The sequence below is a fragment of the Streptomyces sp. CB00316 genome, assembly GCF_001905595.1.
Taxonomy (GTDB): domain Bacteria; phylum Actinomycetota; class Actinomycetes; order Streptomycetales; family Streptomycetaceae; genus Streptomyces.
On the sequence record NZ_LIXI01000002.1, the window covers coordinates 112,086 to 169,756 of the forward strand.

Consider the following 57,671-nt stretch of genomic DNA (forward strand, 5'->3'; position numbering starts at 1 on the left):
AGGTAGTCGCTGCGGCGCAGGACGAGGTCAGGCGCATGCACAAAGCGATGGACGAAGCCATCACCGACGCCGGCCGCGACGCCCGCATCACCAAGCGCAAGCAAGCCGCTCCTGCTCGCCTCGCAGACGCGAACCGCAGCATCGAGCAGTGCGTCACGGACCTGGTCCTGTCCCGCTCGCAGCGAAGCCTCGATGAAGAAGCCTTCGACGATGCCATCGTCGAACTGCGGAAGAGACTGGAGAAGCTGGCGATCGAAGCTCGGCGGACTGTTGGCGAGCCCGGCGACGGCTTGGCCTGGCTTCTCGAAGCTACAGAAAAGGCGCGCTGAGTGGGCAGCCAGCCCAGCCTGGTGATCGGCTTCGACACCACACGCACCCAAGCGGCGCTCAGGACCGTGCCCGAGTGGCGCGGCGAGTTGGGGCAGATGATCGCCAGCTTCCCCAGCGGCCGGATGACCGACCGGCTGTCCGCCGCTGTCCCCCTGGACAGCTTCCTGGCCAGTATCGGCTCCCTAGCCGAATGGCCGCAGCCCGACAGCGTGGTCTGGGAGAACGACTTCCGCCGCATTGTCAGCGAGATGCTCGACACCGCCGAGACGGCGGATCGCCTGCTCAACGGCGCGCCGGACGAGGAGAGCGCCTCCCCGGAAGAGGTGCCAGCCCTGCTGGGCGACTCCTGGACGGGAGCGCTCACCCCCTTCCAGCTCCGGGACATCGCCCGGTTGCTCTCGGTCGGCCACGGGGCCAACTTCAGCGTGCCCGGCGCCGGCAAGACCCGTGTCTCTCTGGCTGTGTTCTCGGCCCTGCGGGAGCAGGGAACGGTCAACCGGATGTTGGTGGTCAGCCCGAAGTCGGCTTACGAGGCGTGGCAACTGGAGGCGCGGGAGTGCTTCTCCTCGCCTCTGGACGTGCAGGTGCTCGGCAAGTCGGTGCCTCCACCAGCAGACGTCCTCCTGGTCAACTACGAGCGGCTGGACCGGACGCTGGCCAGCCTGTCGCAGTGGCTGAAAGCGTCCCCGACCATGCTCATCCTCGACGAGGCGCACCGTATGAAGCTCGGCGGAGCGGGTGTCTACGGGGCTGCCTGCATGGCGCTGGGGCCGCTCAGCCGCGTGCGCATGATCCTCAGCGGTACTCCGGCGCCGAACGGGGCGAAGGACCTGGAGAACCTGCTGTCCTTCGTCTGGCCTGGCCACGGGCGACGCGTGGTCACCCAGGCGGTAGACGGTGGCGACCTGGCCCACGCAAGCCAGGTGCTGCGCCCCCTCTACACCCGGACGACGAAGGCAGAGCTGGGGCTTCCGCCTGTCGACTTGCGCGTCCGCCCACTCAGGATGCCTCCGTTGCACCGTGAGATCTACGACGCCTTGATCGGCAAGTTCTCTCCGCGTGCAGCTGCCGACAGAGGCGATTTCGAGGCATTCGGCAAGGCAGTCCTGCGTCTGCTCATGGCCGCGACAAGTCCAGCGCTCCTCGTCGGCGGCTCGACCCGCTACGAGCCGCTGAGCTTCCGTGTCCCGCCCTTGGATGTCCCGGAGGGGGACTCGCTTGCGGCCCTCCTCCGGAAGCTCCCGGACTACGAACTGCCGCCCAAGTACACGGAGACGTTGTCCATCGTCTCCGCCAATGCCGCGGCCGGCAGGAAGACCCTGGTGTGGACTGGCTTCGTCCGGAGCATCACGTCATTGCAAACGCTGCTCGCACCGTTCCAGCCCGCCGCAGTACACGGCGGCACTCCAGACCGGGAGGAGGAACTGCGCCGCTTCCGCGAGGATCCGGATTGCAGCGTCCTCATCTCCAACCCGGCGACCCTGGGCGAGGGCATCAGCCTCCATCAGGTCTGCCATGACGCCGTGTACGTCGACCGCGACTTCCAGGCAGGCCGGTTCCTCCAGAGCCTGGATCGCATCCATCGACTTGGCCTCTCACCAGACACGGAGACGCGGGTCACCGTTCTCACTGCGGCGGAAAGTGTCGATGATGTCGTCTCCATGCGGCTCGCAGAGAAGCTGGAGTTCATGGGCAGCATCCTCGACGACCCCGAGGTGCAACAGCTCGCTGACCCGGAGGACGAGGCCCCGATGGCCGCAGGGATGAACTCAGCCGATGTCCAGGCGCTGCTGGACTATCTCAGGGGGCGCCCGGCTTAGGGCGCGCCGCCAACCCTCCGGTTAGCCGTCAGAGCGTGCCCTCGCTGAGGAGCCGCTCGATGGCGTCCGCTTCCCGCTGCAGCACGATTCGTCCATCGCCGTCGCTGAAAGCGAGGAGGCGGCTGCCCGCATCGAACCCTGCCTCCGCTAGGAGGCCGAGAGGGAGTACGACCTGCCCCTCATCACCGACCAAGAGTTCTGCTGGTTCGCGTATCACACCAGCAGTCTGCCAGCACAGCCGAGCAACCGACTGCCCCGGCACATCCCCTGCCGATAGAGTCCCGCTGTGGACGGCGAAACGATCAGCGTGCAGACGCCCCTGTGGCCAGTCGATGAGGGCGATGACCCGGCCTTGGAGGCGGTGGCCGAGGAGATTCTACGCGCGGACCCGGACGGCAGCCGGTTCGCTGGCGCGGTCCGCCGCAGCATCGACATGTTGCTGGACGGCCAGCACACCGGGCGCTTCCGCTGGGACCAGCTCTTCAAGACCGAGAAGGCCCACCTGGGAACCCTGATCGAGATCAATGTGCAGCGCGAGTTCGGCTTCGCGGACGGCGCCAGCATGGACTACTCGATCGCCGGGTCAGACGTCGACTGCAAGTACTCCCAGACCCTCGGCCAGTGGATGATCCCGCCCGAAGCCCACGGGCACCTGCTGCTCGTTGTCTGGGCCAGCGACGAGCAGTCCAAATGGTCAGTGGGACTCGTTCGGGCGTTGCCCGAACGGCTCAACAACGGCGGCAACCGCGACGCCAAGAAGACACTGAACGCGGCCGGGCGGGGCGCAGTGCGATGGCTGTTCCGCGACGCGCCCCTCCAGGAGAACATGCTGCTGCGCCTCTCCGAGGAGGACATCACCGCTGTCTTCTCCCACAAGAGTGGCCAGCGCCGCGTGGACGAGCTGTTCATGCGGGCGCAAGGGCGCCGGGTCAGCCGCAACGTCGTTGCTACGGTGGCTATGCAGGAGGACTACATGAAGCGCGTCCGCTACAACGGCGGATCGCGCTCCAGGCTCCAGCGCCACGGAATAGTGATCTTGGGTCACTACACCCGCCACGGGCGCATCGCCGAAGCCTTGGGGCTGCCGGTTCCGGGCCCCGGTGAATCTGTCGGTGCCCGCCTGACCCCTGCACGGGCCCACCACGTAGGGGTCCCGACAGTAGAGCTGGACGGACAGGAGTGGGTCCTGGCCATGGCCGACGACCCAGAAGAGACAGTACCGAGACTGCCGGAAATATGAACGGACGCAGCGAACCCGGCGCAGTGCCGGAGTCGGGGACTCGGGCGGGACCGTGGGTCCCACCCGAGGGGTCGTGGGCTTCGTCAGCCGCAAACCGACGCAGCATGCTGGGCAACCGGAGCCGCGACACGGCTCCGGAACTACTGCTGCGGTCACTCGTCCACGCAGCGGGGCTGCGCTACCGGGTAGCGGCCAAGCCCTTGCCGAAGATGCGGCGCACAGCCGACATGGTCTTCCGCCCCGTAAAGGTAGCTGTCTTCATCGACGGATGTTTTTGGCACGGCTGCCCTGACCACTTCGTCATGCCGAAGACCAACCGTCCGTACTGGGAAGACAAGATCGGGCGGAATGTCCAGCGCGACCGGGACACCGACCAGCGCCTAGCGGACGAGGGCTGGCTCGTGATGCGCTTTTGGGAACACCTCGATCCCGAAGCATGCGCCGAGACCGTTATTGACGCGGTGAAGTCTCGGCGGCAGGCGGCAGCTGGGTCGCGGCGGCCCCATTAGGCCCGGCGGACACCGCGCCCGCCTTCGAACACGCCCCGGGGGTCAGCTGATCTTCGCCTGGTTCAGCGAGAACAGCTCGTGTCGCTGGTGCCCCTCCTGGCCGACGAACGCCTTGAACTCGCCGAGGCTGTACGCGTACGTGCCGCCGGAACGCTGCTCCCTCCGGATCTCGAAGTCCCTTTCGAGATGCGCAATGTGCCGCTCGACCTCAGGTTCAGACAGTCGCTTGCCCGCCTTCTCCAAGCGGCCGATGATCTGGGTGATACCGATGAACCTCTGCTTCTCGGCCTCCGCGCGGAGCAGTTTGTACACAGGATCGTGCACCGTCTCGGTGTCCTCGACCAACGCCGCCGGGGCACCCTTCTTGTTCAGCGCGCGGGCGATAGACCGGCCGATGGCCTCAGCCACAGGCGGAGGGAAAGCGTTCCCGACCTGACGGTACTGGCTGGTCTTCCTCCCTGCGAAGACCCACTTGTCCTCGGGCTTCCATCCCTGGATGCGGGAGACCATCTCTACCGTGAGCTTCGGCCCGGGCTTCCCCTCGGCAGGCTCCCAGTCCTCGCCGGGCGCTTCGTCCGCCACACCATGAGCATCGACCCCGAGCTTCGCCCAGGCCGCCTTGGCACGGGTAGGCCCCAGGTCCGCCCCGCCGTGCTTTTTGGAGCCACCGACGATGGTCGGCGCAATGTCGTTAGCACCCTCAGCCCACTTCTCAGCGCCCTTCCATCCACGGGCAGCCATGAGGTCGTAGAGCGTCTCGCCGACCTTCGGACGCTCGCCTTCTAGAGGCTTCGGCCAGGCAAAATAAGGTGCGTACTCGCGCTGGAGCGCCACAAGGACGAACCGCGGGCGCAGCTGCGGTACGCCGAAGTCCGCAGCGTGGAAGAGCTCCCACTGCGCTACGTAGCCAGCGTCTTGCAGCGTGTCCAGGACGTTCTGTCGGTAGGCGGCGAAACGGTTCGCGCTGAGCCCTCGCACGTTCTCCAGGAGGAGGGCTTTGGGCCTCACCCTCTCAGCGAGACCGACAGCCCAAGCGAACAGGTCTCGCTCGTCAGCGGCGCCAAGCTGCTTGCCTGCAATAGTGAAGGGCGGGCAGGGGACGCCACCGGCAATCAGGTCGGGGGTGCCGTGCTGGGCACAGAACTCCTCGGGGTCCCAAACCGACCGGTCGGCCACGTCCCCAGTGCGTACATCGCAGCCCGGCATGTTGCTTTTCAGGGTTTCCGCAGCCCTTGGATCGAGCTCCACGGCAACAGCGTGCTCGAATCCGGCGCGCTCCAACCCCAGAGCCTGCCCGCCAGCACCTGCGCAGATCTCGGCAACCTGAAGCTTGGCCATTCGTCCTCCATACGTGCGCACCGCCCGCCGCGCGCTCGGCTGCACTCGCGACGGACCGGACTCGAACACGTTAGCGAGTCCGTCTCCGCTCACGAACATCCCAGCAAGATCGCAACAAGTCCACTGGGTCGGGGCAGGAACAGCTGAGCTGACCGCGAACGCGGTCAGCGAGGTGGCCTATATTAGTTCGCCGGCATCAGCCCGTGCGGTTATCCACAGGGCCCGCTCCACGAAAAGGGACGAACGTCTCATCGATAGGCAAATCCCTGGCTGATGCGGAGCCGATGCGGCGGCCTGGGCAATTCGGACACCGAGCGTAGCCACTGATGCTGCTTACAGGCCCCACGACCGCAAGACCTAGCCGGGCTCCCCCTGTCACGCGTTCATGGTTCCGACCAGCTACAGGCCGGAAACTCCCCAGCGGTGCTAGCCGCGGCCCACCATGCGCTACACATTCGGCTGTGGTTACGCAGGGGCTTACCCGCGCACGTCCCGAGCATGGGCTGCTGAACGGTGAAATGAGCGAGCGCGGCGGCCGAGGCTGAGTTGGGCGGCTGCTTCCTCGCTGTTGGTCGTACTTGTTGGGAGCCTCACAACGGGCGGCCGAGGTGGCTGGGCTAGTGGGAAAGCAAGGCGAGCTCTTAGGGGGCGCCCCTCCGGTCATGCGTCGAGGCAGATGAAGATGAGGGCCGCGAGGTAGCGGCCGGAGCGACGGCGGAAACCTCGTGCAGCTGTCATCGAGTGCAGTTGCTTGGGTCGACTACACCCTGGGCAGAGAGGCAGGCATGGGCGATCACATCGGGGACTGGGCGACGCACATCACGAGGGCCGAACTCAGCTGCACACTTCCACGGAGGTGGGCTCATACGCAGGGAGTGGCCAATCGTGCCGCCGAAGTAGGCCGGGTCCTCAACCAGGACGCCAGCCTTCTCGTCGCCGCCGCCACGCTGCACGACATTGGGTATGCGCCTCGCCTGGCGGTGACGGGGTTCCATCCGCTGGACGGAGCTCGGTTCCTTCGGGACGAGCACAGGGCCGACCAGCGGCTGGTGCGGTTGGTCGCGAACCACTCGTTTGCGCTTCTTGAGGCCGAGGAGCGCGGGCTACAAGAGGAGCTCGCGACGGAGTTCCCCTTGCTGAACGATCCCCTGCTGGTGGACGCCCTCGTGTACTGCGACATGACCACCACGCCCGACGGCGACCGAACCACCGCGCAGGACCGGGTCGCGGAGATCCGCGGCCGCTACGGGGACGACAGCGTGGTCGGGCGGTTCATCCGCGGGGCGGCTCCGGAAATCTTTGCCTCCGTGGAGCGAGTGGAAGCAGCCCTGGCTGCTCAGCCGAGGTAAGGGTAGGTGCCGGCAAGGTAGTCCCCGATCTGCTGGCGCATGCTCGGGTGGATGTCGTACTGGTCGAGGTCGGCCGGCTGGACGAAGCAGACGCCGTCGGCCTCCTCGTTGACCGTGGGCACTCCGCCGACGGGCCGGCCGATGTAGGTGTTCTCGTACTGCTGGCGGATCTCGCCATCGGTGTACGCGACGATGTGGTTCGGGTTGGTGTAGACACCGAGAAACCCGGTGAGCTCCGCAATGATCCCGGTCTCCTCCAGGCACTCGCGCACCGCGCACTCGGCCGCGGTCTCGCCGATGTCCTGGGCTCCGCCGGGGAGGGCCCACTGGCCGGTGTCGCGACGACGCTGGAGGAGGATGGCGCCGGTCTCGTCGGCGACGAGCAGGTTGCTGGCCGGGATGAGGGTGTTCGCCTTCGGGGCAGAGGGGTCGTTGTAGTACTCAGTCCTGCCCATGGTCGGCGGTCCTCTCCTGGTCGGGTGCCCATTGCCTCGCGGCGGCCCAGACGGCGTCGAAGCTTTCAGCGTAGTTGTCGAACCACCCCGTATCGCCCGCCCTCTTGAGGTGCAGCAGGGGGTTGGCGCTGGCCGGTTGACCCCAGATGTGTGGGTTGACGAGCAGGTTGTCGTCGTAGCGGAACATGGACGTGTAGAGGGTGGTGTCGTGGAGTCTTACGCCGCACCCGGCCTCGCCCAGCAGCGGGCGGTAGTACGTCAGTGATGCGCGGATCTTGGCGGCGAGCGTGTCGCCGATTCCCTCCTCGCGGCCCCGTACGGCGACTGCCTGTCCGTCGGGGTCGCCGAAGCACAGGCGAACCCGGACGCCCTCGGCGGCGCGCTCGGAGAGCATCTTGGCGACGTGGGGGTTGGACTGGGCGAAGAAGGTGCCGGAGAAGACGAGGACGCCGATCTCGTGCCGAGCCTCTCGCAGCAGTGCGAGCCACACGTCCCGGGGCACGCTGGCCCGGTTCTGGTAGGTGCCGACCAGCTCGGCGCCTAACCCGTCCCTCGGCCGGCCTGGACGCTTGGACGGCTCGGGCCAGAGAAAGGTCTCTTCGACGCGCAGGTGTCGCGCGACGCGGAAACGGTGCCGTGCATGGGGAATCCGTCCGCCCAGCCATCGACTGACCGTCTTGGGATCTACCTCGCAGATCTCGGCGAGTGCATCGGGCGAGACGCCGCGTTGGCCGAGCACAGTGCGCAGTCGGTTGTTCACAGCAGCCATCGAATCGGCACGGCGCGTGATCGCGCAAGGACGTTTTGGGACGCAGTCCGTTGTAGTGGAACCTCGCGGACTGCCTACTCTGGCGGCATGGAGCTCTTCGTCCTGTGGGACATCGACCACACCCTCATCGAGAACTCGGGGGTCAGCAAGGAGATCTACGCCGCTGCCTTTCGTGCCCTCTCAGGTCGGGAGCCCACGGAGCCGGCGCGAACTGAGGGGCGTACGGATCGTCTGATCATGCGCGACATGTTCGCCCGCGAAGGGCTGCCCGTGCCCGACTGGCACCTCATCGAAGCAGCACTCGCCCAGGCAGGGGAAGCGCGCCTGGAGGAGCTGCGCAGGCGCGGGACCGCCCTGCCCGGTGTGCACGACGCCCTGAAAGCCGCCTCGGCTCAGACCGGTTGGATCTCCTCAGTCCTCACCGGCAATGTCGCCGCCAACGCCCGTGTGAAGCTTGCCGCGTTCGGCCTCGACTCCCTGCTTGATCTACCGGTCGGCGCCTACGGAGCGGACGCGGAGCTCCGCCCCCACCTGGTCGCTGTCGCCCGTGAGCGCGCACAGCGGCTTCATGGTGTTCCGGCCGACATTCCCACCGCCCTCGTGGGGGACACCCCTCGTGACGTGGAAGCGGCTCTGACCACAGGCTCCGGCGTCCTCGCTATCGCCTCCGGCATCCACACCCAGGAGGAACTGACCGCCGCCGGAGCCGTCGAAGTCCTGCCCGACCTGTCGGACACGAAGCGTGTACTCGGCATCCTGGAGTCCTTCGCAGGTCATTGAAAACGTCCCAGGACGTCCTTGGACCGTCCCCGAACGCGGTGTCGAGGTCCCCGAGCAGAAGGCCACTATCAGGCTCCCACCAGGCAACCAGCCGAAGGAGCCGACGTGATCGAAGAAGTCACCGGGATCAAGAAGATCCGCATGCTCTACCTGCAGCTGCTCTACCGCTGCAACTTCACGTGCCTGCACTGCTTCCACGGCAAGCGGCTCCAGTACGCCGACGCCTTCACCGTCGACGAAGCCGCGGATCTCCTCACCCTGATGCGGGACCAGTACGGCACCGAGGCCGTGACACTGCTCGGCGGAGAGCCCTTCGTCCACCGGGACCTCGCGCAGGTCGTCCGCCACGCCAAGGAGGAATTGGGCCTGCGCGTCGAGATCTGCACCAACGGGTACCGGATCGAGCGCCGTCTGACCGAGATCGCCCCCTACCTGGACCTGCTCAGGGTTTCGCTGGAGGGCGTCGGGTCGACCAACGACGGCATCCGAAAGCAGGGCAGCTACAAGAGCGCTTTGGAGGCGCTCGGTCTGGCTCGGGATCTCGGCGTTCCGACCGGTGCGACCATGACCGTCACCTCGCGGAACATCGCCGAAGTCCTTCCCCTCGGAAGGGCCTTGGCGCAGCTCGGGGTCCGGCAGCTCAAGCTCCACCACCTGCGGCCGGTCGGCAACGCCGCCGACCACCCCGAACTGCTGGTCACCTCCCCTTCCGCCTACGGCCGGCTCCGGGACGATCTGGCATCAGCCGATCTGCCCTTGGAGGTGATCGTCGACGAGGACCTCTCCGAGGACGGTGCCCCGCAGGTGTGCGCCCCCTCTGACGGTCCTCGCGAAATCGACCGCATCGAGGTCGATCCGCGCGGTGCTCTGACCATGTCCTGCAAGGCCGTGGGTAAGGACGCGCACGCCTTCTGGTACGAGAAGGCGGCAGGACGCATCGTCCACAAGCCCTCGTCCGTCGACGAGCTCACCCTCGCGGTACCGGACGTGGTGTATGGACGTGCCTGATCACCCGCGCTTCGAGAGCCTGGAGGGATTACGCGGCACCGGCAAATCCACTCTGGCGCCCATGCTCGCCGCCGCCCGGCAGGCCGTCCTCGTCGCTACCGTCCCGCTGCCCTACCAGCCGCTCAGACAGGCGTTGGACGAGCGGACGAACGTAGAGGCACGGATGTGCTTCTACCTCTCGGGCCTGTTCACCGCGGCCGAGGAGATCGAGCACCACCTCGACGCCGGCGTCCCGGTCGTCGTCGAGAGCTACTTCGCCCGGTGCCTCGCCACTCACCGGGCCTTGGGCGCACAACTCGGTATCACCCTGCCGAGCTGGCTGCCGACACCCGCTACCTACCACCTCGTCTGCGACGACGACGAGAGACAGCGTCGACTCGCTGAGCGGAACAAGCCGGTGTCGCGGTGGGACTCACTGATCGAGACCGCTACGGACCGGGTGACGGACGCCTACGCCTCGTTCCCGATGCATCGCGTCGACACCACGGGGCGCAACCCCGACGAGGTCCTCCGAGTGATCATGAATACCGATACGCAAGGAGCGCACTCCCATGCAGACCCAAAGCCTGTGGGAGCACACCCTCACGTTCTTCCCGCAGTTCCTCGCCACGTTGCGGGAACGTGTCGCCCCTGACGCCACCGTCGCGGTGGTCGGCGCGAGCGACGGCAAGTTCGTCCTGCCCCTCGCCGCCGCCGGCTACCGCGTCGTCGCCGTCGAACGTGACGCGGTCGCCCTCCATGGGGGCGACGTCCACCTCCCGGGTGACAGCCAGGCCCACGCGTTGGGCCTGATCGATCGGCTGAAGCTCGAGGAACTCCACGAACGCGTAGAGGTCGTTGAGGACGACTTCCTGGACGGCGAACCTCTGGGCCTGCAGTGCGACGCGGTCTGGACGAGCTGCTCGTGGCACTACAGTGCCAACCACCACCGCCCGCTCGGCGAGTTCGTCGACCGCATGCAGCGCCTGGTCCGCCCGGGCGGTGTGTTCGGCGCGGAGTTCATGATGCCCGTCGAAAGACGCCACCACATGATCGAGCACTACACCTCCCCGGAACGCCTTCACCCCCACTTCATCGGCGACTGGGAGGTCCTGCTCACCCTGCGCACCACCGAGTTCACGGAACGCGCCCACGTCGGCCAGTTGCACGACCACACCCACCGCATGGGCCTCCTGCTCGCGGCCCGGACGTCCACCCTCACCGACCACTTCTGAGAGAAGACCCCATGAAGAACGAATACGAGGCGAAGTTCCTGGCCGTCGACGTCGCCGACCTCCAGAACAAACTGAGCGCCCTCGGTGCCGTCCAGGCGTTCCCCCGCACTCTCCTCACCCGCAAGATCTTCGAAAACGACTCCCTCGACGGCGGGGCCTGGATTCGCCTGCGGGACGAGGGCACCCGCTCGACCCTCACACTCAAGCAGGTCACCGACGCCACGACGATCGACGGCACCAAGGAGATCGAGACCGAGGTCACCGACCTGCACGCCATGGCCGACATCCTGCGCCGCGTCGGCCTCACCGAGGTCCGGTACCAGGAGAACTACCGCGAAGAATGGCGCCTGGGCGAAGTCGCCTTCGACTTCGACACCTGGCCCGACCTCCCCACCTTCCTGGAGATCGAAGGACCCGACGAGGCATCGGTACGCCAGGCCGCCGCGCTGCTGGACCTCGACTACTCCGAGGCCCGGTTCGGCAGCGTCGACGAGATCTACAAGAGCGAGTCCGGCCGCGACATCCTCGCCGAGCCCACGCTCCTGTTCTCCGAAGCCGAGAAGCAGAAGGACGCTTCTCCCACGGCCCAGGACCGTTGATCGGGGAGGGAGACGAGCGATGCTGACGGAAGTCGCCCTACAGCACAGGGTGATCCCCGGGATCGCCGAGTTCGCCCGGGGAGGACTGCCCTCACCGGCGGCCACCGACGACGGCAACGAGTGGGTCGACGGACCCTGCTGGCTCTACTGCGGGCAGCGGTGGACGCGCGTCCTGTGGATCGGCCCCGCCAGAGTCGCCGGGGCCCAGGCCCCGATGTACGCGTGCGGCGCCTGCATCGGCGCGCTGCAGGAACGGGTCTGGCAATCCTTCTTCGACGAGAACCGCCCGGCCCGCTCCACCCGGCCGAGCGAATCCGCCGAGGTGGGGCAGTCGGCCTCCGGCAAGAGAACCGGCAGGCATCGGGGCCAAAGCAGGCTCTTCCGCCGTAGTTAAGCCCCCGCCCCGGTCACGCTGGCGCCCGCTGTCCCCCGCAGCGAGAGCCCGTGGCCGGGGCGGGTCATTGGCGTGCGCGCCTTCGGCGGAAGCCCCGAGACGAACGGTCTGACAACGCAGCGACCGTTTCACGTCCACCGATACGGTCTTCCCTGCCATCCTGGGCCTCTTGGAGGAGCAGTCGTGACGCAGCAGACCACGGACGAGCGGCCGGGCATCGCCGCCGCCATCGTCGTTCACGAGGGCCGCGTGCTCATGGTCCGCCGCCGGGTGAGCGAGGGGCAGCTCTCCTGGCAGTTCCCCGCCGGGGAGGTCGGGCCCGGCGAGGAACGTGAGGCCGCCGCCGTACGGGAGACCCAGGAAGAGGCAGGGCTGACCGTGGAGGCGGTCAAGCTGCTCGGCGAGCGCGTTCACCCCAAAACGGGCCGCCTCATGTCCTACACCGCCTGCCAGATCCTGGGCGGCACGGCTCACGTCGCCGATACCGAGGAGCTTGCCAAGCTTGCCTGGGTCACCCTCGGCGACATCCCGGAGTACGTGCCGTACGGGCTGTTCGAGCTGGTGCAGGACTACCTCGACGGTGCCTTGTCCGCGTAGACCGCTCCGAGCTCCGGCGGGGAACTGCGGGCGAGCACCAAAGCTCCACGACTTACTGGGGCTTGCCTGGATGCAGGGTTCCGTGCCAACGAACGCCCCCCCTCACAGACGTGGACGGTGCTTCTGTTCCGCCGGGACCGCCGACCGTGCGGGCTCAGCCACACCGGCCGACAGTGCAGTCGCGGACAGTCGCATGGTCGTAGTCCTGCGGGCGGCTTCGGCGCGGGGGTTGGGTGCGGGGTTTCGGCTGGTGTGCTGGATGCGGGTGATCAGGACGCGGGCGGGCTGGCGGGCGCTCGTGAGTTCGCGCTGGGCGGCGGCTTCCTTGAGGAGCTGGTGGGGTTTGTGACCGCCTGCTTCGGCGTCGGCGAGGACGGTGGCGAGGGCTGGCCAGGCGGGGTCGGTGAGGATGCGGTCGGCGTGGTCGGGGACGGCGGCCCGGACGTCATGGGCCAGGGTTCGGCTGGCCTGCTGGCTCGGCTGACGGGCGGCGAGGTTGTCGATGACCGGGACGAGGGCGTGGTCTGCGGCGTTGTGTAGGTGGTGGAGGGCCTGACGGGCGGCTTCGGCCTGGTGGGCGTGGTTCTTTGCCTCGTGCCAGCGGGCGGCGATGATCGTGGCCCAGACGAGGGCGGCGAGCAGGGCGGCGAAGGCGCTGCCGTCGGGGCCGGTGGCGGTGTGGGCGATGTCGCGGGTCGCGCGGCGCAGGGTATGGGCGGCCTGGTTCTCAGCGCGGATCTGGGAGCGCTGGGCGCGGGCGAATATCCGTGCTGCGGTTCGCAGTTCGGCTCGGGAATGGTCAGGTGCCTTCTGTGCGGTGGCCTGGATGAGTTCGCCGAGCGCCGTGATGTGGGCCTGGGCGTGGGTGTCGTCGGTCATGCCTTGGTGGAGGGTGTCGAGGGCGTCGGTGGCCTGGTGCCAGGGGGTGGTGGGGCGCTGTCGGCGTGCGGTGGGATGTTCTTCCGGTGCGGTGGTTTCCAGACGGGCCTTGAGCTTGGGGAGGGTGAGGTCGGGGGCGATCCTTCCGCCGGGGTGGAAGATCTGTTTCCCGTCCTTGTTGAGGTCGCCGGGGCGGCCGGCGGCGTAGCCGAGGAGATCTCCGGACGGTCCGCGGCGGGGTTTGATCGCGATGCCGTCGGCTTCGAGGTAGGCGAGGAGTTCCTCGGCGTTGCTGGCGTGGGGGATGGCGGCGCGGATGCGGTCCTGGAGCCAGTCACCGCTGGTCTGCTCCCAGCCGAGGCGTTGGGCCTTGTGCATCTCTGCCTGCGTGGGGCGCTTTCCAGCGGTGCGGTCGCCCTTCTTCAGCTGGCGCAGGCCGTAATCGGTCTCGATCTGGCGGCAGGCGTCGCCGACACGGATACCGCTGCCGTGGAGCTTGGGGCGGCGGCCGTCTTCGCGGACGGTGGTGGCGAGGATGTGGATGTGGTCGTCCGCGTGGCGGACGGCGATCCACCGGCAGCCGAGGTCATCGCCGGGCGGGGCGATGCCCGCGGCTTCGACGATGCGCTGGGCGATGTCGGCCCACTCGGCATCCGAGAGGTGCCGGTCCTCGGGGGCTGCGCGGACTGGGCAGTGCCAGACGTGCTCGGTGATCTTCTTCCCGAACTCGCTTTTCCGGAGATGCACCGGCTCGTCCAGGTGGTGAGCGAGCTGGGTGAGCGTGGCGTCCGGGTTCCGGCCGGGGTCGGGCATACCGAGCATCGCGAAGCCCGCGACGATGTGCGGGTCGAGGTGCTCGTCGTGGCGGCCGGGGCCGTAGAGGTAGGCGAGCAGGCCACGGGTGTTGGTACCGGCCGGCTTGATGGCGGCGATCACGCGGCCTGCTCCTTCTCCGCCTCGACGGGTTCACACAGGGCCCCGGCGATCAGCTCCAGCAGGTGGTGCAGCTCGTCAAGGCGGTCCCGTACGTCGGGCGGGGTGAGGTCGCTGTTGAGGGCGCGGGCGATCTGGTTGACGTTGACGCCGATCCGGTTGAGTTCGCGCAGTACCTGGGCGCGGAACATGTGGGTGCGGCGGCGGTCCTCGGACAGCGGCAGGTTCGCGGTGAACCGGCCGGTGATGAAGGCGAGGGCGATGTCCGCGGTGAAGCCGGATTCCCCTTTGTAGCCGTGCTCGGCCGCGGCCTCCTGGAGCGCGGCGTGCTCGTCTCCGGTGAAGCGCAGCGGGCCGACACGGACGGTCCGCTTGGTGCCGGTGAAGCGGCGGATCGTCGGCTGCATGCTCTGCGGTGCTCGTTCGCCGGCCGTCGGTTCGGTGGCGGGTGCGGGGCGAAGGATCTGCTGCTGGGCGGTGTGGAGCTCGTCCTGGTCGGGGCCGCCCTCGGCCCCGACCTCCCGGCCAAGCGCCTCTTGGCGCTGGGCCGACTCCGCCACCCCCGGGGCGGAGATCCCCGAAGACCGGCCTTGAGTCGGACTCGGGGTACTACTGGCTCCGCCCGGGGCCGTCCGCCCAAATACCCGACGTAGACGGGACAGCAGCGTACGAGGCTGTGCCGAGGCGGGCGGCTCAGCGGAGGTGTCGTCAGGTAGGTGCTGGCTGTGCTGCATGGAAGATGCTCCAGATGCGGCTCGGCGGACAGGATCACTGCGACCCGGCGGCGCGAGCCATCGCGTTGTCACGGGTGTGGGGATCTACGGGGCGACCGGCGCGTGCTCGGGTGACCGGAAGGGTTCCGGTCACCCGAGCACGCGAGGCGTCAGCCTCCGGAGACCTTGATGCCAGCGGCTTCGAGTTCCGGCCGGAGCGACTCCATGACTTCGGTCTGCCGGGCGCTTCCGATCGTCAAGTTCCGTTCCTTCACGGCATCTCGCAGCAGGCCACGCGTGAGTTTGCCGTGCTGGCGACCGGCGGCCCGGCCGATGGCCTTCAGTTCCGCGATGGTCGCCTTCGGAGGACGGCCGCCGACTGGTTTGGCCTTCGGCACCGGGGACGTGGATTCCGTCCGTTCCTCGCCAGAAGCTTGCGGAACCTCGGCGGCAGCGTCCTGCCATCGACCCTCGCCGTGCTCACCGACCGCCCGGTTCCGCACAGCTACGGAGCCGATACCGGATGGGACATCGGTTGGTGCCACATGCTGGTGGATCTGTCGCATCAGCACGCCGAACGCGACCATCGCGGCGGCCGGAGGGACGGCAGCGACCACGTAGTCGAGGAGCGGAACGCTGCGCTCGCTGTCCGCGCCGCTGACCCCAGCGACGTTCAGTGCAATAGAGCCGACCGATCCGGCAGCGGTCACGGCGACCGCCCAGAGGTCGGTCGTACGCCGGAGCGCAGCCCGCAGCATGAGCAGTTCACCGGCGACGATGAACGCGTCCAGGGTGGCGGGCCAGGCCCATCGGCGGATGGGGGATGCGCCCAGCCCGTGCTGGCCTGCGACATCGGCGAGGTGCGCGTAGGACAGCCAGAACGCTCCGGCTGTCAGAACCACGATGACGATGCCGGCCGCGCCGAGCACGAGCCGCTCTGCGTCGGCACGCTTCGGGCGCTGCCCTTCGGCTGGAACGTCATCTCGTGTCTGCGGTGATGACGTGGTGAGGTGCGGGGCGGTCAAGCGGGAATCTCCTTGGGGGTAGTGGGTGAGGGGCGTCTTTGCCGTCTTGTGCGTTGCACGTGCAGGTCAGCGCGGTACGGCAGCGCGCCTGACGTGCCGTCTTGGCGGGAAGCTCTGGCGTCTTGTCCCGACTCGGGACAGGGATGAGGCGGATCCGCCCCGGCTCGTGTCCGGGCGCCTGCATCCGCTGGGACGGCCGGTCGCGGCAGCCGTCCCAGCGAGCAGGACTGTGACCTGCTGCGATACGGCGAAGACGCCTGGGACGGGGCAAGACGGATCTGGACGCCGTGCCCCTGCTGGCTGCACGTGCTCAGGCGCGTGCGCTGCCGTCTTGCCCTCGGCTGCCGTCTTGCTGATGTGGGCCCTGACCTGCACGATCACGGCAGGGACGGCAAGTACGGCAACCAGGGAGGTGGGGGTCAGCTTTCGCCGCGACGAGCGTCGACCGGGTGGACGGTTGGGCAGTAGCGCCGCCAGGCGTCCAGGAACTTGTTGCGCGTGTAGCCCTTGCGCTGAGTCCGGTCGGCCATGCGCACGTTGCCGGGCCGAATGTCGTAGTCGCGCAGCATCCCGCTGAGCTCCCGGGAGGTCAGGCCGTAGCGTCCACGCTCTCCCCACGGGGCTTCGGCGTCCGCGTTCAGGTGGTGCAGGAGGTCTTCGGTGGAGAGGCTGTCCGCCTCCCGCTGCGCGAAGAAGACCCGTCGGATGTCAGCGAGGATGCGCGCCCCACTCGGGTGGTCCTCCTCGGCCGCCACCTCGGCCGCGACCATCCGTGCGCACGCGATCCGCGCGAGCCGTGGCCAGCGGCCGCCGGCCAGGTCCGCAACGATCACAAGAGGCTCCCAGGTGTCGGCGGCTCGATCCTCGACCGGCATCTCCGGCTCCAGGCTCGCAGCGTCCTCCAGTAGCGGGAGGGCCCAGGCGCGGATACGGTCGCGCAGTTCGTGCAGAGCGGGGATGTCGCGTCGCGAGCGGAAGGGTTTGACCTTCTCGCCCTCGGCCCTGCGGCGCATGCGGATGACGACGGATCGATCCATGACGGTGTCCGGCAGGTCTCCGATGCCCGCGATGGCCGCCATGGCGAAGGTGGCGAACTTGTGCGGGGTGTGGTCGTTGCCAACGACCCGGGTGACGTACCGGCCGCGCTGGTGGCCGGCGTTGAGGAGGCCGCGTGTCTCCTCGTTCTTCTCCGCGACCTTGGGGCCGAAGATGGTGTCGGCCTCGTCCACCAGCAGCGTCGGCGGCTCCTCCTCGTTGATCGAGCGGAAGATGGCCGCTGGTGTGGTGTTGATGGTGAGCATCGGCTCGTGGACCGTTTCGGTCAGCACGTCCAGGAGCCGAGACTTCCCGCACCGCTTCGCAGGTCCCACCACTGCCAGCCGCGGGGCGTGCTGCCAGGCGGGCTGGAGCTGCGTCGCCGCCACCCAGAGGGTGGTCGCGTCCAGCGCCTCGGGAGAGGGCGGAATCACGAACTGGGCTACCTGGGAGCGCAGTTCGTCCAGCAGATCCGATCCTGGCGTCGGCTCCGCGTCGGGAATGGTCTCCAGCCTCCTTGCCGGGTCCGCCTCGCTGCCGTCAGCCGGACCATCGTGCATCTCCGCTGTGGCATAGGCGGCCTGGGCCGGACCCAGATGAGCGCCGGGCCGGCCGGGGGTGGCAGTGGCGGGCCATCCCGCTCGGGCGGGGGTGGAATAGGAGTCGGGATTCTCGGGTTGCACTGGGCGGCTCCTCGTCTGGCGGTGTCGGGCTTGCACGCCCTTGCCGCCGGGTCGGATCTCACGGGATTGCTGGGGAGTCCTGGAGCCTCCGGCGTTGGACCGCCGGAGGCTCTCCCTCTTCTCGCGGGGGTTTCGGTACCGCGAGCGACCACGGACAGTACGTCCACGCCGTGCCACAGTCCAGCGTTTCTGTGTCAGCTCAGCGCAGAAGTGCCTACGGCGCATCAGGTGCCTCATGCGGCCAGCCCCAGCAAGGCCAACAGGTCTGCGGTCACCACCCGGTAGGCGTTCCCGAGCCTGAGCACCTTGCACGGGTACTGGCCGCGCTTGGCCAGCTCGTAGCCCTTGCTCCGGCCGAGCCCCAGCGCGCGGTTGCCCGTCTCCAGGTCAACGGCCGCCGGAAGCCCCAGAAGCTCCTCGCGACTCATCCCCTTCGCCTCTCCGGCGTCTTCGTTCTGGCGCATGCGCACTCCATCCATGACTGAGCCCACGGCGAACGCGGCCTCCGCGCCCGTCTCCAGGTCTTGGAATCAACGCTAAGCGAGCTAATGTGTCTGTATGACACAACGTCGAAGTCACCATGGATCGAGTAAGGCCGACGACGAGGACGACGTCCCGGAGTGGGTGGACCAGGTCATGGCCACCGTGGCCGCCGAGGTCCGCAGACGACGAAAGGAACTGGGTTGGAGCGCACAGGACTTGGCCGAAAGATGCGCGGAGATCGACCATCCGATCCCGCGCAACGTCATCGCCAACATGGAGTCCGGACGCCGCTCCAACCTGCCCTTGGTCGACGTCATGGTGCTGGCCGAGGCGCTGGGCACCCCGCCCATCTGCCTGCTCTATCCCGTGGGCTATGTCGATGACGTGCAGCGGCTCCCGCTGCAGGACTCCACTTCCACTCTGGATGCGCTGCGGTGGTTCACCGGAGAGGAGACCGATCTCGGCGCGGACGACGACATGCTCCGCTACTTCCGAGTCCATCACGCCGCCCAGGAGCAGCTGCGAAGTGCGCGACGCGACGAGGAGTACGCGCGCTACCACGCCCAGACCGCCCCGAATGCCGACCGGAAGGCCGAGGCCCTCCGCTCCCAGGCCCGTGCCGCCGAGGCGGCCGACGACGCCGAAAACCGCCTGCGCAGAGTTCGCGCCTTCATCGAGGAAGAGGGCGCCACACCCCCGCACCTGTGGCACGACGTGGTCCACGTAATCGACTCATCCGGGAGCGATCCCGAAACCAGCGAGGAGAATGATCTTTGAAGGGCTCCACCTATCGCCGCTGCTCCTGCCGCGACCCGAAGACCGGCAAGGAACTCGGCGTCTCCTGCCCCAAGCGCAACAGCAGGAACCACTGCACCTACTCCGTCCGCCAAGAGCTCTCACCCCGCGAGAACGGCAGCCGCCGCTCCTTCGCCCGTGGCGGGTACGCGAGTCTCAAGGCCGCCCAGGCCGACCTCGACCACGTACGCGCCTTGCTCGGGCTCGCCGACTCGGACGACCCCGAGGGCACCGAACTCATCGCCGAGATGCTGGCCGAGGTCAGCCGCGAACGGTCACCTCTGCCCGAGGTCGAGGAGACGCGGCGGCGCCTCAACTCCGGTCAGGACCTCATAGGCAGCCTGACCGTCGCCGAATGGCTCGACCGGTGGTTGGCCGGCAAGCGCATACGCAAGTCCGGCCTCAACCGCTACGAGACCGATATCCGCGTCCATCTGAAGCCGCGCATCGGCAGCCGGCGCCTGGACCGGCTGCGCGTCAGCCACCTCAGCGAGATGTTCACCGACATTCACGAGGCGAACACCCAGATCCTGGAGGACAACGCCCAGCGGCGAGCCGCTCTCGACGAGCTGGCGACGGTGCCGTGGAAGGGCGTCGGGAACCGGGCTCGTCGCAAGGCCATGAAGGCCGCGATCGACGAGATGCCGCCCTTTCGGCGCGCCACCGGCCCTGCCACGCGGCTGCACGTAAAGGCCACCCTCCGGGCCGCCCTGAACGACGCGATCGGGCAGCAGATCATCACGTTCAACCCGGCCGCCCATGTCGAGATCGACCCCGTGCGCAAGCCGAAGGCGCTCGTGTGGACGGACGAGCGGGTCGCCAAGTGGGCGCAGACAGGCGAGAAGCCGTCGCCCGTGATGGTCTGGACGCCGGAACAGACCGGTGCCTTCCTCGACTTCGTCGCTGAGGACCGGCTGTACGCGATGTGGCACCTGATCGCGTTCCGCGGCCTCCGCCGTGGCGAGGCGTGCGGCCAGCCGTGGTCGGAGACGAACCTCGACACCCACTTCCTCACCGTCTCCTCTCAACTCGTCCAGGACGGCTGGGAGGTGGAAGCGTCCGACCCCAAGACCGACAGCGGCTCCCGCGTGGTCGCCCTCGACGACGACACCGTCGACGTTCTGAAGCACCACCGCGAACGGCAGGAAACGGCCCGCGAAGAATGGGGCACAGCCTGGGTCGAGACCGGCCACGTCTTCACGCAGGAAGACGGCTCCTGGCTCCACCCCGGCAAGGTGACCGACCTCTTCGAGCGCCTCGTCGCCGCCTCCGGTCTCCCGCCGATCCGCCTGCACGATCTGCGCCACGGCGCGGCCACCCTCATGCTCGCCGCCGACATCGACATCAAGATCGTGTCGGACACCCTTGGGCACAGCGACACCCGCATAACGCGGGACATCTACCAGAGCGTCCTCCCCCACGTCGGCAAGAGCGCCGCCGAGGCCACCGCGAAGCTCGTCCCCCTCCAGCGCAAGGCCGAGGCCGAGAAGGCCGCGCGCAAGGCCGCGAAGAAGGAGAAGGCCAGGAAGGCTGCGGCCAAGGCGGCCGACGTCGGCAAGGGCAGCAAGGGCGGCGGCAAGCCGAAGAGGGACAAGGCGAAAGCCCAGGCCAAGGCAGCCAAGAAGGCAACACGCCGCAAGCCCACAAAGTAGGTCCCGAGCGGCTCCGCTCACGCACCGCTCACGCAAGCAACATCACGGCAACCCGGCCGTGTGACCCGCCATGCCCCGAGCAACAGAAAACCCCAGGTCACGGGCTATGTGACCTGGGGTTCTTCTGAGCCGCCTTCGGGATTCGAACCCGAGACCTACGCATTACGAGTGCGTTGCTCTGGCCAACTGAGCTAAGGCGGCACGCCCTGTCGCACTATGGTGCGATCAGCAGCGGGGCCAAGTCTACACAGTTTCCGGGGGTGCTCCGTACATGGCACCCCCGGAGGCGTTTGCCCTGGTCAGGGGCGTCAGGTGCACTTCTTGGCGTCGGTGGGCGGGGTGCCCTCCAGGAGGTACGTGTTGATCGACGTGTCGATGCAGTCGCTGCCCCGGCCGTACGCCGTGTGGCCGTCGCCGTCGTACGTGAGCAGGGTGCCGGAGGAGAGCTGGCCGGCCAGGGCCTGGGACCACTTGTACGGGGTGGCAGGGTCGCGGGTGGTGCCGACCACGACGATCGGGGCGGCGCCTCTCGCCTCGGTGCGGTGCGGGGTGCCGGTGGCCTTGGTGGGCCAGTAGGCACAGTTCAGGGAGGCCCAGGCGAAGCCTCGGCCGAAGACCGGGGAGGCCTTCTCGAAGTCCGGGACCGCCTTCTCCACGGCGTCGGGGGTGTCGAAGGCGGGCGGGAGGTCGAGGCAGTTCACGGCGGCGTTGGCGGACATCAGGTTCGCGTACTTCCCGTCCGGGCCACGCTCGTAGTAGCTGTCCGCCAGCGACAGGAGGCCGGAGCCGTCGCTGCGCTGGGCGCCCGCCAGTGCCTCGCGGAGCTGGGGCCAGGCCGCCTCGTCGTACATCGCCGCGATCACCCCGGTCGTCGCCAGTGACTCGCCGAGCTTGCGGTCGTCGTCGCCGCTCGGGATCGGCTTCGCGTCCAGGTCCTTGAAGAGCTGCTTCAGCGCGGTCGCCGCGTCGGCGGTGGACGTGGTGCCCAGCGGGCAGTCCGGCTGCTTGACGCAGTCGGCGGCGAAGGACTGGAACGCCCCCTCGAAGCCCGCCGTCTGGTCGCGGTTCATCTCGATGGCCGGGAGGGAGGGGTCCATCGCACCGTCCAGGACCAGGCGCCCGGCCCGCTCCGGGAAGAGGTCCGCATACGTGGCGCCCAGGAACGTGCCGTACGAGGCGCCCACGTAGTTCAGCTTCTCGTCGCCGAGCAGGGCTCGCAGGACGTCCATGTCGCGGGCCGTGTCGACAGTGGAGACGTAGGGGAGGATCTCGCCGCTCCGCTTCTCGCAGCCCGCCGCGAACTCCTCGAAAGCCGCGCTGAGCTTCTGGACCTCCGCCTCGTCGTCCGGGGTCTGGTCCACCTGCGTGTAGGCGTCCATCTCCTCGCCCGTCAGGCAGTCGACGGGTTCGCTGCGGGCCACGCCGCGCGGGTCGACGGCCACCATGTCGTAGCGGGCCCTGACCGGGGCCGGGTAGCCGAGTGCCGCGTACCCCTGGAGATAGCTGATCGCGGAGCCGCCGGGGCCGCCCGGGTTCACCAGGAGCGAGCCGATCCGCTGGCCGGGGCCGGTCGCCTTCTTGCGGGAGACGGCGAGGTCGGTGTCCCCGTCATCCGGCTTGTCGTAGTCCCTCGGCGCCTTCATGGTCGTGCACTCGAACCCCTCCACCCCGCAGTCACGCCAGCTCAGCTTCTGCGTGTAGTACGCCGACAGCCCTTCCGGCGCCGCTGTGCCGGTGGCCGAGGCGTTCGGCGACGAGCCTCCGCCACTACAGCCGGAGATGAGCAGGCCGGCAGTGCCGATCCCGATGGCGAAGGTGCGGAGCAGGCGCCTGGTATCCATCCTGGGAGCGTATCCGGCAGGTGACGTGTCGTCCGATTCCCTGCTCAATCGGGTGAACCGGGCCCCGCCAGGCGGATCCCTCAGCCCGCCCTCAGCGACATCGTCATCGCCTCCACCGCCAGCAGCGGCGCCACATTGCGGTCCATCGCCTGCCGGCACGCGATCACCGCCTCGATCCTGCGCAGCGTCTGCGCGGGCGTCGAGGACTCCGCGATCCGGTCCAGTGAGTCCTGGACGTCCACATTGGCGATGGCGATCCGCGAACCGAGCTGGAGCGCCAGCACATCGCGGTAGAAACCGGTGAGCTCGGTGAGCGCCAGGTCCAAGCTGTCGCGCTGCGTCCGTGTCTTGCGGCGCTTCTGCTTGTCCTCCAGCTCCTTCATCGCCCCCGCGGTGCCGCGCGGCATCCGGCCGCCCGCGACCCCGCCGAGCGCCGCCTTGAGGTCCTCGGTCTCCTTGACGTCCACTTCCTCCGCCATCTGCTTGGCGTCTTCGGTGGCCGTGTCGATCAGCTCCTGGGCCGCCTTGAGGCAGCCGCCGACATCGGCGATCCGCAGCGGGACCTTGAGCACCGCCGCCCGCCGCGCGCGTGCCCGCTCGTCCGTGGCGAGGCGGCGCGCCCGGCCGATGTGCCCCTGGGTGGCCCGCGCCGCGGAATGCGCGCGCTCGGGGTCGACCCCGTCGCGGCGGATCAGGACGTCCGCCACGGCCTCGACCGGCGGGGTGCCCAGGGTCAGGTGGCGGCAGCGTGAGCGGATCGTGGGCAGGACGTCTTCGAGGGAGGGGGCGCACAGCATCCACACCGTGCGTGGCGCCGGCTCCTCGACCGCCTTCAGCAGGACGTTGCCCGCGCCCTCGGTGAGCCGGTCCGCGTCCTCCATGACGATGACCTGCCACCGGCCGACCGCCGGGGAGAGCTGGGCGCGGCGGACCAGGTCGCGGGTCTCCTTCACACCGATGGAGAGCAGGTCCGTACGGATCACCTGGACGTCGGTGTGCGTACCGATCAGGCTCGTGTGGCAGCCGTCGCAGAACCCACAGCCGGGCTCCCCGCCCAGCGCCCGGTCCGGGCTGGTGCACTGGAGCGCGGCGGCGAAGGCCCGGGCGGCGGTGGACCGCCCGGAACCCGGAGGTCCGGTGAACAGCCAGGCGTGGGTCATCTTCGAGCCCTGCTCCAGCGGCTTGCCGTCGGAGACGGCCGTGACCAGCGCGTCGGCGTCCTTGGCGGCAGCGGCGAGCTGTCCCCTCACCCGGTCCTGTCCGACCAGGTCGTCCCATACGGTCATGGGCGCCGCCCTTCCCATCGCGGGATCCACCGTCGGATTCCCTGTCGAATCACCTATCGGATTCCCTGCCGGATTCCCTGTGCGATTCCATTGTGGGGGACGCCACTGACAAGTCCGGCCCGCCCACCCCTCAGGGCGGACGGGCCGGACTCCCGACAGATTCGGGTCAGCCGCGCGGGCGGCGCCGGCCCGTAGGGCCGTCGTCGTCCTGGCCGCCGAGCAGCTCGTCCGCCAGCGTCGGCAGATCGTCCAGCGGGGTCTCCTCGGCCCAGTCCGGACGGGGCCGTTTGGGGCGGGCGCGGGACTCGTCACCGGCCTGGCCCGCGGCCCGCGGGTCCTCCACCTGCGGCAGTTCCCGGGTGCGTTCGTTCTCGCTCTCCGCCGGCGGGGAGGCGGGGCCCTCGTCCCGGAAGTAGCCCTTGGGCACCCGGTCGGAGGGCTGATCGCCGCGTACGGGCGGCAGCACCGCCGTCTCGTCGGCGGCCCGAGCTTCACGGGCGTCACGGGCATCCCGGGCGTCACGCGCGTCGCGCCCCGACCGCTCGTCCGTGATCCGCGGCAGCATCGCCGTCTCGTCGTCCCCGGAAGGCGCACCCGGCCCCGAAGCCGGGCCCGAAGCCGGTCCCTCCTCCGGACGCGCCGTGGGCACCTGCTGCGTGATCTCGTTCGGGTTCACGATCGGTGTAGGCACCGTGAGCTCGTTCTCCGGAACGGTGGGCCCGTGCCCCTCCGACCGCGAGACCGCCTCGGGCCGGGAGTCACGGGAAGCACGCGAAGCCTCCGCGCGCTCCGCCTCGGCCCGGGCCGCCTCCGTACGGGCGGCCGCCTCGGCCGCCGCCCGGCGGCGCGCCTCCTCGGCCCGTACCAGCGCCTCCTCCGCCTTCCGCTGCTTCTCCAGCCGGAGCGCCTCGGCCTCCTTGCGCAGTCGCGCCTCCTCCTCGGCCTGCTTGCGGAGGCGTTCCTGCTCGGCCTCGCGGGCCCGCTCCTCGGCCTCCAGCCGACGGCGGTCCTCCTCGGCGCGGCGGCGGGCCTCCTCGGCACGCTGCCGGGCCTCCTCCGCCTGCCGCTCGGCCTCGCGCTGCCGGGCCTCCGCCAGCTCGCGCTGCTTGCGCTCCTCCTCCTCGGCGCGCAGCCGGGCGAGCTGCTCCTGGCGCTCCTTCTCCAAGCGCTCCTCCTCGGCCTTGCGGGCGGCCTCTTCCTCCGCCTTGCGCCGGGCCTCCTCCTCCGCCTTGCGCCGCGCCTCCTCGATGGCCTCGATCTCGGCCTCGGAGAGCGGAAGGAGCCGGTCGAGCCGGTGACGTACGACGGTGGTGATCGCCTCGGGCTCCTGCCCGGCGTCCACCACCAGGTAGCGCGTCGGGTCGGCGGCGGCCAGGGTCAGGAACCCGGACCGTACGCGCTCGTGGAACTCCGCCGGCTCCGACTCCAGCCGGTCCGGCGCCTCCGTGAACCGTTCCCGCGCGGTCTGTGGGTCGACGTCCAGCAGCACCGTCAGATGCGGTACGAGGCCGCTCGTCGCCCATCGCGAGATCCGGGCGATCTCGGTCGGGGCCAGGTCACGGCCGGCGCCCTGGTAGGCGACGGAGGAGTCGATGTAGCGGTCGGAGATGACGATCGCGCCGCGCTCCAGCGCCGGGCGGACGACGGAGTCGACGTGCTCGGCGCGGTCGGCGGCGTACAGCAGCGCCTCGGCGCGGTTGGAGAGTCCGGCGGAGGAGACGTCCAGCAGGATCGACCGCAGCCGCTTGCCGACCGGGGTGGCCCCGGGCTCTCGGGTCACGACGACCTCGTGGCCCTTGGCCCGGATCCAGTCGGCGAGCGCCTCGACCTGGGTTGACTTGCCCGCTCCGTCGCCGCCCTCCAGGGCGAGGAAGAAGCCGGTGGTGGCGGGCGCGACCGCCGGGTCGCCGCCGCGCAGCGCCTCGCGCAGGTCGCGGCGGAGCGGTACGCCCGCCCGGTCGTCCGTCTTGGCGAGGACGATGGCGGCGACGGGCAGCAGCAGCGCGCCGATCAGCATCAGCGTGAAGGCCGCCCCGCCGTGGGCGAAGACGAAGTCACCGGCGGCCAGGCGGTGCTGCCCGATCGCGGCGGCGAGCAGCGGACCCGCGACCGCGCCGAGCGCGACGAGCACCCGGACGAGGGCCTGGAGGTGCTCGGTGGTCCGGGCCTGCCGGGGCGCCTCGGTCTCCTGGTCGATGATCGCGTGCCCGATGTTCGCGGCGACCCCGGCGGCGTAACCGGCCAGGAGCGCGATCGCGAGCACGGTGGCGGTGTCCGGCACCAGGCCGAGCGCGAGGAGGGCGATGCCCGTGACGGCGGTGGCCAGCGCGAGCAGGCGGCGCCGCGACAGGGCGGGCAGCACTTTCTGCGCCGTACGGATGCCGAGGGCGGTGCCGCCGGTCAGCGCGAAGATCAGCAGCGCGAACGTGACCGGTCCGCCGCCCAGGTCGTTGGCGTGCAGGACGGATACGGCGGCGGCCGCGGCGATCGCCCCGGCGACGGCCGCGCAGACGGCGACGACCAGCGGGAGGGCACCGGTGCGGCCCTTGTCGGGCCCGCCGCCGGTGGTGGGGCGGCGCAGGCCTTCCAGGGGCGAGCGCGGCCGGGGGGTCTGGGTGTCGGGCAGTTCGAGGAAGTACAGAATGGAGATGGAGGCCGAGAACAGACCGGCCGCGACGTGCGAACCGAGGGCCGCCTGGTGGAAGGAGAACCACTCCAGGCCCGTGCCGAGGAGGTTGCCGACCAGTGTGGCGGCCAGCAGGACCACCGCGGCGGCGGGAACGGCGAGGAAGTTCGTACGGAGCGACAGCCTGCGCAGGGCGTCGAGGTGGTCGGGGAGCGGACGGACGGCGGCGCCCTCGATGGGCGGGGCCGGCAGCAGCGCCGGGGCGGCGCTCTCCTTGGCCACCGTCCACAGGCGCTCGGCGGCGCCCGTCACGAAGACGGTGATGAGGATCATCATGGGCGCCTTGTCGGGCACCCAGTCGATCCACAGCGGGGCGATGACCAGCAGGACGAGCCGCAGCCCGTCCGTCCCGATCATCAGCCACCGCCGGTCCAGTTTCCCGCCGGGTGCCGTGAGCGATGTCAAAGGCCCCAGGAGTACGGCTCCGAAGAGCACGGTGGAAAGGATCCGGGCACCGAACACGGCGGCGACGGCGAAGGCCGCCCCGCGGTATCCGGCCCCGAATGAGCCCTCCAGGACCGCTGCTTGCAGCGACAACAGCACCAGCACGAGAAGGGCGAGTGCATCGCCGATACCGCCGACGAGCTGGGCGCTCCACAACCGCTTCAGCGGGGGAACACGCAACAGGGCTCGTACGGCGCGCTCGCGTGAGTCTGCGGCAAGTGTGTCGGAGGTGGGGCTCACGACCGTTGGCTGCTCGGCTCGCGTCATCCGCCCAGCCTATCGGCAGCGGTGCGGTGACTGTCGGCCCGCCCGAACATATGGCCGCAGATGACTTCCGGCCAGCTTCCGGACCGGCCCCCTGACGTGCCGCTGACGTACTGCTGCCCAGCACCTGGATCAGGCGCCGGGCAGCAGTACGTCACAACAACAGATCCGGTCAGTCCTCCGACGAGGACGACGAGGAAGCCGAAGCGGAAGCCGTCTTCTTCGCCGTCGCCGTCTTCTTCGCCGCCGTGGACTTGGTGGCCGTCTTCTTCGCCGCGGTCTTCTTGGCGGCCGTGGTCTTGGTCGCCGTCGTCTTCTTGGCGGCCGTCTTCTTGGCCGTCGCCTTCTTCGCCGGGGCCTTCTTCGCCGTCTTCTTCTTGGCGGGCCCCTTGGCGCGCTTCTCGGCGAGCAGCTCGTAGCCGCGCTCCGGCGTGATGTCCTCGACGCTGTCGTCGGTCCGCAGCGTCGCGTTGGTCTCGCCGTCGGTGACGTACGCGCCGAAGCGGCCGTCCTTCACCACGACCGGCGAACCGCTCACCGGGTCGGTGCCCAGCTCCTTCAGCGGCGGCTTGGCCGCGGCCCGGCCGCGCTGCTTGGGCTGGGCGTAGATCGCGAGGGCCTCTTCGAGGGTGATGTCGAAGAGCTGGTCCTCGGAGGTCAGCGACCGGGAGTCGGTTCCCTTCTTCAGATACGGGCCGTACCGGCCGTTCTGCGCGGTGATCTCGACGCCCTCGGCGTCCTCACCGACGACGCGCGGCAGCGACATCAGCTTGAGGGCGTCGGCGAGGGTGACCGTGTCCAGGGACATGGACTTGAAGAGGGAGGCGGTCCGCGGCTTCACCGCGTTCTTGCCGGTCTTCGGCGTCCCCTCGGGCAGCACCTCGGTGACGTACGGGCCGTAGCGCCCGTCCTTGGCGATGATCTGGTTGCCGCTGACCGGGTCGGCGCCCAGCTCGAAGTCGCCGCTGGGCTTGGCCAGCAGTTCTTCGGCGAGCTCGACGGTCAGCTCGTCGGGTGCGAGGTCCTCGGGCACGTCGGCGCGCTGGTGGCCCTCGGCGTCCTTCTCACCCCGCTCGATGTACGGGCCGTAGCGGCCGACGCGGAGCTTGATGTCGTTGCCGACCGGGAAGGAGGAGATCTCCCGGGCGTCGATCGCGCCGAGGTCGGTGACCAGTTCCTTCAGGCCGCCGAGGTGGTCGCCGTCGCCGTTGCCCGCGTCGGAGGCCGCACCGGCGCCGGAGGTGTCGTCACCGGGCTGGGCGCCGAAGTAGAAGCGCTTGAGCCACGGCACGGACTGGGCCTCACCCCGCGCGATGCGGTCGAGGTCGTCCTCCATGCGGGCGGTGAAGTCGTAGTCGACGAGCCGGCCGAAGTGCTTCTCCAGCAGGTTGACCACGGCGAAGGAGAGGAAGGACGGGACGAGTGCCGTGCCCTTCTTGAAGACGTAGCCGCGGTCCAGGATGGTCCCGATGATCGACGCGTACGTCGACGGGCGGCCGATCTCGCGCTCTTCGAGCTCCTTGACCAGCGAGGCCTCGGTGTAGCGGGCCGGGGGCTTGGTGGCGTGCCCGTCGACCGTCATCTCCTCGGCGGAGAGCGCGTCGCCCTCGGCGACCTGCGGCAGCCGCCGCTCGCGGTCGTCCAGCTCGGCGTTCGGGTCGTCGGCGCCTTCGACGTACGCCTTCATGAAGCCGTGGAAGGTGATCGTCTTTCCGGAGGCGGAGAACTCGGCGTCACGGCCGTCGCTCGCCCGGCCGCCGATCTTGACGGTGACGGAGTTGCCGGTCGCGTCCTTCATCTGGGAGGCGACGGTCCGCTTCCAGATCAGCTCGTAGAGCCGGAACTGGTCGCCGGTGAGGCCGGTCTCGGCGGGAGTGCGGAAACGGTCGCCGGAGGGGCGGATCGCCTCGTGCGCCTCCTGCGCGTTCTTGACCTTGCCTGCGTACGTTCGCGGCTTCTCGGGCAGGTAGTTCGCCCCGTACAACTGCGTGACCTGGGCCCGGGCCGCGGAGACCGCGGTGTCCGAGAGGGTCGTGGAGTCCGTACGCATATAGGTGATGAAACCGTTCTCGTACAGCTTCTGCGCCACCTGCATGGTCGCCTTCGCCCCGAAGCCCAGCTTGCGGCTTGCCTCCTGCTGGAGGGTCGTCGTCCGGAAGGGGGCGTACGGAGAACGTCGGTACGGCTTCGACTCGACGGACCTGACCGCGAAGGACGTGGCGGCGAGCGCGGCGGCCAGGGCGCGGGCGTTCACCTCGTCCAGGTGCAGGGTCTGGGCGGAGCCGGCCTTGAGCCGGCCGTCGGCACCGAAGTCGCGGCCCTGGGCGATGCGGCGGCCGTCGACCGCGCTGAGGCGGGCGGTCAGGGTCGAGGGATCGGAGGCGTCACCGGTACGGCCGGTGGCGAACTTTCCGGTCAGGTCCCAGTACTCGGCGGAGCGGAAGGCGATGCGCTCGCGCTCCCGCTCGACGACGAGACGGGTGGCGACGGACTGGACGCGGCCCGCCGAGAGCTTCGGCATGACCTTCTTCCACAGGACCGGCGAGACCTCGTAGCCGTAGAGGCGGTCGAGGATGCGGCGGGTCTCCTGGGCGTCGACCATGCGCTGGTTGAGCTCGCGCGGATTGGCGACGGCCGCCCGGATCGCGTCCTTGGTGATCTCGTGGAAGACCATCCGGTGGACCGGGACCTTGGGCTTGAGCACTTCCTGCAGGTGCCACGCGATGGCTTCGCCCTCGCGGTCCTCATCGGTGGCGAGGAAGAGTTCGTCGGACTCGGCCAGCAGCTGCTTGAGCTTCCTGACCTGGGCCTTCTTGTCGGCGTTGACCACATAGATGGGCTGGAAGTCGTTGTCGACATCCACCCCGAGGCGGCGTACCTCGCCGGTGTACTCGTCCGGGACCTCGGCCGCGCCGTTCGGGAGGTCGCGGATGTGCCCGACGCTCGCCTCGACGACGTATCCGGGGCCGAGATAGCCCTTGATCGTCTTCGCCTTGGCAGGCGACTCGACGATGACGAGTCGGCGGCCGCCCTGTGCGGTCTCGCTGGTCGGGGACAACTTCGCTCTTCTCTCCGGTCGACACTCGATGGGCATCCGGGCAGCGTCGGAACGCTTACCGCGGTGCTGTCGCTGCGGAGTGTGACGGTACAACCCGCCCCCGTGTCAAACGGCAAAAGCCCGCAACGGCCACTCGAACGGTAACCCGACTTCCGCCATTCCTGCCGCCCGGACCGTCGGGTCCGAGCCGCGCGAAGCCCGAGCCTGCGGCTTTTCCGGAGTGGTCGCGGTGATCGTCCGGCGCCCCTCGACCCGGGCGGAGCCCCGGCGGGGGCGGGGATCAGACGAGCGTGAAGCACCACACGCCGAGGGCGAGGAAAACTACGCCGAAAAGTGTCGTGAGTGCGGTGGAGGCGACGGGGCTCACATCGTGCAGCACCGGCGCGCGGTGCACGGCGCGCGCCCCGGTCCAGATGAGGAGTGCGGCGCCGAACAGCGCGAAGGCCGTGCCGGCGAAGACTGCTGCGACGCTCTCCATGTCGTACCCCTCGACCCTGTCGTACCGCTCGAGCCCGTCGTACCGCTCGATCATGGGGGAGGCTGCCACCCCGGGGCGTCACCGACGCGAACCCCGGGTGAACAGCACACACCCACGGGGAGTACCGGGGCAGTCACATGACGTCAAGGGCCGCGAGGGGTGAGGGGGCGAGGGGGCAGGTCGGGACGGTGCAGTGGCTCCGGGCCGCAGGCGCGGTACGGATCCGGCCACGCCGGGGGCAGAAGGGTCGGGCCGCCTCGGAAATCAGGAACACCTCGCGGACGGCGAGCCCGAGCCCCGCGGGCGGAACGCCGACGCGGCGTCGACGGGCGTCGAGCGGAATCCGCGGACCGAGCGGGCGTAAGGCGGCGGTCAGCGTGAAGGCGCTGATGAGAAGGCCGTCAAGGACATGGTGGCAAGGCCCGTCCGATCCGGAGCGGAGTCCGGCGGCAGTGGGGTGTCCGGCGCTCGCTCCGTACGCCTCGATCTCCACCAGGCCGCTTTCCCCGACGCGGGACTTGAGCCCGGCCGGGGAGGCCGGGAGCCCGGTTCGCGCCGCCCTCAGCCTGGGCCCTCCCCGGAAGCGGCCCCCGGCACCGGCTCCAGGAAGCCCTCCTCGACCAGCAGCCGGATCGCCTGCGGGGTGCGGTCGCGCAGGAGCACCGGGTCCTCGGACATCAGCTGGGCGATGGCGTCCAGGATCCGCCCGGCGGGCAGCGACCCGTCGCACACCCCGGCGAACCCGGCGGCCACCGCGTCCACCTTGGTCGCCCGCATCATCCCGCGGTGCTGACGCAGCACCACATGCTCGGGATCCTCCGCGCCGGGCAGGCCCACCTGCTCCTGCACGACCTCGGCGGCGAGGGTGAAATGCCCGGCGAGCAGCGCGGCGTCGTCCTGCTCGCGCAGATAGTCCTGGCGGGCGAAGTGCTCCTCCACGGCCCGGCCCAGCGGCTGCTGCACGGCGTGCGGCCACTCCTCGACGACGATCGACGGGTTCCCCGCGGCCGCCGCGGCGGACCGGCGCAGCGTGATCCAGCCGAAGCCGACGGACGTGGTCCCGCGCGCCTCGAACTCGTCGAGCCACGCCTCGTACCGCTCGGCGTACACCTCCGGGCCGCCGCGGTGGTCGCCGCTGTCGCGCAGCCACAGCTCGGCGTACTGCGTGACGTCCTGGACCTCGCGCTGCACGATCCAGGCGTCGCACCCGGCGGGCACCCAGGAACGCAGCCGGTCCTGCCACTCCTCGCCCTCCACGTGCTGCCAGTTGGCGAGGAACTGGGCGTATCCCCCCTCGTTCAGGTGACTCCCCGCCTGCTGGACCAGGGCGCGGCAGAGGTCGTCGCCGCCCATGCCGCCGTCCCGGTAGGTGAGGCGGGCGCCGGGAGAGATGACGAAGGGCGGGTTGGAGACGATCAGGTCGAAGGTCTCCGTGCCGACCGGCTCGAAGAGGGAGCCCTCGCGGAGGTCGGCGGGGGCGGCGCCGGAGAGGGCGAGGGTGAGCCGGGTGAACTCCAGGGCACGGGGGTTGAGGTCCGTCGCGGTGACCCGGGTGGCGTGCTGGGCGGCGTGCAGCGCCTGGATGCCGGAGCCCGTACCGAGGTCGAGGGCCGAGGCGACCGGCGTACGCACGGTGATGGAGGCGAGGGTGGTGGAGGCCCCGCCGACGCCGAGGACGACACCCTCCTCGTGCGAGCCGATCCCGCCCGCACCGCCGACCGCACAGCCGAGGTCGGAGACGATGAACCAGTCCTCACCATCCGGACCGCCGTACGGACGTACGTCGACGGTGGCGCGGATTAGGCCGTCCTCGACGCTCACCCAGCCGTCCTGGACGCACTCCTCCAGCGGCAGGGCTGCGCGGGCCTGTTCCTGGGGGACGGGGCGCTGGAGCAGGAACAGCCGCACCAGCGTGTCGAGCGGCGAGACGCCCCGGGTGGCGCGCAGGGCGGGCACGGTCTCGCTGCGGGCGAGCGCGGCGTAGGCGGCGGCGCCGAGCCGGTCGAGGAGGCCGTCGGCGGTGAAGGCGGCGGCGAGCAGCGCCTCGCGGAGGCCGGCGGTGTGGTCGGGTGCGGGAAGGCTGGTCTTACTCACCCGACCATTGTGTCCGGTCCCACCGACAACGGCAGCGGCCCGGGCACCCACCGGGCGTCCGGGCTGCCGCACCGAGGCCGTTCTCGCGGCCCTCAGGCCGCCTGGTCTCCCGGAAGCCGGAGGGCTACGCCTTCTTCTCCTCCGAGGCCGAGGCCGAGGGGGTCGCCGCGTCCGCTTCCGGCGCCGCGGATCCCCCGGGGCTGGCGGGCCCGGTCGAAGGTGCCGGCTTCTGGCAGCCCTTCTGCTTCGACATCGCGGCACCGACCTCACCGGACTGCAGCTTCTTCAGCGCCTGGTCACCGCTGGTGCTGATCTTGTTCAGCTCGTCGGCGATGCCCTTGAGACCGTCGGCGAACTTCGCCTGGTCCTTGGTCTCCAGGGCGTCGACCTTGATCTTCAGACCCGCGTACGCCGTGGCGGAGGCGTTGAGTTCCTTCACGGCCTCCTTCTGCGTGGTCTCGCCGTCGTCGACCGGCGGCGGACCGGCCGAGTCCACCGCCGTGCCCAGCGACTTGTACGCCTGGGAGATCTGCTGGAAGGCGGCCGAGTCCGTCTTCTGGACGTCGGCGGGCTTGCTGTTGTCCGCGGTCTGCTGCTGGATGGAGGCGTTGGCGTCGGCGATCTTCTGCAACTGGGGCTGGACCTGGTCGCAGACCTTCTTGGCCCAGTCGTTCACCTTGTCGTCGCTGTCGTCGCTGCAACCCGACAGCGTCAGTACGAGTACCGCACCGCCGGACAGTGCGGCTGCAAGCTTCTTGTTCACCGGATGGGTCCCTTCCAAGGCTCTCGGCCCCGGAACTTACACGCCGAGAGGGCTCCATCCGAGTGTCGGGCATCCGATATACACGATTTTGGGGCCATTTGCACCAACGCAAATGAGGGAGATGCCACTCGGCCGGAGATTTCGACACCCGCTCGATCACTCATCGGAACGACTGAGTTCGATCACCGGCCTCCACAAAGGAGCACGGACGGGCGGTACGTCAACACGCACCGCCCGCCGGCACAGTGACGGAAGGTCACCCGGAGGCGCCGGGCTACGGGGCCACCGCAGGGTCCGGTGACGGCAGCGACGGACCACCGCCGCCCGGAGCTCCGCTGTCGTCCTCACCGACGGCGATGCCGCGCCGCTTGGACACGTAGACCGCGCCGACGATGACCACGATGGCGAAGACCGCCACCACCGCGCGGATCCAAGGGCTCGCGTCCGCCCCGTAGCTGAACTGCACCACCGCCGGGGCGATGAGCAGCGCGACCAGGTTCATCACCTTCAGGAGCGGGTTGATCGCCGGGCCCGCCGTGTCCTTGAACGGGTCGCCGACGGTGTCGCCGATCACGGTCGCGGCGTGCGCGTCGCTGCCCTTGCCGCCGTAGTGCCCGTCCTCGACGAGCTTCTTGGCGTTGTCCCAGGCCCCGCCGGAGTTGGCGAGGAAGACCGCCATCAGGGTGCCGGTCGCGATGGCGCCCGCGAGGTACGAGCCGAGCGCGCCGACGCCGAGGCTGAACCCGACCGCGATCGGCGCCAGGACCGCGAGGAGGCCGGGCGTGGCCAGCTCGCGCAGGGCGTCCTTGGTGCAGATGTCGACGACGCGGCCGTACTCCGGCTTCTCCGTGTAGTCCATGATCCCCGGGTGTTCGCGGAACTGCCGCCGGACCTCGTGGACGACGGCTCCGGCGGACCGGGAGACCGCGTTGATGGCGAGCCCGGAGAAGAGGAAGACGACCGCCGCGCCGAGGATCAGCCCGACGAGGTTGTTGGGCTGCGAGATGTCCAGGCTCAGCCCCAGCTCCCCCGCCCCGGCCCCGACGTCGGCGACCGCCGAGGCGATGGCGTCACGGTAGGAGCCGAAGAGCGCGGCCGCCGCCAGCACGGCGGTGGCGATGGCGATGCCCTTGGTGATGGCCTTGGTCGTGTTGCCGACGGCGTCCAGATCGGTGAGCACCTGGGCCCCGGCGCCGGTCACGTCCCCGGACATCTCGGCGATGCCCTGCGCGTTGTCGGAGACCGGTCCGAAGGTGTCCATGGCCACGATGACCCCCACCGTGGTGAGCAGCCCGGTCCCGGCGAGCGCCACCGCGAAGAGTGCCAGCATGATCGACGTACCGCCCAGCAGGAACGCGCCGTAGACCCCGAGGCCGATCAGCAGGGCGGTGTAGACGGCCGACTCCAGCCCGATGGAGATGCCGGCCAGCACCACGGTCGCCGGGCCGGTCAGCGAGGACTTCCCGATGTCCTGGACCGGGCGGCGCTTCGTCTCGGTGAAGTAGCCGGTGAGCTGCTGGATCAGCGCGGCGAGGACGATGCCGATGGCCACCGCGACCAGGGCGAAGACGCGCGGGTCGCCGCCGTGCGTGGTGATCGCCTCGTCGGTGACCCCGGTCAGCTCGGCGTACGAGGACGGCAGATAGGCGAAGGCGGCCACGGCCACCAGGACGAGCGAGACCACGGCGGAGATGAAGAAGCCCCGGTTGATCGCGGTCATCCCGCTGCGGTCGGCGCGCCGGGGGGCGACGGCGAAGATCCCGATCATGGCGGTGACGACACCGATCGCCGGGACCATCAGCGGGAAGGCCAGGCCGGAGTCACCGAAGGCGGCCATGCCGAGGATGAGGGCGGCGACGAGCGTCACGGCGTACGACTCGAAGAGGTCGGCGGCCATGCCCGCGCAGTCACCGACGTTGTCGCCCACGTTGTCGGCGATGGTGGCGGCGTTGCGCGGATCGTCCTCCGGGATGCCCTGTTCCACCTTGCCGACGAGGTCGGCGCCCACATCGGCGGCCTTGGTGAAAATGCCGCCACCGACCCTCATGAACATGGCGATCAGCGCCGCACCGAGGCCGAATCCCTCCAGCACCTTGGGCGCGTCGGCCGCGTAGACGAGCACCACACAGGAGGCGCCGAGCAGCCCGAGCCCCACTGTGATCATTCCGACCACCCCACCGGTACGGAAGGCGATTTTCATCGCCCGGTGCGAGACGGCGGTGAGATCCTTTTCCGGTTCGCCTTCTCCTGGAGTCGCCTCACGCGCGGCGGCGGCCACGCGCACATTGCTCCGTACGGCGAGTCGCATACCGATGTATCCGGTCGCCGCCGAGAAAAGCGCACCGACCAGGAAGAAGACTGAACGCCCCGCGCGCTGCGACCAGTCGTCGGCTGGCAACAACAGCAACAGGAAAAACACGATCACGGCGAAAACGCCGACCGTTCGCAACTGCCGGGCGAGATAGGCGTTGGCGCCCTCCTGGACCGCCGCGGCGATCTCCTTCATACGCTCGGTGCCCTCGCCGGCCGCCAGGACCTGGCGCACCAGCAGCCGGGCGACGATGAGCGCGGCGACGGCGACGACCGCCACGATGATGACGATCAGACGGTTGTCGTCGGTGAGGACCGCCGCCGCGAGGGAGACGGGCCCGTCGGAAAGTGCGGATTCCTGCGTCGGTGGGGCCGGTGCAGCCATTGGGGTGGTGAAGAGCTCCGCCATACGTCCTCCTTGACGCTCAGCGCTCAAGTCGTGGACGGATTGTAGGGAGCGGAACCGGATCAAAACAGTGGCCCGGAAGAGAATTGAACGCACTCCCCCCAACGCCGAAAGATCGACGGCGGTATTTCCCCGAATGCAGTAACGGGGAAGGCGCATTACTCGGGATCATCGCCCAGGCGCATCACCGCGAGGACTGCGCGGGACCGCATGGGAAAGGCGGAAAGGCCCTGCTCAGCAGGGCCTGGGAAGAAGCCGGCACGGGCGGTCGCCGGCATACCGCCGTACGGGACACCAGCATGACTACGCCGTACGGGTCACCCGCGCGACTAGTCACATGAGCCGCCGGACAGGCCCTACACCCGTACGGGTCACCCGCGCGACGGCGCCGCACGGGACACCAGCAGGGCGCCGTGCGGGACCGCAGGCTTCAGGGGCGCACCGCGGCGAGGGCCGTCGGCCAGCTCATCCGGATGGTTCCGCCGTCCGCACCGGAACGGACCTCCACGTCGTCGACGAGACCACTGATGACCGCGAGGCCCATCTCGTCCTCGCCGCCATCGCTCTCGGGCCCGCCCGGCCCCCCGGACGCACCGCCGCGCGCTCCGGGCGTGGCGGGGTCGCTCCCGGGATCGGGAACGCCGTCGCCGACCTCGATGGAGAACGCCTTCTCCTCCTCGGTCAGCACGACGCTCACCGGCGCGGTGATGCCATGGCTGCGATGCAGCCCCACAGCACGGCTGCACGCCTCGCCGACGGCGAGCCTGACCTCGTCGAGCACCGCCTCGTCGACGCCGGCCCGGCGCGCCACTGCGGCCGCCACCAGGCGGGCCGTCCTGACATGTTCAGGCTGGGCACTGAAGCGCAGTTCAACGGTGGCCATGCGATCCCCCTGGAACGTTCGGGCGTACGCGTCAGAGGCCCCGGGCCTGAAGCCCGGCACCTCTGCTCTCCTCCTCCGGAAACCGACGAGATCGACAGAGCCGACAGCCGACCCGGAGGTCGACCGCCTGCCCGCCACGGCATGGTTTCTGCCGCTGTCGGTCCGTTCACCGCCTGACGACCGGCCCGGAGGCCGGTCGAAGCCGACCTCAGTCGGTGGCGGCGACAGCCTCGTCGACCGTGGTGTGAATCGGGAACACCTTGGTCAGGCCCGTGATCCGGAAGATCTTGAGAATGCGCTCCTGGTTGCAGACCAGGCGCAACGAGCCCTCATGGGCCCGGACACGCTTCAAGCCGCCCACGAGCACGCCGAGGCCGGTGGAGTCGAGGAAGTCGACACCTTCCATGTCGACAACCAGGTGGTAGCTGCCGTCATTCACCAACTCGACCAACTGCTCGCGCAGCTTGGGCGCGGTATACACATCAATCTCGCCACCGACCTCGACGACCGTACGGTCGCCACCAGGCCCGGACACATTGCGAGTCGACAGGGACAGGTCCACGGATCCTCCAGCACCTTGCTATCGAGCGGTCGCCCCTCGGTCTCCCCGACGGAGGCCAGGGGACGGATCGCCAGCCGCGATGGCATTCAATCACTTACCAGCAGCCATGCACGACGCCTTGGGACCATTGTCCGTCACACCAGTGACACACTCGGTGCCGATGGCCAAGAATCACCGTCCCGGACGACCACCCGAGAGTGGGGACACACGCCCCTCTCCCGCCATGATCCTCGACCGGCTCGCCACAGGGGCGGGCCGGGCCGCGCGCATCACTCATACGGAGCACTTGCCCCCTAGATCGGGAACCCATGCCATCTGGCCGGATCGCATCCGGCCAGAAGTGATCTCGGCGATCGAGAAAGCCGGAATCGACCACCCGTGGGTCCACCAGGCGGCCGCCGCCGAGCACGCGCTGGACGGCGAATCGGTCGTGATCGCCACCGGTACGGCGTCCGGCAAGTCGCTCGCCTACCTCGCCCCGGTCCTCAGCACCCTGCTGGAGGGCTCCGAGGCGCCGAACGGCCGCGGGGCGACCGCCCTGTACCTCGCCCCCACCAAGGCGCTCGCCGCCGACCAGCGGCGCTCGGTGAAGTCCCTGGCGGCCCCCCTCGGCAACGCCGTACGGCCCGCGGTCTACGACGGCGACACCCCGGTCGAGGAACGCGAATGGGTGCGCCAGTACGCGAACTACGTCCTGACCAACCCCGACATGCTGCACCGCGGGATCCTGCCGTCCCACCCCCGCTGGTCCTCCTTCCTGCGCGCGCTGCGGTTCGTCGTGATCGACGAGTGCCACACCTACCGGGGCGTCTTCGGCTCCCATGTGGCCCAGGTCCTGCGCCGGCTGCGCCGCCTCTGCGCCCGCTACGGGGCGAGCCCGGTCTTCCTGCTCGCCTCCGCCACCGCGGCGGCCCCCTCGGTCGCCGCCGGGCGCCTGACGGGCCTGCCGGTCACGGAGGTGTCCGACGACGCCTCCCCGCGCGGCGAGCTGGTCTTCGCCCTCTGGGAGCCCCCGCTGACCGACCTGCACGGTGAGATGGGCGCCCCCGTACGCCGTACCGCGACGGCCGAGACCGCCGACCTGCTCACCGACCTGACCGTCCAGGGCGTCCGCTCGGTCGCCTTCGTACGCTCCCGGCGTGGCGCCGAGCTGATCTCGGTCATCGCCAAGGAACGCCTCGCGGAGGTGGACCGCTCCCTGCCGAAGCGGGTCGCCGCCTACCGCGGCGGCTACCTCCCGGAGGAACGCCGCGCCCTGGAACGGGCCCTGCACTCCGGCGAGCTCCTCGGCCTGGCCGCCACCACCGCCCTCGAACTCGGCATCGACGTCTCCGGCCTCGACGCCGTCGTCATCTGCGGCTACCCGGGCACCCGGGCCTCCCTCTGGCAGCAGGCGGGCCGCGCAGGCCGGTCGGGGCAGGGCTCCCTGGCCGTACTGGTCGCCCGGGACGACCCGCTGGACACCTACCTGGTGCACCACCCCGAGGCGCTGTTCCGGCAGCCCGTGGAGTCGACAGTGCTGGACCCGGACAACCCTTACGTCCTGGCCCCCCACCTGTGCGCCGCGGCCGCCGAGCTGCCCCTCACCGAGCCGGACATCGCCCTCTTCGGCCCCGCCGTGCCCGAGCTGCTGCCGCAGCTGGAGGCCGCGAAGCTGCTCCGCAGGCGGGCGTCGGGCTGGCACTGGACCCGCCGCGAGCGGGCCGCCGACCTCACCGACATCCGGGGCGGGGGCGGGCGTCCCGTCCAGATCGTCGAGGAGGGCACCGGCCGTCTGCTGGGCACGGTCGACGCGTCCGCCGCCCACACCGCCGTCCACGAGGGCGCCGTCCATCTCCACCAGGGCCGCACCCATCTGGTCCGGAAGCTGGACCTGGAGGACTCCGTCGCCCTGGTCGAGCAGGCCGACCCCCCGTACTCCACCGTCGCCCGCGACACCACGGCCATCTCCGTCCTGGAGACCGACACCGAGATCCCGTGGGGTCAGGGGCGGCTCTGCTACGGCTCCGTCGAGGTCACCAACCAGGTCGTGTCCTTCCTCCGCCGCAAGCTGATCACCGGTGAGGTCTTGGGCGAGACCAAGCTCGACCTGCCGCCCCGCACCCTGCGCACCCGCGCGGTCTGGTGGACGGTCACCGAGGACCAACTCGACGCCGCCCGCATCAACCCGGAGATCCTCGGCGGCGCCCTCCACGCGGCCGAGCACGCGTCGATCGGCCTTCTCCCGCTCTTCGCCACCTGCGACCGCTGGGACATCGGCGGCGTCTCGATACCGCTGCACCCGGACACCCTGCTGCCGACGGTCTTCGTGTACGACGGTCACCCGGGCGGTGCCGGATTCGCCGAGCGGGCCTTCCACACCGCCCGTACGTGGCTGACCGCGACCCGGGAAGCCATCGCCTCGTGCGAGTGCGAGGCGGGCTGCCCGTCCTGCATCCAGTCCCCCAAATGCGGCAACGGCAACGAGCCTCTGCACAAGCGGGGTGCCGTACGCCTCCTGACCGAACTCCTCAGGGGGGCGCCGCCGGAGGAGCAGACGGAGGAGCAGACGGAGGACCGGTCCGAGACCTGATGGGTCAGGCCGGCAGCAGCGGCGTGACCAGCTTCTTCAGCTCCGCTTCGCCGATCGCCCCGATCCGCGCCGCCGCGATCCGCCCCTCCGGGTCGACGATGATCGTGAACGGGTAGCCGACGGTGCTGACCACGCCCTTAGGAAGGCGGAGAAGCTGCCGCCCCTGCGGGTCGTGCAGGCTCGGATACACGAGTGCCGCGTCCTTCTCGAAGGAGCGCGCCGCCTCGACCGAGACATCCGCGTTGACCCCGACGACGCGCAGGCCCCTGGCCCGCAGTTCCTCGTGCGCCCGGGAGAGACCGGGAGCCTCCGCACGGCACGGGCCGCACCACGACGCCCAGGCGTTGACCACGACGACCTTGCCCCGCAGCGCCTTCAGGCTGACCCGGCCGTCGCCGTCCACGCGCTTCCCCGCCAGCTCCGGCATCTCCGGCCGGTCGGCAGGGGCGAAGGACTTCAGCGGTCCGGGCCTGCGGGCGTCGTCCACCGGCGGAGGGGACGTCGAGCACCCCGCCAGCGCAGCAAGCAAGAGGACCGCCGCAGTTGAGGCTCGTAGCGTTTTCACGTTCGCCGATGATGCCACCGCCGCCCGCCGGGGAAGGGGCCGGCCCCGGGAAAAGAGGCCGGCACTGGAAGGAATGTCGGGGCCCATGCGGAAGGGGCGTCCGCCATTCCCGTCAGGACAGGCCCCATTCCTGGCGACCGCGGGCCTTGCTCGAATCGCTGAGCTTCTCCAGGTACGGGTACGAACCGGCCTTCGTCGACTTGGAGGCGATGGCCTTGCCCGCCGACTTGTTGTAGATCTTCGAGCTTCCGAGAGTCCACTGGTGGCTCTTCTTCGTCGACTTGCAGGTGCTCTGCACCAGTCGGCTCTTGGCGCCGACGACCAGGCACTTCCCGGACTTGTCGTTCTTGATGATGAACACGGACTTGTTCTTGTAGAGGCGCTTGAGCGTCCACCGCTGCGTCTTGCCGGTCTTGTGGCACTTGGCCAGGACCGGCCGCGCGTTGTTCTTCTTGCTGCCGCCCGTCGAAAGGCAGTTGCCCGGCGCCCAGACCCGCTCGAGCCGGATGTGCGCGTACGGGTCCTTGGCCTGGGGCGCCGCTTGTGCGGGTGCGGTGAGGGCCGTCAACGACCCTGCCGTGAACACGGCCAGTACGAGCGAATCGGTTGCCTTACGCATCGATATCCCCCTTCATGAAGGAACAGAAGACTGAGCGCCCCGAACCTAGGAACGAACTCCGGCCCGCACCAGACCCCTTGAGGAGGTGTCCAAAGGGGCATTGCCTCAAAGGGCAAAGGGAAGGCCCGCATTCAGAACGCCTCACCCCATGCCATAGCGTGTCGCACGACCACCTCCCCCCGGAGCGGGAAGACGAACTGTTGAGCATGCCCAGCAGACGCACGACCCTCCCCCTGGCCGCTGCCGCCGTGGCTGTCGCCGCCGTGCTGATCTTCGTCGTGACCAAGGAGCCCCACTACAACGTCCGGCCGGGTGCCCAGGCCGGCAACGCCCATTGCGGACGCATAACGGAGAACGCTCCCGGCAAACTGGCAGGGCACCCCAAGCACGCCATCGAGCTGGCGGGTGTCGCGCTCTGGGGTGACAGCAACATCGTTCTGCGCTGCGGCGTGGCCGAGATCGGCCCCACCTCGGACCCCTGCTTCTCGGCCGGCGGCGTCGACTGGGTCATCGACACCGCGCGGTCCACCGACACCCAAAAGGTGATCATCACCTACGGCCGCACCCCGGCCACGGAGGTCACCGTCACTCACTCCGCCAAGGCACCCGACGAGGTCCTCGTCGAGCTCTCGGCCCTCATCGCGCCGATCACACAGACCTCGGAGTGCATCCGGTCGGAGTGAGTACCCGCCGCTCCGGAGCGAGTTCGGGCGACTCAGCTCTGTGGAGCGCCGGCCGAGGATGGCCTCGGGCCGACCGGCTCGCGCCCGTCCCCGGTACGGAACGGGCGCAAGCCGCGGCGTCATGCGACAGCAGGCCCCCGAAGACGGCCCGATGCCGCCACTTGGTGCCGCGTGCACGACGGGTCGTCACACAGCACGTCATGCGCCAGAGCCGACACGATCGCGGCCTGTGTCCGCGTCTCCTGCCCGATCTTGCACACGATGTTCGCGATGTGCGCCTTAACCGTCCTGTCCGCTATCCCCAGCTCCTGTGCCAACTGTCTGTTGCCCAGACCCGTACCGAGCAGGAGAAGCACTTCCCTCTCCCGGTCGGTGAGGCTCTCCAACCGCCATGCAGCGCTCCTGGGGTCGCACCCCGTGCCCAGGTATGGACACGGTGTCTCCACCGCCTCGGACCGTGTGGTCATTCCGGCCCTCCCTGATCCCCGCTCCCTCCAGCAGACCCCCGTGGTCTGGTGACGACAGAGATCAGCTTCCACCGTACCGCCCGCCTCTGACGTCGGCGCGATCGATACGACGCGGCCAAGGCCGCGTCGCACACGTCGCATTGCCCTTTCGGGAGGGGCCTTCTCGGGCTATGCCTGAAAGGACAATTTCTCCCAACCCACCCTCTCCCTATCGTCATTGAGGCTCATGCGCGGCCGGCTTCCGGGCATTCCGGAGGGCCGGCACCCAGCACGCGCGACGTCCCCCCGATACGAGAGGGATCCCACCTCCCCATGCCTACACAGGCTCCGCACCGGCGTCCTCACCGCGACCGGAGCATCCCTCATCATCGGCAGTCTCACGGCTGCGGCTCCCGCCCCGGCTCTGCCGAAAGTCACCGCTCCGACCTCCGAAGCCGTCTTCGTCCTCGATGCCGACAGCGGAGAGTTCGGCGCCACGGAACTCCGTCGCACCGCGCAGAGCCGCAGCATCAAGACCGTCAAGAACCATGTCGGCACGGCCACCGACACCCAGGTGCTCTCCCTCGTCAATCAGCGAGTGGTCGCCGACAGCACCCTCGCCTCCGCTCCCAACAAGGCCGAACGCGCCGCCTGGGCCGCCTCGTCCACCTTCGTCGACCTGACCTGGCCGGACCTCGGCGCCGCCCGTTACACCGTGTACCGCGACGGCGTCAGGATCGGCGGCACCAAGGGTGACAGCATCCGGGACAGCGCCGTCACACCCGGCACCGAGGCCGCATACACCGTCTCCGCGGAGACCGAGGGAGGCACGGGCCACACCTGGCGGCTGAACGCCACAATGCCCACCGACGACAGGCCCGCCACGCTCGCGGCCACCGCGCGGCGGATCGAGGCGAAGGCGAAGAGGTACTCGAAGACCACGGTGGTCTGGCGCTCCTTCATCCGCCAGAAGTGGGCCACCGTGCCGAAGAAGCTCGGCTCGGTCTCCGGCTGCAAGTACACCTCCGGCTACAAGTACTCCGGCGACAACCGCGGCTACTCCAAGAAGATCACCGGCCCCGGCTTCCGGGCCGGGGTCCGAGGCGTCATCCACTGGAACGAGTCCTCGTACGATCTGTACCCCCAGACGGGATGGACGAAGGTCTACAAGGCGAAGACGGGGAAGTTCGTCGCCAAGCGCAAGGCCAGCACGAAGAAGATCGACTTCCGTGCGATGACGAAGCACAACGGCAAGACCCGTTCCGTACGCGGCACGGTCGAGGCCACCGACCCGTTCTGCCCCAAGTCCGGGCCCCGCCGGGCCGGCATCGGCGTCACCTTCGACATGCGTGTGGCGCGCAACGGCGACTTCTACGCCACCGGCAAGTACCGCCAGGCCCCGGACCACGAGCTGTACGTCTTCGGCCACAAGGGGAAGAAGCACTCCACCAAGGTCGTGCACCGGTCGAAGTCGAGCAGCCTGCTCTGCCTGTCCCAGCCGATGTGCGAGCGCGGCACCATCAACAACCACGGCAGCTACTGACCCCTGCTGTGCGGAGGACTCACCGCCTGGGCGGCCGGGGACGAAGCGCCGGTGGACAGCGCGTTCGTGACAGGCATCTTCGCCCTCTTCAGCCTCCAGCTCCCGGCGGCGTGGGGGCTGTCCGGGTGGCGCTCGGGAAACCTGGAGGCCTAGCTCACAGCGGACGACTCCAACGTTCGGACCGGCTGACACCGTGCGGTGGCTCGTGGCCGAAGCGAAGGCCGACCGGTCGGCCACCGCACGGGGACCCGCCGGAGGGGCGGCCCGGGCCCGGACAGCGGGCGCGTAACGCCCGAGGCTCGACCGGGCGACCACATCGGCGATCTCTCCGTGCACCGTGCAGCGGACGAGCACCGCCTTCTGCGCCAGGACCACCCTCCGGGCCGCCTCGCACGCGGCCTCCGGCCCCTCCAGCGCCCGGTCCGCGGCTGCCAGTGCCGCCAAATCCGCAGCACCCCCGGCCCGGTGACGTGCGGTCACGGCCTGCCCCAGCTCAAGCACGAGGGCGAACACCGCACACAGGGCCACGGTGGTGACAGCCACCCATACTGTCGCCACCCCCTGGTCCGCTCCCCGAAACCGCTCCCCACCCGGCCGCCCGTGCTGGGGCCGGCTCCGGGCACCAGGGCCCATCGGCTTCATGGCGCAGCACCTCCCACCGTGTCCTCGGCCAGGGCAGCCGCCTCGGCACGCAGCGTCAGGGCCAGGGCCGCCGGACCCGGAGTGGGCGCCTCCACCGTTACGCGCCACAACTCCCCGATCCTCCCCACCGCGACCCGTGCCCCACGGGGCGCGGCATCACGTGCGGCCGTCAGCACCGCCGCCTCCGGCTCCGAGCGGGCCGCGGCCCGGGCCCCCGCCCGTGCCGCGTCCACACACCGGATCTGGACCGAGGCCGCCGCCAACGCCCAGAGCAGCGCCATGGCGAAGGCCACCAGCACCGGGATCACCACAGCCGCCTCCGCCGTCACCGCCCCGCGGTCCCGGAGCCGACACACGCTCCGGCGTCCAGCCCCGGTCTGAGGACGTCTGCTCCGGCGTCCGGCCCCGGGCTCAGAACTTCGCATCGAGTGCGCCCTCGATCATGGACTGCATCGCCGACATGACCGGCCCACTGTTGACCACCTTGTAGAGCACCGCGGCGAATGCGCACGCGGCGATGGTGCCCACCGCGTACTCGGAGGTGGTCATCCCACGGTCGGACGACCGGCCCAGCCTTCCCTGCCACCGCGCGACCCATGTCGCCGCCGACCACGTCGACCGCCGTGTACAGCGGAGCGCACCAACCGCTCGCCTCTCTCCCTCCGTTCGCTCCTTCAGTTCCGTTCGTCCATCGAACTTCTCGTTCATTTCGTCCCCCGATGGGCATCGATCGATAGCGAGCAGGCGTCCGAACGGAACGCCCGTGAATCGTGAGTAGAGGCCGCGCGGGCCTAACTCGTGGCCAGCAGTCCGTCGGCCAGGCCGATGATCACCGGAGCCACCCCGACCGCCAGGAAGGCGGGGAGGAAGCACAGTCCGACCGGCGCAGTGATCAGGACCCCTGCCCGCTGAGCGCGAGCCACAGCGGCACCGGCCTGCTCGGCGCGCATCGCTTCGGCCAGCCTGGAGACCGGCTCCGCCGCCGGGGCCCCGGTCGATCCGGCCCGGTGCAGACAGCGGGCCAGAGGTCCGGCGCCCGTTATCTCGCCGAGCCGCCCCCACGCCTCGGCGGGCTCCCCGCCTAGGCGGATCTCGGCAGCGACTCGGGCCAGCCGGTCGCCGACCGGGCCACCGATGGACTCACCGACCGCCTCCGCCGCCTCGCGGGGCCCGGCACCGACGGCGACGCAAGCCGCCAGCAGATCGGCGGCCAGAGGGAGCTGTCCGGCGATCGCGGCCCGCTCCTCACGGGACTCGCCAGGAACGGAGCGGGGCCGGGACCGCTGCCATCGCCACGTCCCGTACGCCGCTGCCGCACCGCCGGCACACCCCATCAGGCCGCCGACCAGAAACCATCCGGTCAGCCAGGCACCGGCCGGAGCGGCCCACCGCAAGACACCGGCGCGAGCCCCGGAATCGGCCCCGGCACCACTGACCGTCCGGGCACCACCCTCCGTCCGGACACCTTCCCCACCCGTCCTGCCTCCGCCGCCCTTCCAGGCCCGCACCACCGCCGTCCGGGACCACCAGCCGGTTCCCAGGGCCGGTGCGGCCTTCAGCAGCAGTGCGCCCCGGCCACGCACCATCCGGCTCCGGTGCCCCGCGGCCACAGCGAGCGCCAATTGCGCCGCGGCCCCCGACAGCGCCCCCAGCATCCCCAGGCTGTGGAGAACTTCTCCCGTCGCGCTCATGGCGCCTCCCCTCCCCGCACGATCCGGCAAGCCCAGAGCAGTCCGGCCGCCTCCAGGAGGCCCCCCACCGCCAGGCAGAACAGCCCGCCCGACGTGTGGAGCAGCACCCGCAGCGGATCGGCTCCCAGCGCGGCGCCCATCCCCAGACCCGCCACCGGCAGCAGCGCCAGGACCACGACGGTCGACCATGCTCCCGCCAACTGGGCCCGCAGCTCCTCCCGTCTTCGCCGGTCGGCTCGTAACGCCGTTTCAAGACGGTCCAGGCCCGCCACGAGACCGGCTCCGCCGTCCACCGCCACCTGCCAGCACGCGGCCATCCCGGACAGGCCCCCCAGCCCCGGCCCGGCCGCAGCCTGCCGCAACGCCTCGGGCACGTCTCCCCCGAAGCGCGCGGCCGCGAGCACAGCGGCCTCCGCGTCCCCGAGCCACGCACCGCCGCCCGGCCCGCCTCCGACCGGCGGCACCCCCTCCGCGGCGCACTCCCTCAGCCCGGCCAACAGCGCCAGGCCCGGCTCCTGGCCGGCCCGCAGCTCCCCGACCACGGCCGCGCACAACGCCGCCACCGAGTCCGCCGCCCGCTCGCGCTGCCGTCGCCGGGCACGACCCCGCACCCACCTCCGTACCAACGGCACCGCCACGGCTCCGGCGATCAGCGGCAGCACCGAAGCCCCCAGGACGGCCAGCAGCACCGCCACCGGAACGCACCACCACTCGCGCCGCTCCACAGCCAGCTGCCGGACCTTGATCAGGAACGGCCACGATCGCCACGCCCGCCACGGCTCGGCCGGACCGTCCACGAACAGGACCCGCGCCCGTCGGGCCCCGGTCTCCCGCGTCGCGACCAGCCACACGGCCGCGCCCGCGCAGAGGGCCGCCGCATGCGCCGCATACCCCGCGGCTCCCCCCGTCACAGCGCACCCCCGATCAGCGACTCCAGCCGTGCCCGGCCGGGCTCCGGGATGAACCCGTCCACGCCCCAGCTCAGCGCGGGCACCGTGAACACCAGCCCGGCCGCGTCCCGCTCCAGGACGTGCACGTCGGCGATCCGTCGCCGTCCGGCCCGGTCCCGTACGAGATGCACGACCACCGAGAGCGCGGCCGCCAACTGGCTGTGCAGAGCCGTCCGGTCGAGGCCTGCGGCGGTCCCGAGCGCCTCCAGCCGGGCGGGCACGTGCTCGGCGGCGTTCGCGTGGACGGTGCCGCAGCCGCCCTCATGACCCGTGTTCAAAGCGGCCAGCAACTCCGTCACTTCGACACCTCTGACCTCTCCCACCACCAGCCGGTCGGGACGCATCCGCAGGGCCTGGCGCACCAGGTCGCGCAAGGTCACCCGGCCCGCGCCCTCCTGGTTGGCGGGGCGGGACTCCAGGCGCACCACATGGGGGTGATCGGGACGCAGTTCGGCGGAGTCCTCGGCGAGCACGATCCGTTCGTCCGCACCGACTGCGCCCAGCATGCTGGCGAGGAGGGTCGTCTTGCCCGCCCCGGTACCGCCGCTGATCAGGTACGAGAGACGGGCCTCCACCATGGCCCGCAGGATCCGGTCGCCACCCGGCGGCACGGTCCCGGCCTCCACCAGCTCCGCCAGGGAGAAGGCTCGCGGGCGCACCACCCGCAGTGAGAGGCAGGTCGAGCCGACGGACACCGGGGGCAGCACGGCATGCATCCGCGTCCCGTCCGGCAGCCGCGCGTCCACCCATGGCCGGGCATCGTCCAGCCGTCTGCCCGCGACCGCGGCGAGCCGCTGGGCCAGCCGCCGAACCGCCGCCGCGTCCGGGAAGGTGATCCCCGTCAGCTGAAGCCCGCCGCCCCGGTCCACCCATACCCGGTCGGGCGCGGAGACCAGCACATCGGTCACCTCGGGGTCCGCGAGCAACGGCTCCAGCACGCCGGTCCCGACAAGTTCGCCACGCAGCTCGGCCGCGGCCCCGAGCACCTCGGCATCGCCCAGCAGCCGCCCCTGGGCCCGAAGCGCGGCCGCCACTCCGGCAGGTGTCGGCGCGTCACCACTGCGCGCCAGCCGTTGGCGCACGGCATTCAGGAGCGCATCGGTCATGGTGCGCCTCCCCCTGCCGGAGCCGCGGCGGCACCGCGCTCCCCCGCTGCTGCCGCCGCCTGCTCCCAGAACTGCGCGCAGAAGCGGGCGAGCGGGCCGCGGGCGCTGCCGCCCGGTGGCGTTCCGGCGTCCTGGGCGGCCAGGAGGTCCGGCTCCGGAGGCAGTTCACCGACGAGCGGCAGGCCGATGGCCTGGGCGACCCAGCGCTCGTCCAGACCTGCCGCATACGGTCCCCGAGCCACCACCCTCACGTCGTCCAGCACCATGCGAACCATGGACGCCACGCGCTGTGCAGCCGCGACCGCCCTCAGTTCGCCCGGCACCACCAGCAGGCCGAGGTCGAGCTGGGCCAGGGCTTCCGCGACGCCCTCGTCCACCCGGCGCGGCAGATCGACGACCACCACCCCGCCGAGCCGGCGCGCGGCAGCCAGGACCGCCCGCACAGCCTGCGGTGCGATGGCCACCTCGTCGTCACGGCCCCAGCTCAGCACCCGCAGCCCGTGGAGCGCGGGCAGGGAATCCTCCAGCGCCCCACCACCGAGGCGGCCCTTCGAGTGAGCGAAATCCGGCCACCGCATGCCCTCGGCCCGTTCTCCGCCGAGGAGGACGTCGATGCCTCCGCCCAAGGGGTCCGCGTCGATCAGCATCGTCCGCCGACCGGACCTCGCCGCACTGACGGCGAGGGCACAGGCCAGCGTCGATGCGCCGGAGCCGCCCCGTCCGCCGATCACCCCGACCGTGAGCGCCGGCCTGCCGACGCCCTCGGCCGCATTGGCGATCTGGTCGACGAGCCAGCCCTCCGAATCCGGCAGCCGCAACACGTATTCGGCCCCGATCTCGACCGCCCGCCGCCAGACGTCCGGATCGTCCTGGTCCCGCCCGACCAGCATCACCCCCCGCCTGCGGGCAGCACCGCGGCACCGCGCGGCCGCGTCGTCGCCCACCAGGACCATAGGAGCCCGCTCCCAGCCACCCGGCCGCCCGGGCGGCCCGTGATGAACCTCCGGCTCCGCGCCGGCCGCCGCGCAGAGCCGCAGCAGATCATCGAGCAACTCCACGTCTTCCGTCACGATCAGCGGTCCGCCGTGTCGCCCTTCGGCGACCGTCAGCCCTTCTCGCGTGAGGGATCCAGCCACGATCTCCGCCCCTTCTCACTGCCCCTTCAGTGCGGTTCGCGGCGATCTCGGGCGTTTCCGAGATGCGCGATTCCGGTACCCGCGGACTTCGCGGGAGGAATCAACGTGCAGCACCCCGGAAAAACATGTGGATCTTGCTCGAAAACTGTGGACAACTTCGGCGTTGTGAATATCTCCATCACCCGAACCGGCGACTTCCGGAGCGCAGTCCTGCTGCTACACACTGTGACGAGGCGAGGCTCGCGGTCGACGCCTCGCACGAGCGGGCCCAGCAGGGTCCGGAAGGGAGGGAGGCATCGGGCCCGGATGTCAGAAATGCATCCGGACATGCGACGACCCCCGCCGGGGGGGAGAGCGGGGGTCGTCCCCACGGCCGACTCGGGGGGGGAGGAGCCGGACCGGGGTTGGCACGGTCGCGAACGATCCGTGACTTCCATGGTGTACCCGAGGGCCCTCTCAGGCAAACCCACGCGCCGGATTTTACGCCGAATGGCGGCCCCCTATGCTCAGCGTTGTGGAAAACTGCTTCTCGCCGCGCACAGCAGCCTTCTTTGACCTGGACAAGACGGTCATTGCGAAGTCTTCGACGCTGACCTTCAGCAAGTCCTTCTACCAAGGCGGACTGATCAACCGCCGTGCCGTACTGCGCACCGCGTACACACAGTTCGTGTTCCTGGCCGGGGGCGCCGATCACGAGCAGATGGAGAAGATGCGCGCCTACCTCTCCGCCCTCTGCAAAGGATGGAACGTCCAGCAGGTCAAGGAGATCGTCGCCGAGACCCTGCACGACCTGATCGACCCGATCATCTACGACGAGGCAGCCACCCTCATCGAGGAACACCACACGGCCGGCCGCGACGTGGTCATCGTCTCGACCTCCGGCGCGGAGGTCGTCGAACCGATCGGCGAACTGCTGGGCGCCGACCGTGTCGTCGCCACGCGCATGGTCGTGGGCGACGACGGCTGCTTCACGGGAGAGATCGAGTACTACGCCTACGGGCCGACCAAGGCAGAGGCGGTGAGGGCGCTCGCCGCCTCGGAGGGGTACGACCTTTCGCGCTGCTACGCCTACAGCGACTCGGCGACCGATGTGCCGATGCTGGAAGCGGTCGGCCACCCGCACGCCGTCAACCCCGATCGCGCGCTGCGCCGCGAAGCGACCCTTCGCGAGTGGCCGATTCTCGTCTTCAATCGCCCGGTCCGACTGAAGCAACGGCTTCCCGACTTCTCCATGCCGCCTCGTCCGGCACTCGTGGCCGCCGCCGCGGTCGGTGCCGCAGCCGTCACCGCGGGGCTCGTCTGGTACGTCAGCCGTCGACGTACGCCCGGGGCGACACTGCCCGGCTGAGGCGCTCCGCGACCGGAGAGGCCGAGCGGCCCGCGATAGACGAAACCGAGCGCCCGCGACCGGGGGACGGAGCACCCGGCCCGCGGGCATCACCGCCCGGTTCGCCCTTGATTGAACGTAAAAGTAAAGAAGTACGGCCAGGGCTTTCCCTTCCCCCGGTCCTGGAGTACAAAGGACTCAACGGCCCGCGAGACCAAGGACATCCGTGAGGATGACCTGTAACGCAGTGACGGCCCCACGGACCGAGCACGAAAGCCGAGTACCCACGCGACGTCGACCCGTCGATTACGGGCCAGCCGCACCAGGTGACGGGCAAAGTACCCGACCTGATGGGCAATTTACGAGGACGCTTGGTAACTGGGCGGACGTGCCAGCGGCGGTACCGCTTCCGGTACCGCCGCAACCCTTTTCGGGGTCGTTCCTTCGAAGCCGGACCGTTCCCGGACCCCCGCCGCCCCGGTGCGTACGCCTACGCCGCGCCGCGCTGGAGGGCCTCGCAGACCGCCGTCGACTCGCGGACGCCCAGCTCCACCGAGCGCCCGCAGTGCGCGATCCACGCGGCCAGGCCTTCGGGGGTACCCGTCGTATAGCCCTCGAACGCCGCGACGTACGCCGCGCGCCCCTGTTCCGCATGACCCACCTCGGCCGGGCAGATGGACTTCGGGTCCAGTCCGCTGCCGATCAGCACGATGCGCTCGGCGGTCCGCGCCACCAGACCGTTGTGCGAGCCGAAGGGGCGCAGCGCCAGCAGTTCGCCATGGACCACCGCGGCCGTCACCAGGGCCGGGGCCGCGGTGCCCGCGATGATCAACTGCGACAGCCCTTCGAGCCGTCCGGCCACCTCGTCGGCGCCGGGGAGCGGCGCCTCGATCAGCGGCTCGTCGACGGACTCCCCGGCCAGCCGCGGGCGGCCGACCGCGTCGTCGGGCGCTGCCCCGCCGGCCGCCACCAGGTGCAGCCGGGCCAGCACCCGCAGCGGCGACTGCCGCCAGATGGAGAGCAGTTGCCCGGCCTCCGCGGTGAGCCTCAGCGCGGCTCCGACCGTGCGCGCCTCGCCCTCACCGCTGAAGTCGGTGCGCCGGCGCACCTCCTCCAGGTTCCAGTCGGCACCGGCGAGCGCCGCCGAACCCCGGGAACCCCGCAGCGCGGCCTCGGCCGTGACCTCGTTGCTGCGGCGGCGCATGACGCGGTGACCGTAGACCCGGTCCACGGCCTTGCGTACGGAGTCCACGGCATCGGGCACTCCGGGCAGGGAACCGAGCGTGGCGAGCGGGTCTGAGGCAGTCGTACTCATAAGTAGCGAGGCTACGCGCCCCCTACACCCGGACCACCCTCAAGTGGCCATCTTCACGAACATCGACAGCGCAGTGCGATCGACCCGCTACCCTAGGTGAACATGAAGATCGCTTTCGTCGGGAAGGGCGGCAGCGGTAAGACCACGCTGTCCTCGCTCTTCATCCGCCACCTCGCCGCCAACGAAGCCCACGTCATCGCCGTCGACGCCGACATCAACCAGCATCTGGGCGCCGCCCTCGGCCTCGACGAGGCGGAGGCGGCCGTGCTGCCCGCCATGGGTGCGCACCTGCCCCTCATCAAGGACTACCTGCGCGGCACCAATCCCCGGATCGCCTCCGCCGAAACGATGATCAAGACGACTCCGCCCGGCGAGGGCTCACGGCTGCTGCGGGTCTGCGAGGACAACCCGGTCTTCGACGCCTGTGCGCGTACGGTCCGGCTCGACGACGGGGACATCCGGCTGATGGCCACCGGCCCGTTCACGGAGTCCGACCTCGGGGTGGCCTGCTACCACTCCAAGGTCGGGGCCGTCGAGCTCTGCCTCAACCACCTGGTCGACGGCCCGGACGAGTACGTCGTGGTGGACATGACGGCGGGGTCGGACTCGTTCGCCTCGGGGATGTTCACACGCTTCGACATGACGTTCCTGGTCGCGGAGCCGACTCGCAAGGGGGTGTCGGTGTACCGCCAGTACAAGGAGTACGCACGGAACTTCGGCGTCGCGCTGAAAGTCGTCGGCAACAAGGTGCAGGGGCCGGACGACCTGGACTTCCTGCGCGCGGAGGTCGGCGACGACCTGTTGATCGGGGTGGGTCAGTCCGACTGGGTACGGTCCATGGAGAAGGGGCGGCCGTCCCGGTTCGAGCTCCTGGAGGCGGACAACCGGATGGCCCTGCAGGCCCTCCAGGACGCCGCCGAGGACTCGTACGGGCTGCGCGACTGGGAGCGCTACACCCGGCAGATGGTGCACTTCCACCTGAAGAACGCGGAGAGCTGGGGCAACGAGAAGACGGGCGCCGATCTGGCCGCCCAGGTCGACCCCTCCTTCGTGCTCGGTGAGCGGCGGGCCGGAGCGGGCGTCCCGGCGCCCGCCTGACCCGCCGAGCCCGCACCCGGCCACCCACGGCGCCACGATCGAGCCGCGCCGCCCCCATCACTCCGGCCACGTTCGACCGGGGTGACGGGAAGGGGTGCTAGCCGGCGTCCCCGGCCGCCGGCTCTCCGGCCTCCGGGCCCGCCGCCTTGCCCTTCTCGGCCTTCGGGGCGGCGGCGGCCTGGGCGCCGAGGTAGGTCTTCCACCCTTCCTTGGGCGCCTCACCGACGCCGAGCGTGGCGAGCTTGGCCAGCGCCTGCGGGTCCTGCGCGTCCAGCCAGTCCGCCAGCTGCCGGAAGGAGACGCAGCGGACCTCTTCCTTGGTGCACACCTTCGCGATGGTCTCCTCGATGGCGCGCATGTAGGTGCCGCCGTTCCAGGACTCGAAGTGGTTGCCGATGATCAGCGGCGCCCGGTTGCCGTTGTACGAGCGGTCGAAGGCCTGGAGCAGGCCGTCGCGCATCTGGTTGCCCCAGTACTCGTGCTGGGAGGGGTCGCCCTGGGTCGTCGTACCGGACTGGTTGACCATGAAGTTGTAGTCCATCGAGAGCGTCTCGAAGGCGCGGCCGGGCATCGGGACGAGCTGGAGCGGGATGTCCCAGACGCCGTTCTTCTTCTTGGGCCAGACCTGGTTGCCGACGCCGCTGGAGTCGTAGCGGAAGCCCATGTCGCGGGCCGCGGCGACCATGTTCTTCTGCCCTTCGAGGCAGGGGGTGCGGGCGCCGATCAGTTCCTGGTCGTAGTCGAAGGGGAGCGGGGCCTCGCCCTTCAGCTCCGGAGCGTTGGTCTTCCAGTTCTTGACGAAAGCTTTCGCCTGACTGATCTCGCTCTTCCACTCCTCGACCGACCAGGTGCCCACACCGCCGTCCGGGCCGCAGAAGTGGCCGTTGAAGTGGGTGCCGATCTCATTGCCGTCCTTCCAGGCGGCGCGCATCTCGGCGAGGGTATTGCGAATGCCCTCGGTGTCGTTGAAGCCGATGTCGGAACGGCCCGCCGAGTGCTGCGGCGGAGCGTAGAGGGATCGTTTCTCCTCAGGCAGGAGATACACACCGCTGAGGAAGTACGTCATGGTGGCGTTGTATTTCTTGGCGACGCCACGGAAGTGCGAGAAGAGCTTCTGGCTGTCCTCTCCGGCACCGTCCCAGGAGAACACCACGAACTGCGGGGGCTTCTGACCCGGCGCCAGGCGCTGGGCGGCCGACAGCTTCGGCTGGGCCCCGGTGAAGGCGGTGGAACCGTCGCCGATGAGCTTGACGGCGCTCTTCGGGGCGGCCTGCGGAGCGTTCTCCTTCGCGCCGTGGGCCCCCTTCTCCGCGCCGGCACCCGTCCCGCCGGGCTCGGAACCTCCGGAGCCCGCACCGGAACAGCCCGCGAGTACGGCGACCAGCGCCGCGGTCATGACGCCCGAGGCGATCCTCTTCGTGGCGGCCATCATCCGCCCACCCTCTTCCTTGCAGGTCATTTGCGTTGAGTGCCGACGCGGCGCGGCCAAACTCGCACGGGACCCCGCGAGGCAGAGAGCGACATACCGAATGAAAAGCTGCCTATTCACTTGAATGAGTGACTAGTTGGTCTAAATGCCCTGAATGCGAGATGCCAAGCTTTACTCTCCATTACCATTCTTTTACTGAGCGTTGAGAAATTCCGCCCCTGCACTCCGTGGCTAACGGCCGCGTCCCCCATGCCCTCGCGACCGCGCTGACTCCGCAGGAGACGGGAACATGTCTGCCTGCGCCCCCACTCGTCATGACCCCCCGCGCCGCCGTCCGCGCCGCCGCCGCGCCCTGGGTACGAAGAGACCCCACGCCCCGCCACCGGCCGGTGGCCGCCGCCTGCGGATCGGGGGCGCGGATGTGTCCGCCTCCATTTCGAGTGGATCCCACTGGCCGCGCTCGCCGCCCTGGTGATGGTGGTCGGGGTCCCGATGGTGAGCTTCGCGCACATCCGTAACGTCCATAAGCACCGCGAGTTCCCCGTCTGCGCGGCCACGGTCGCCGGTGTCGCCGGCTTCGGCGCCCTGGCGGGTGTCGCGCTCGGGGTGGCCGCGGCGGTGATGGTCTCGCTACACCGGCTGGGCCGTACGAAGATCACCGTGACCGAGCAGACGGGCGCCACGCGGTGACCGTCCACGGCCAGTTGACGTTCCTGGCAGTGCCGCGGCTCACCCGGACCCTCGGGCAGCTGCCGCCGGGCGTCGACGCGACCGTCGAGCTGGACGGCTTCTTCATGGACCACGCCGCCTACGAGGCGATCCAGGCCTGGCGCAACGCCCAGCTCGCCCAGGGCGGCCGGATCACCTTCACCGGCCGGTCCGGCAGCCGCATCGCCGAGCCCGCCGCCGTGGCCCACTCCTGTTGCCGCCCCTTGACCCCGTGGCGCAACCACCACTGCCACGACCGACCCGCAGACGACGCCGGACCCGCCACCGACACCAGCAGCGATTCCGGCACCTCCCCCACCCCAGGGGCCGGCAGGAGGGGCGGCGCCCATCGGCTGCTGAGCGACCTGAGTTCGTTCCAGCGGAACACCGCGCCTCTGGTCCGCGGCGAGCTGGCCCGGCTCGCCTCCGAGGGTCAGCGCCCCTCGCAGCTCTTCATCACCTGCGCCGACTCCCGCCTGGTCACCAGCATGATCACCTCCAGCGGACCGGGCGACCTCTTCACCGTTCGCAACGTCGGCAACCTCGTGCCCCCGCCCGGCACCGGGCCCGCCGGCACCGTGCCGGCCGGGAGCGGCGACGACTCGGTGGGCGCGGCGATCGAATACGCGGTGGACGTGCTGCGGGTCGAGTCCATCACTGTCTGCGGACACTCCGGCTGCGGCGCCATGCAGGCGCCGCTCAAGGGCGAGCCGGAGACCGGTCCGGGGAAGCCGCGGACACCCCTGTGGCGCTGGCTGCGCCACGGGCTGCCGAGCCTGGAGCGGATGGCGTCGCGCCGCCACTCCTGGGCCCGGATCTCCGGCCGGCTGCCCGTCGACGAGGTCGAGCAGCTCTGTCTCACCAACGTGGTCCAGCAGTTGGAGCACCTGCGGGCGCACGAGGCGGTGGCCCGACGGCTCGCCGAGGGGACACTCCCGTTGCACGGTATGTACTTCCACGTCGGCGAGGCGCAGGCGTACCTGCTGACCGAGGAGTCCAGCTCCGGTACGGGCCCCGACGAGGTCTTCGACCGGGTCGGCACGGGAGAACGGGAGCGCACCGCCGTGTGAACCGGGGCGGCACCGCCGTCTGAACCGGACAGCCCCCGGGTCCGTGAGACCTCATGACCCCGCTCCGCGCCGTGCGGCGGGAAGAGCAGTCGTACGGCGGGAAGAGCAACACGGAGCGCCAGAACCGACAGAGCGACTTTGCGCCACACGTCGTGAACACGCGTCGTGAAGCCGCCCTGACCAGCGGAGCGGGATCATGCTTCCATACACGAAGACACAGGTCTAAACCAATTCCCGGCAGACACTTGTCACCCGGCCCCGCGCCTGATGAGCTATGCCCCGGGACACAACGGACACCCTGGGACTGGGAGAAGTCGTGAGCAACGAGAGCCTGGCCAACCTGCTTCGGGAAGAGCGGAAGTTCGCTCCGCCTGCCGAGCTGGCCGCCAACGCCAACGTCACCGCAGAGGCGTACGAGCAGGCCGAGGCGGACCGGCTGGGCTTCTGGGCCGAGCAGGCCCGCCGCCTGACGTGGGCCACCGAGCCGACCGAGACCCTCGACTGGAGCAACCCGCCCTTCGCGAAGTGGTTCGCGGACGGCAAGCTGAACGTCGCGTACAACTGCGTGGACCGCCACGTCGAGGCGGGCAACGGCGACCGGGTCGCCATCCACTTCGAGGGCGAGCCCGGCGACAGCCGCGCCATCACCTACGCGGAGCTGAAGGAAGAGGTCTCCCGGGCCGCCAACGCGCTGACCGAGCTGGGCGTCAGCAAGGGTGACCGGGTCGCCGTCTACCTGCCGATGATCCCCGAGGCCGCCGTCGCGATGCTGGCCTGCGCCCGTATCGGCGCCACGCACTCGGTGGTCTTCGGCGGCTTCTCCGCCGACGCCATCGCCACCCGCATCCAGGACGCCGACGCCAAGGTCGTCATCACCGCCGACGGCGGCTACCGCCGCGGCAAACCCACCGCGCTCAAGCCCGCCGTCGACGGCGCCGTCTCCCGTATCGACAGCGTCGAGCACGTCCTCGTGGTCCGCCGCACCGGTCAGGACACCGCCTGGACCGAGGGCCGCGACGTCTGGTGGCACGAGATCACCGCCCGGCAGTCCGCCGAGCACACCCCCGAGGCCTTCGAGGCGGAGCAGCCGCTCTTC

General features: G+C 70.0%; 50 protein-coding genes, 1 tRNA gene and 2 pseudogenes (2 of these 53 cut by a window edge). 21 read left to right on the plus strand and 32 right to left on the minus strand.

Features of this window, described 5'->3' with window-relative positions; genetic code table 11:
- Positions 1–329: the final stretch of a transcriptional regulator gene (locus AMK21_RS04630; RefSeq protein ID WP_073874477.1), read on the plus strand. It extends 1,093 nt beyond the left edge of the window; only the last 329 of its 1,422 coding nucleotides appear in the window; its start codon lies beyond the left edge, outside the window; the stop codon is at positions 327–329.
- Positions 330–2,150: an SNF2-related protein gene (locus tag AMK21_RS04635; RefSeq protein WP_073874479.1), complete on the plus strand. Its 1,821-nt coding sequence runs from the start codon at positions 330–332 to the stop codon at positions 2,148–2,150. It begins immediately after the preceding gene.
- A 28-nt stretch (positions 2,151–2,178) separates the two neighbouring features.
- Here AMK21_RS04635 and AMK21_RS04640 read toward each other — a convergent pair whose 3' ends face one another.
- On the minus strand, positions 2,179–2,367 hold the full coding sequence (locus tag AMK21_RS04640) for an AbrB/MazE/SpoVT family DNA-binding domain-containing protein (protein ID WP_073874481.1): 189 nt from the start codon (positions 2,365–2,367) through the stop codon (positions 2,179–2,181).
- A gap of 69 nt (positions 2,368–2,436) precedes the next feature.
- Between AMK21_RS04640 and AMK21_RS04645 the strand changes: the two genes are divergently transcribed.
- A complete protein-coding gene (locus AMK21_RS04645) occupies positions 2,437–3,390 on the plus strand; it encodes a NaeI family type II restriction endonuclease (protein WP_073874483.1) in 954 nt (317 codons plus the stop codon).
- Positions 3,387–3,899 (plus strand): very short patch repair endonuclease, encoded by a 513-nt coding sequence (locus AMK21_RS04650; protein ID WP_073874485.1) that lies wholly within the window; start codon positions 3,387–3,389, stop codon positions 3,897–3,899. Before AMK21_RS04645 ends, AMK21_RS04650 begins: the two co-directional genes overlap by 4 nt.
- A 42-nt stretch (positions 3,900–3,941) precedes the next feature.
- On the opposite strand, the gene AMK21_RS04655 is transcribed toward AMK21_RS04650, so the two are convergent.
- The gene (locus tag AMK21_RS04655; RefSeq protein ID WP_073874487.1) at positions 3,942–5,237 is read right to left on the minus strand and encodes a DNA cytosine methyltransferase; all 1,296 of its coding nucleotides are present in this window, start codon (positions 5,235–5,237) and stop codon (positions 3,942–3,944) included.
- A 785-nt stretch (positions 5,238–6,022) separates the two neighbouring features.
- Here AMK21_RS04655 and AMK21_RS04660 point away from each other — a divergent pair.
- A complete protein-coding gene (locus tag AMK21_RS04660; RefSeq protein ID WP_073874489.1) occupies positions 6,023–6,586 on the plus strand; it encodes an HD domain-containing protein in 564 nt (187 codons plus the stop codon).
- Here the strand turns inward: AMK21_RS04660 and AMK21_RS04665 are convergent.
- Together AMK21_RS04665 and AMK21_RS04670 are read right to left on the minus strand one after the other, a co-directional pair.
- Entirely contained in the window at positions 6,574–7,041 is a 468-nt protein-coding gene (locus AMK21_RS04665; protein ID WP_006126442.1) for an NUDIX hydrolase, read from the minus strand. The two genes, AMK21_RS04660 and AMK21_RS04665, sit on opposite strands and share 13 nt — an antisense overlap.
- A complete protein-coding gene (locus AMK21_RS04670) occupies positions 7,028–7,801 on the minus strand; it encodes a helix-turn-helix domain-containing protein (protein WP_234421824.1) in 774 nt (257 codons plus the stop codon). The genes AMK21_RS04665 and AMK21_RS04670 overlap by 14 nt, the downstream gene beginning before the upstream one ends.
- 96 nt (positions 7,802–7,897) lie before the next feature.
- On the opposite strand from AMK21_RS04670, the gene AMK21_RS04675 reads away from it, so the two are divergent.
- The 7 genes from AMK21_RS04675 (at position 7,898) to AMK21_RS04705 (ending at position 12,402) form a co-directional block, all read left to right on the plus strand.
- Entirely contained in the window at positions 7,898–8,590 is a 693-nt protein-coding gene (locus AMK21_RS04675; RefSeq protein ID WP_073874493.1) for an HAD family hydrolase, read from the plus strand.
- Between the two features lie 105 nt (positions 8,591–8,695).
- Positions 8,696–9,598, plus strand: a complete 903-nt coding sequence (locus AMK21_RS04680; RefSeq protein WP_073874495.1) for a radical SAM protein — start codon at positions 8,696–8,698, stop codon at positions 9,596–9,598.
- A 61-nt stretch (positions 9,599–9,659) separates the two neighbouring features.
- Complete coding sequence (locus AMK21_RS04685; protein WP_079181102.1) at positions 9,660–10,232, plus strand: hypothetical protein; 573 nt, start codon at positions 9,660–9,662, stop codon at positions 10,230–10,232.
- On the plus strand, positions 10,150–10,812 hold the full coding sequence (locus AMK21_RS04690) for a class I SAM-dependent methyltransferase (protein ID WP_073874497.1): 663 nt from the start codon (positions 10,150–10,152) through the stop codon (positions 10,810–10,812). The genes AMK21_RS04685 and AMK21_RS04690 overlap by 83 nt, the downstream gene beginning before the upstream one ends.
- 11 nt (positions 10,813–10,823) lie before the next feature.
- A complete protein-coding gene (locus AMK21_RS04695) occupies positions 10,824–11,411 on the plus strand; it encodes a class IV adenylate cyclase (protein WP_073874499.1) in 588 nt (195 codons plus the stop codon).
- Between the two features lie 19 nt (positions 11,412–11,430).
- Positions 11,431–11,805, plus strand: coding sequence for a hypothetical protein (locus tag AMK21_RS04700; RefSeq protein WP_073874501.1), 375 nt, complete (start codon positions 11,431–11,433; stop codon positions 11,803–11,805).
- Between the two features lie 183 nt (positions 11,806–11,988).
- Complete coding sequence (locus AMK21_RS04705; protein WP_073874503.1) at positions 11,989–12,402, plus strand: NUDIX hydrolase; 414 nt, start codon at positions 11,989–11,991, stop codon at positions 12,400–12,402.
- 102 nt (positions 12,403–12,504) lie between these two features.
- Here AMK21_RS04705 and AMK21_RS04710 read toward each other — a convergent pair whose 3' ends face one another.
- The 5 genes from AMK21_RS04710 to AMK21_RS04730 all read right to left on the minus strand — a co-directional run bounded on the left by AMK21_RS04710 (position 12,505) and on the right by AMK21_RS04730 (position 18,134).
- The gene (locus tag AMK21_RS04710) at positions 12,505–14,217 is read right to left on the minus strand and encodes a relaxase/mobilization nuclease domain-containing protein (protein ID WP_073874505.1); all 1,713 of its coding nucleotides are present in this window, start codon (positions 14,215–14,217) and stop codon (positions 12,505–12,507) included.
- A complete protein-coding gene (locus tag AMK21_RS04715) occupies positions 14,214–14,774 on the minus strand; it encodes a MobC family plasmid mobilization relaxosome protein (protein WP_073874507.1) in 561 nt (186 codons plus the stop codon). The genes AMK21_RS04710 and AMK21_RS04715 overlap by 4 nt, the downstream gene beginning before the upstream one ends.
- 323 nt (positions 14,775–15,097) lie before the next feature.
- The gene (locus AMK21_RS04720) at positions 15,098–15,952 is read right to left on the minus strand and encodes a DUF2637 domain-containing protein (RefSeq protein WP_073874509.1); all 855 of its coding nucleotides are present in this window, start codon (positions 15,950–15,952) and stop codon (positions 15,098–15,100) included.
- Positions 15,953–16,371: 419 nt separating this feature from the next.
- Entirely contained in the window at positions 16,372–17,670 is a 1,299-nt protein-coding gene (locus AMK21_RS04725) for a DUF3631 domain-containing protein (protein WP_073874511.1), read from the minus strand.
- A 233-nt stretch (positions 17,671–17,903) separates the two neighbouring features.
- Positions 17,904–18,134, minus strand: a complete 231-nt coding sequence (locus AMK21_RS04730) for a hypothetical protein (protein WP_073874513.1) — start codon at positions 18,132–18,134, stop codon at positions 17,904–17,906.
- Positions 18,135–18,228: 94 nt separating this feature from the next.
- Here AMK21_RS04730 and AMK21_RS04735 point away from each other — a divergent pair, with 94 nt between their 5' ends.
- Together AMK21_RS04735 and AMK21_RS04740 are read left to right on the plus strand one after the other, a co-directional pair.
- Positions 18,229–18,930: a helix-turn-helix domain-containing protein gene (locus AMK21_RS04735; RefSeq protein ID WP_073874515.1), complete on the plus strand. Its 702-nt coding sequence runs from the start codon at positions 18,229–18,231 to the stop codon at positions 18,928–18,930.
- The gene (locus AMK21_RS04740) at positions 18,927–20,600 is read left to right on the plus strand and encodes a tyrosine-type recombinase/integrase (RefSeq protein WP_073874517.1); all 1,674 of its coding nucleotides are present in this window, start codon (positions 18,927–18,929) and stop codon (positions 20,598–20,600) included. The genes AMK21_RS04735 and AMK21_RS04740 overlap by 4 nt, the downstream gene beginning before the upstream one ends.
- Positions 20,601–20,727: 127 nt before the next feature.
- Here AMK21_RS04740 and AMK21_RS04745 read toward each other — a convergent pair.
- From AMK21_RS04745 to AMK21_RS04800, 11 genes are all read right to left on the minus strand, one after another.
- Positions 20,728–20,801 (minus strand) — tRNA-Thr (locus tag AMK21_RS04745).
- 107 nt (positions 20,802–20,908) lie between these two features.
- The gene (locus AMK21_RS04750) at positions 20,909–22,441 is read right to left on the minus strand and encodes an alpha/beta hydrolase (protein WP_073874519.1); all 1,533 of its coding nucleotides are present in this window, start codon (positions 22,439–22,441) and stop codon (positions 20,909–20,911) included.
- 80 nt (positions 22,442–22,521) lie between these two features.
- Positions 22,522–23,727, minus strand: a complete 1,206-nt coding sequence (locus AMK21_RS04755) for a DNA polymerase III subunit delta' (protein WP_073874520.1) — start codon at positions 23,725–23,727, stop codon at positions 22,522–22,524.
- A 166-nt stretch (positions 23,728–23,893) separates the two neighbouring features.
- Positions 23,894–27,124 carry a dTMP kinase gene (tmk, locus tag AMK21_RS04760; protein ID WP_073874522.1) on the minus strand — a complete coding sequence of 1,077 codons (3,231 nt, stop codon included), beginning with the start codon at positions 27,122–27,124 and terminating at the stop codon, positions 23,894–23,896.
- A gap of 169 nt (positions 27,125–27,293) precedes the next feature.
- Positions 27,294–30,179 (minus strand): type I DNA topoisomerase, encoded by a 2,886-nt coding sequence (gene topA, locus AMK21_RS04765; RefSeq protein ID WP_073874524.1) that lies wholly within the window; start codon positions 30,177–30,179, stop codon positions 27,294–27,296.
- Positions 30,180–30,459: 280 nt separating this feature from the next.
- Positions 30,460–30,657: a hypothetical protein gene (locus AMK21_RS04770; protein ID WP_073875551.1), complete on the minus strand. Its 198-nt coding sequence runs from the start codon at positions 30,655–30,657 to the stop codon at positions 30,460–30,462.
- A gap of 561 nt (positions 30,658–31,218) precedes the next feature.
- Positions 31,219–32,751: a N5-glutamine methyltransferase family protein gene (locus tag AMK21_RS04780; protein ID WP_073874528.1), complete on the minus strand. Its 1,533-nt coding sequence runs from the start codon at positions 32,749–32,751 to the stop codon at positions 31,219–31,221.
- Positions 32,752–32,875: 124 nt separating this feature from the next.
- The gene (locus AMK21_RS04785; RefSeq protein ID WP_073874530.1) at positions 32,876–33,514 is read right to left on the minus strand and encodes a small secreted protein; all 639 of its coding nucleotides are present in this window, start codon (positions 33,512–33,514) and stop codon (positions 32,876–32,878) included.
- A gap of 274 nt (positions 33,515–33,788) precedes the next feature.
- The gene (locus AMK21_RS04790; protein ID WP_073874532.1) at positions 33,789–36,233 is read right to left on the minus strand and encodes a sodium-translocating pyrophosphatase; all 2,445 of its coding nucleotides are present in this window, start codon (positions 36,231–36,233) and stop codon (positions 33,789–33,791) included.
- Positions 36,234–36,660: 427 nt separating this feature from the next.
- Positions 36,661–37,113 carry an ATP-binding protein gene (locus tag AMK21_RS04795; protein ID WP_073875553.1) on the minus strand — a complete coding sequence of 151 codons (453 nt, stop codon included), beginning with the start codon at positions 37,111–37,113 and terminating at the stop codon, positions 36,661–36,663.
- A 208-nt stretch (positions 37,114–37,321) separates the two neighbouring features.
- The gene (locus AMK21_RS04800) at positions 37,322–37,675 is read right to left on the minus strand and encodes an STAS domain-containing protein (protein WP_003967428.1); all 354 of its coding nucleotides are present in this window, start codon (positions 37,673–37,675) and stop codon (positions 37,322–37,324) included.
- A 79-nt stretch (positions 37,676–37,754) separates the two neighbouring features.
- Between AMK21_RS04800 and AMK21_RS04805 the strand changes: the two genes are divergently transcribed.
- Complete coding sequence (locus tag AMK21_RS04805; RefSeq protein ID WP_073874534.1) at positions 37,755–40,247, plus strand: DEAD/DEAH box helicase; 2,493 nt, start codon at positions 37,755–37,757, stop codon at positions 40,245–40,247.
- 4 nt (positions 40,248–40,251) lie between these two features.
- On the opposite strand, the gene AMK21_RS04810 is transcribed toward AMK21_RS04805, so the two are convergent.
- Positions 40,252–40,734 carry a TlpA family protein disulfide reductase gene (locus AMK21_RS04810; RefSeq protein WP_234421826.1) on the minus strand — a complete coding sequence of 161 codons (483 nt, stop codon included), beginning with the start codon at positions 40,732–40,734 and terminating at the stop codon, positions 40,252–40,254.
- A 190-nt stretch (positions 40,735–40,924) separates the two neighbouring features.
- Positions 40,925–41,431 (minus strand): RICIN domain-containing protein, encoded by a 507-nt coding sequence (locus AMK21_RS04815; RefSeq protein ID WP_073874538.1) that lies wholly within the window; start codon positions 41,429–41,431, stop codon positions 40,925–40,927.
- Positions 41,432–41,637: 206 nt separating this feature from the next.
- Between AMK21_RS04815 and AMK21_RS04820 the strand changes: the two genes are divergently transcribed.
- On the plus strand, positions 41,638–42,114 hold the full coding sequence (locus AMK21_RS04820) for a DUF3515 family protein (protein ID WP_158070699.1): 477 nt from the start codon (positions 41,638–41,640) through the stop codon (positions 42,112–42,114).
- A gap of 119 nt (positions 42,115–42,233) precedes the next feature.
- Here the strand turns inward: AMK21_RS04820 and AMK21_RS04825 are convergent, their stop codons facing one another.
- Positions 42,234–42,722, minus strand: coding sequence for a helix-turn-helix transcriptional regulator (locus AMK21_RS04825; protein WP_324613875.1), 489 nt, complete (start codon positions 42,720–42,722; stop codon positions 42,234–42,236).
- Between the two features lie 85 nt (positions 42,723–42,807).
- On the opposite strand from AMK21_RS04825, the gene AMK21_RS04830 reads away from it, so the two are divergent.
- On the plus strand, positions 42,808–44,103 hold the full coding sequence (locus AMK21_RS04830; protein ID WP_234421827.1) for a hypothetical protein: 1,296 nt from the start codon (positions 42,808–42,810) through the stop codon (positions 44,101–44,103).
- A 303-nt stretch (positions 44,104–44,406) separates the two neighbouring features.
- On the opposite strand, the pseudogene AMK21_RS04835 reads toward AMK21_RS04830, so the two are convergent.
- The 7 genes and pseudogenes from AMK21_RS04835 to ssd form a co-directional block, all read right to left on the minus strand.
- Positions 44,407–44,745 (minus strand): annotated as a pseudogene (locus tag AMK21_RS04835) (Rv3654c family TadE-like protein); the annotation flags it as partial.
- The gene (locus AMK21_RS04840; protein WP_199863108.1) at positions 44,742–45,170 is read right to left on the minus strand and encodes a TadE family type IV pilus minor pilin; all 429 of its coding nucleotides are present in this window, start codon (positions 45,168–45,170) and stop codon (positions 44,742–44,744) included. The gene AMK21_RS04840 and the pseudogene AMK21_RS04835, both read right to left, overlap by 4 nt.
- On the minus strand, positions 45,157–45,453 hold the full coding sequence (locus tag AMK21_RS35745; protein WP_234421828.1) for a DUF4244 domain-containing protein: 297 nt from the start codon (positions 45,451–45,453) through the stop codon (positions 45,157–45,159). The genes AMK21_RS04840 and AMK21_RS35745 overlap by 14 nt, the downstream gene beginning before the upstream one ends.
- Positions 45,454–45,536: 83 nt before the next feature.
- Entirely contained in the window at positions 45,537–46,436 is a 900-nt protein-coding gene (locus AMK21_RS04850; RefSeq protein WP_073874542.1) for a type II secretion system F family protein, read from the minus strand.
- Positions 46,433–47,347, minus strand: coding sequence for a type II secretion system F family protein (locus AMK21_RS04855; RefSeq protein WP_073874544.1), 915 nt, complete (start codon positions 47,345–47,347; stop codon positions 46,433–46,435). Before AMK21_RS04855 ends, AMK21_RS04850 begins: the two co-directional genes overlap by 4 nt.
- Positions 47,344–48,492: a TadA family conjugal transfer-associated ATPase gene (locus AMK21_RS04860; RefSeq protein ID WP_073874546.1), complete on the minus strand. Its 1,149-nt coding sequence runs from the start codon at positions 48,490–48,492 to the stop codon at positions 47,344–47,346. The genes AMK21_RS04855 and AMK21_RS04860 overlap by 4 nt, the downstream gene beginning before the upstream one ends.
- Complete coding sequence (gene ssd, locus AMK21_RS04865) at positions 48,489–49,628, minus strand: septum site-determining protein Ssd (RefSeq protein ID WP_073874548.1); 1,140 nt, start codon at positions 49,626–49,628, stop codon at positions 48,489–48,491. Before ssd ends, AMK21_RS04860 begins: the two co-directional genes overlap by 4 nt.
- 502 nt (positions 49,629–50,130) lie before the next feature.
- Here ssd and AMK21_RS04870 point away from each other — a divergent pair.
- Positions 50,131–50,976 (plus strand): HAD family hydrolase, encoded by an 846-nt coding sequence (locus AMK21_RS04870; protein ID WP_073874550.1) that lies wholly within the window; start codon positions 50,131–50,133, stop codon positions 50,974–50,976.
- A gap of 469 nt (positions 50,977–51,445) precedes the next feature.
- Here the strand turns inward: AMK21_RS04870 and AMK21_RS04875 are convergent, their stop codons facing one another.
- Positions 51,446–52,270, minus strand: coding sequence for an oxidoreductase (locus AMK21_RS04875; RefSeq protein ID WP_073874552.1), 825 nt, complete (start codon positions 52,268–52,270; stop codon positions 51,446–51,448).
- Between the two features lie 102 nt (positions 52,271–52,372).
- On the opposite strand from AMK21_RS04875, the gene AMK21_RS04880 reads away from it, so the two are divergent.
- Complete coding sequence (locus AMK21_RS04880; protein WP_073874554.1) at positions 52,373–53,368, plus strand: ATP-binding protein; 996 nt, start codon at positions 52,373–52,375, stop codon at positions 53,366–53,368.
- A gap of 97 nt (positions 53,369–53,465) precedes the next feature.
- Here the strand turns inward: AMK21_RS04880 and AMK21_RS04885 are convergent, their stop codons facing one another.
- Complete coding sequence (locus tag AMK21_RS04885; protein WP_073874556.1) at positions 53,466–54,800, minus strand: hypothetical protein; 1,335 nt, start codon at positions 54,798–54,800, stop codon at positions 53,466–53,468.
- Between the two features lie 435 nt (positions 54,801–55,235).
- On the opposite strand from AMK21_RS04885, the pseudogene AMK21_RS04890 reads away from it, so the two are divergent.
- Positions 55,236–56,575: pseudogene (locus AMK21_RS04890) on the plus strand (carbonic anhydrase); the annotation flags it as partial.
- Between the two features lie 274 nt (positions 56,576–56,849).
- On the plus strand, positions 56,850–57,671 hold the 5' portion of the coding sequence (gene acs, locus AMK21_RS04895; protein ID WP_073874558.1) for an acetate--CoA ligase. Its footprint extends 1,176 nt past the window's final position; the window shows 822 of its 1,998 coding nt (coding positions 1–822); the start codon lies at positions 56,850–56,852; its stop codon lies beyond the right edge, outside the window.

Bases quoted from the DNA above. Each gene is read 5' to 3' on its own strand.
- AMK21_RS04650 (WP_073874485.1), top strand. From the start codon at position 3,387: ATGAACGGACGCAGCGAACCCGGCGCAGTGCCGGAGTCGGGGACTCGG.
- AMK21_RS04655 (WP_073874487.1), bottom strand. From the start codon at position 5,237: ATGGCCAAGCTTCAGGTTGCCGAGATCTGCGCAGGTGCTGGCGGGCAG.
- AMK21_RS04660 (WP_073874489.1), top strand. From the start codon at position 6,023: ATGGGCGATCACATCGGGGACTGGGCGACGCACATCACGAGGGCCGAA.
- AMK21_RS04665 (WP_006126442.1), bottom strand. From the start codon at position 7,041: ATGGGCAGGACTGAGTACTACAACGACCCCTCTGCCCCGAAGGCGAAC.
- AMK21_RS04675 (WP_073874493.1), top strand. From the start codon at position 7,898: ATGGAGCTCTTCGTCCTGTGGGACATCGACCACACCCTCATCGAGAAC.
- AMK21_RS04685 (WP_079181102.1), top strand. From the start codon at position 9,660: ATGCTCGCCGCCGCCCGGCAGGCCGTCCTCGTCGCTACCGTCCCGCTG.
- AMK21_RS04690 (WP_073874497.1), top strand. From the start codon at position 10,150: ATGCAGACCCAAAGCCTGTGGGAGCACACCCTCACGTTCTTCCCGCAG.
- AMK21_RS04695 (WP_073874499.1), top strand. From the start codon at position 10,824: ATGAAGAACGAATACGAGGCGAAGTTCCTGGCCGTCGACGTCGCCGAC.
- AMK21_RS04700 (WP_073874501.1), top strand. From the start codon at position 11,431: ATGCTGACGGAAGTCGCCCTACAGCACAGGGTGATCCCCGGGATCGCC.
- AMK21_RS04730 (WP_073874513.1), bottom strand. From the start codon at position 18,134: ATGCGCCAGAACGAAGACGCCGGAGAGGCGAAGGGGATGAGTCGCGAG.
- AMK21_RS04735 (WP_073874515.1), top strand. From the start codon at position 18,229: ATGACACAACGTCGAAGTCACCATGGATCGAGTAAGGCCGACGACGAG.
- AMK21_RS04750 (WP_073874519.1), bottom strand. From the start codon at position 22,441: ATGGATACCAGGCGCCTGCTCCGCACCTTCGCCATCGGGATCGGCACT.
- AMK21_RS04755 (WP_073874520.1), bottom strand. From the start codon at position 23,727: ATGACCGTATGGGACGACCTGGTCGGACAGGACCGGGTGAGGGGACAG.
- tmk (WP_073874522.1), bottom strand. From the start codon at position 27,124: ATGACGCGAGCCGAGCAGCCAACGGTCGTGAGCCCCACCTCCGACACA.
- AMK21_RS04770 (WP_073875551.1), bottom strand. From the start codon at position 30,657: ATGGAGAGCGTCGCAGCAGTCTTCGCCGGCACGGCCTTCGCGCTGTTC.
- AMK21_RS04790 (WP_073874532.1), bottom strand. From the start codon at position 36,233: ATGGCGGAGCTCTTCACCACCCCAATGGCTGCACCGGCCCCACCGACG.
- AMK21_RS04795 (WP_073875553.1), bottom strand. From the start codon at position 37,113: ATGGCCACCGTTGAACTGCGCTTCAGTGCCCAGCCTGAACATGTCAGG.
- AMK21_RS04805 (WP_073874534.1), top strand. From the start codon at position 37,755: ATGGCATTCAATCACTTACCAGCAGCCATGCACGACGCCTTGGGACCA.
- AMK21_RS04815 (WP_073874538.1), bottom strand. From the start codon at position 41,431: ATGCGTAAGGCAACCGATTCGCTCGTACTGGCCGTGTTCACGGCAGGG.
- AMK21_RS04820 (WP_158070699.1), top strand. From the start codon at position 41,638: ATGCCCAGCAGACGCACGACCCTCCCCCTGGCCGCTGCCGCCGTGGCT.
- AMK21_RS04825 (WP_324613875.1), bottom strand. From the start codon at position 42,722: ATGCGACGTGTGCGACGCGGCCTTGGCCGCGTCGTATCGATCGCGCCG.
- AMK21_RS04830 (WP_234421827.1), top strand. From the start codon at position 42,808: ATGCGCGGCCGGCTTCCGGGCATTCCGGAGGGCCGGCACCCAGCACGC.
- AMK21_RS04840 (WP_199863108.1), bottom strand. From the start codon at position 45,170: ATGCGAAGTTCTGAGCCCGGGGCCGGACGCCGGAGCAGACGTCCTCAG.
- AMK21_RS35745 (WP_234421828.1), bottom strand. From the start codon at position 45,453: ATGAACGAGAAGTTCGATGGACGAACGGAACTGAAGGAGCGAACGGAG.
- AMK21_RS04850 (WP_073874542.1), bottom strand. From the start codon at position 46,436: ATGAGCGCGACGGGAGAAGTTCTCCACAGCCTGGGGATGCTGGGGGCG.
- AMK21_RS04860 (WP_073874546.1), bottom strand. From the start codon at position 48,492: ATGACCGATGCGCTCCTGAATGCCGTGCGCCAACGGCTGGCGCGCAGT.
- AMK21_RS04870 (WP_073874550.1), top strand. From the start codon at position 50,131: ATGCTCAGCGTTGTGGAAAACTGCTTCTCGCCGCGCACAGCAGCCTTC.
- AMK21_RS04875 (WP_073874552.1), bottom strand. From the start codon at position 52,270: ATGAGTACGACTGCCTCAGACCCGCTCGCCACGCTCGGTTCCCTGCCC.
- AMK21_RS04880 (WP_073874554.1), top strand. From the start codon at position 52,373: ATGAAGATCGCTTTCGTCGGGAAGGGCGGCAGCGGTAAGACCACGCTG.
- AMK21_RS04885 (WP_073874556.1), bottom strand. From the start codon at position 54,800: ATGATGGCCGCCACGAAGAGGATCGCCTCGGGCGTCATGACCGCGGCG.